Source organism: Mycobacterium sp. DL99 (genome assembly GCF_004762045.1).
GTDB lineage: Bacteria > Actinomycetota > Actinomycetes > Mycobacteriales > Mycobacteriaceae > Mycobacterium.
In genome coordinates this window covers 1,385,015-1,441,823 of the sequence record NZ_SJOM01000007.1, presented here as the reverse complement: position 1 = coordinate 1,441,823, position 56,809 = coordinate 1,385,015, and the positions used below count along the sequence as shown (strand labels likewise).

The following is a 56,809-nucleotide window of genomic DNA, read 5'->3' as shown; positions in this document are numbered from 1 at the left end:
CTGCGGGACACCCATCCGGTGGAGAGCGAAGCCGCCGCCACGGGAGTCGGGGTCGACCCGGCCACCGTCGCCGACGAGATCGACGTGGTGATCGAGCAGGTACTGGTGGCCGCCGGTCTCGAGCGGCCGACGGCCCGGCCCCTGGCCGGGGTTCAACGCCGCACAGGCCGCCATGGTCTGCACACCGAAGCGCTGAGCAGGCTGCTGGCCGAAATGCAGGTCGTCGCCCGCGCACATCCCGAGGGAACCTGGTGAGCACCATGATCGAGCCTCGCGTGGTCGACCTCGATCGTGCTCGCACGGTGGCGGCGACCGTCGTCGATCCTGAACTGCCGATGCTGACCCTGGCCGACCTGGGCGTACTGCGCGAGGTCGAGCTCGACGGCGCCACAGTCGTCGTGTCGATTACCCCCACCTACTCCGGGTGCCCGGCCATGGCCACCATGCGTGACGATCTCGTACATCGGTTGCACGACCACGGTTTCGACGATGTTCGTGTCCGGGTTTCGCTGCAGCCTGCATGGACGACCGACTGGATCACCCCGGCGGGTCGGGCCGCGCTGACCAAGGCAGGAATCTCAGCACCCGGGCCCGCACCACGACACCACGGCCCGGTCGCCCTGCAACTGTCACCCACCCGCCGCGCCGTGCGGTGTCCGCAGTGCACTTCCTCCGAGGTCGAGGTGACCTCGGAGTTCGGTTCGACGGCGTGCAAAGCGCTCTACCGCTGCCGGACGTGCCTGGAGCCGTTCGACCATGTGAAGGAGATTTGAGGTGACCGGGACACTGACCCCCGAGGACCGCGCCACACGTTCGGCGTTTCACCCCTTGACGGTGACGCGCATCGCGCGCGTGACCGACGATGCGGTGGCCGTAACGTTCGCGGTACCCGACAGTCTTCGCGAGAACTTCGAATTCCATGCCGGCCAAGCGCTCACACTGCGACGCATCGTCGACGGAGTAGAGCACCGCCGCAGCTATTCGATCTGCTCACCAGCGGGCAGCGCGCCCCGCATCGGTGTACGGGAGATCCCGGACGGGCTGTTCTCGTCATGGTTGGTCCGCGATGTCAAGGTCGGCGACCGCATCGAGGTGCAGGGACCCACCGGGAGCTTTCGCGCCGATGCCCAGCAAGGGGGGCGCCACCTCTGCATCGCCGCAGGATCCGGCATCACCCCAATGCTGTCGATCGCGGCGACGGTATTGACCAACCCGTCGGCGCATATGACGCTGCTCTACGGCAACCGCACCACCACTTCGGTGATGTTCGCCGACGAACTCGCCGACCTCAAAGACGCCCATCATCATCAATTCGATCTGATCCACGTGCTCTCCCGCGAGGCCCGTGACGTCGAGCTGTTCTCCGGCCGCTTGGACGCAGAACGACTGCGCGAGTTGCTCACCGCGTTGGTGCCCGTCGGCGAGGTCGATCACGTCTGGCTGTGCGGCCCCTTCGGCATGCTGTCCGACGCGCGGCTGGTGCTCACCGAGCTAGGGGTCCCCGCCGAGCGGGTGCACTTCGAGCTGTTCTACGTCGACGCCCCTCCCCCGCAGTTGCGCCACCGCGACCGCGTAATCGGCGGCGACACCAGCGAAGTCACCGTCGTGCTCGACGGGCGGGCCGCCACCACCGCCATGGCGCGGGACAAGACCATCCTGGACTCCGCACAGGAGACCCGCAGCGACCTGCCCTTCGCCTGCAAAGGCGGAGTGTGCGGCACGTGCCGCGCCAAGGTCTGTGACGGTGAGGTCGACATGGTGCGTAACTACGCGCTCGAACCCGCAGAGGTGGCCGACAACTTCATCCTGGCCTGCCAGACCTTCCCCATCAGTGCAGCAGTGACCGTCGACTTCGACGCCTGACGCCCCGACAACCAAAGGACCCCAATGCCCGAGGCATTCATCCTCGACGGTCTTCGTACGCCCATCGGCCGCTACGGCGGCGCCCTCGCCGCGATCCGACCGGACGATCTGGCCGCCACCGCAGTGCGCGCGGTCGTCGACCGCTGCGGGGTTGATCCCTCCGACATCGACGAAGTGATCTTTGGCGCGGCGAACCAAGCCGGCGAGGACAACCGCAATGTCGCGCGGATGGCCGCCCTGCTGGCCGGATTGCCGGACTCCGTACCGGGTGTCACAGTCAACCGACTGTGCGCCTCCGGGCTCAGCGCCATTGCGATGGCACGGCAGATGATCGCCGCCGCCGACGCCGATGTAGTGGTCGCAGGTGGCGTCGAATCCATGACCCGAGCGCCATGGGTCACTGAAAAGCCCAGCCGCGCCTGGTCGAAACCCGGCCGGAGTTTCGACACCTCGATCGGTTGGCGGTTCACCAATCCAACCTTCGATGCCGATACCACGCTCACGATGCCGCAGACCGCTGAGCGCGTCGCCGAACGGTGGAACCTCACCCGCGAACAATGTGATGTTTTCGCGCTGCGCTCCCACCAGCGTGCTGTGGATGCCTGGAAGAACGGGCACTTCGACAACGAGGTGATCGCCGTAGGTGAGACCGCCGTCGACGAAGGTCCACGACCGGACACCACACTGGAGAGGTTGGCAGGGCTCAAACCGATCCACGGGCCGGGTGGAAAGATCACCGCCGGTAACTCGAGTTCGCTCAACGACGGTGCCGCCGCAGTGATCCTGGTCAGCGAGAGCTATGCGGCACGGCACGGGTTGACGCCACGCGCCCGGGTCGTCGGTGCAGCCAACGCCGGCGTCGCCCCCGACGTCATGGGTATCGGCCCGGTTCCGGCCACGCACAAGGTGCTCGCCCGAACCGGCTGGACCGTCGATGATCTCGATGCAGTGGAGTTGAATGAAGCATTCGCTGCGCAGGCGTTGGCGTGCATCGGCGACCTCGGCCTCGACAGCGAACTCGTCAACAGCGACGGTGGCGCGATCGCCATGGGTCATCCGCTGGGATGCTCAGGCACTCGCATCACAGTGACGTTGCTGAACCGGCTCGAGCGCGCTGGTGGTCGTCGCGGACTGGCCACCATGTGTGTCGGCGTCGGGCAAGGATCTGCGCTGCTACTGGAGCGGTCATGAGCGAAATGCCCCTTCTGGTGGAAGAACTCGATGACCGGGTGGTGTTGCGACTCAACCGGCCTGAAGTGCGCAACGCCATCGACCAAGCCCTGGTGTCTGCGCTCCACGACGCCTGTGCACAACTGGAACGCTATCCACGGGTAGCACTGCTTATCGGTTCCGGCGGTACCTTCGCCGCCGGCGCCGATATCGGCCAACTGCGTGAACGACGCCGCGACGATGCTCTGGCCGGCATCAACTCCGCCATCTTCGATCGGATCCACCGCCTGCCGATGCCGGTCGTCGCACTGCTCGACGGGTACGCCCTCGGCGGCGGCGCAGAACTGGCCTACGCTTGCGATTTCCGTATCGGCACACCAACGGTCAAGATCGGCAACCCCGAGCCCGGGCTGGGCATTCTGGCCGCCGCCGGCGCCGCGTGGCGGCTCAGCGAGCTTGTCGGTGAACCACTGGCCAAAGAGATTCTCCTTGCAGGCAGGACCCTGACCGCAACCGAGGCGCACGCGGCGCGACTGCTCAACGAGGTGGTACCCGCCGCCGACCTCGAAGCCGCCGGACACCGTCTTGCTGACCGGATCACAGGTCAGGCGCCACTGGCGGTCCGGCTCACGAAGTCAGTTTTCCATGCGCCTCGGGCAGCCCATCCCCTCATCGACAACGTCGCCCAGGCCGTCCTCTTCGAAACCTCGGACAAACACGACCGAATGACCTCGTTCCTCGAACGGCGCAAGGAGAAGAAGTGACCGAATCACCCTCTAAGGTAGGCGTTTACGGCGGCGGCCGCATGGGCGCCGGTATCGCGCACGCATTTGCCGTCGTCGGAGCACAGGTCACAGTCATCGAAGGTGACGAGCCCGCTGCGGAAGCGGCCCGGGAACGCGTCGAAAAGGGCCTAGCCAAGGCCGCCGAGAAGGGCGTCAACGCCACTGGCAACATCACCGTCGTCACCGATCCGACGGCACTGGCCGACACAGAACTGGTTATCGAAGCCGTGCCGGAGCTGGTCGATCTCAAACGCCGAATCCTCACCGTGATCGCCGATGTCGCCCCACACGCGGCGATCGGCTCCAACACCAGTTCCCTGTCCATCGACCAGATCGCCAAACACCTTCCGGATCCCGGCCGGGTCATCGGACTGCACTTCTTCAACCCGGTCCCCGTCAGCGATCTGGTCGAAGTCGTGGTCGGCAGCCGGACGACACCCGAACTCGTCGAGCAGGCCCAACGCTGGGTGGCCGGATTGGGCAAAACGGCCATCACGGTGACCGATTCCCCTGGCTTCGCCAGCAGCCGGCTGGGTGTGGCCATCGCACTAGAAGCCATGCGGATGCTCGACGAAGGGGTCGCCTCGGCAGAAGACATCGATACCGCCATGACACTGGGCTACCGCCACCCCGTCGGACCTCTCAAGACGACCGACATCGTTGGCCTCGACGTACGTCTCGCGATCGCCGAACATCTGACCGGTGAACTCGGGCCCCGCTTCACACCCCCGAAGGTGTTGCGCGACAAAGTTGCCGCCGGACACCTCGGGCGCAAGACCGGTCAAGGTTTCTACACATGGTGACCCCTGACGCCCAGGAGCTCGCTTCGCGCAGCGCCGAGATCATGTGGTCCAAAGACCACGCCAGCAAGGCACTGGGCATGGTCATAGACAAGGTGGCACCCGGCTCCGCCCAGGTGTCGATGAAGGTTCGCGACGATATGGTCAACGGCTGGGACCTGTGCCACGGCGGCCTGATCGCCAGCCTGGCAGACAGCGCGTTCGCCTTGGCGTGCAACAGCTACGGAATCGTCACCGTAGCAGCAGGATTCGACATCAACTTCCTCGAGTCAGGTCGGCTCGGCGACACCCTTGTCGCCGAAGCCCGACAGATCGCGCTGCGAGGCCGCTCCGGCGTCTACGACGTGACCGTCCGAAACACCGACACCGTGATCGCCGAGTTCCGAGGACGCAGCCGATCACTTCGCCGCCCCATCATCCAGGAGCAGAGATGACACCGCTGAACAACAACGACGCACCGGTTCTGACCACCCAACAAGACTCGGTAGCCACCGTCACAATCAATCGGCCCCAACGACGAAACGCCCTCAACCACACCGTCAAAACAGCCCTTCGCGACGAACTCGACCGCCTCGCCGGTGACCGCACAGTGCGAGCAGTCGTCCTCACAGGCGCAGGCGGGCATTTCTGCGCAGGCCAAGATCTCGCCGAACATGCGACCGTGCTGACCGACCGGCCTGCCCACGCATTCGACACCGTAGAAGAGCACTACTCACCAATTGTGCTCGCACTGGCGCAGATGCCGAAGCCAGTCATCGCGGCCATCGAAGGCGTCTGCGTAGGAGCGGGCCTGGGATTCGCCCTGGCCTGCGACCTACGAGTCGTGGCCCACAACGCCAACCTATCCACCGCCTTCAGCTCCATCGGCCTCACCTGCGACTCCGGCCTGGCACACTCGCTCCCCCGTGTACTAGGCGAAGCGCGCGCCAAAGAGCTGATCCTGCTCGCCGAACCTTTCACCGGCGAGCAGGCGGACCGCATGGGTTTGGTCAGCCGTCTCGTCGAACCAGGCAACGCCGTCGAAGAGGCAAACGCGCTAGCCGGCCGACTCGCTGCCGGGCCGACTCGGGCCTACGCCGAAACCAAGCGACTTCTCGCAACTTCATACCCCCGCACCCTCGAAGAAACACTCACCGAAGAGGCCGCAGCACAGGCGCGGGCCGGCGCATCCAAAGATCACAATGCAGCCGTTACGGCATTCCTGTCTAAGCAGAAGCCGACTTTCACCGGCGGTTGACACGGGCTGCCTCGACCGTAAACGCCGGCGGGCCCCACGCCTCGATACGATTCCCATCGCGGCACAACACCGTTGATCGAGGCTTCTGACGTTTTCTCGAAGCACACGCAATACCGATAACGCCTAACCCGCCCGCCAGTCCGGATCCCCGAGGCAACGCATCTCAACCTCGTCAGCGACGACACAGCCTAGGGCCTCAATCTGACTGCGCCGCAACGTCGACCCACCAGATGCTCGCCATCCCCACCCCGCAGGGCATCAACCCGCCATGCTCGCCCAAAGGGGGCAGTCTTCCGGCAAGCTCTACTTCGATGTCGTGGGACCACCACCGGACGGCGTGGTGTACAACGCCGGTGGACGTGACCTGTTGTTCTGGGTCCGGTAGCCGCCGGGGTTCTAGTACTTGAGCACTCCGCGGTCGACGGCGATCTGGCTGCCCGACAGAGTGGCCGAGTTGTCACCGGCCAGGAACGCCACCACGTCGGCAACCTCCTCGGGCGCCATGAACGCCGCGAGTCCCTCGTTCTTGCCGTCGGTCACCTTGTGATATGGCATCGGGGCGAAACTGTGCAGATAGCTCGGGTACTTGGAAAAGACCTCGGCCATTACCTCCGGTTCGATCATCGGAGTGTCGATCGAGTACGGATGGATCGAGTTGACCCGAATTCCGAACTCCCCCACCTCAAGTGCCAGAGCGTTGGTCAACGCGACCAGCCCGTGCTTCGAGGCAGAGTAGTGGCCGTTGCCCGGCGTGGCCTTGAGCCCGGCCGAGGAGCTGACGATGATGATCGAGCCGCCGTTGCCGGCCTCGATCATGGCGGGCACCGCGGCCCGGATGGTCCGCCAGGTGCCGTTCAGGTTGACGTCGATGATGGTGTCGAACTGCTCGGGCGACATCTCGAACAGCCGTCCCCAGCTGAGCACACCGGCATTGGCCACCACGATGTCGAGCCGGCCGAACTGCTCGACGCCGTCGGCCACCACCTGCTGCTGGGCGGCCAGATCGCGGATGTCGACCTCGCGCGCGAGCACCTTGCGGCCCGCGGCCTCGACGGCCGCGACCGTCTCGGCCAGATCCTCCGATGTCGCGGCCGGGTAGGTGATCGAGTCGTCGACGGGCCGGCACACATCGATCGCGATGATGTCGGCGCCCTCGTTGGCCAACCGCACCGCGTGCGCGCGCCCCTGGCCGCGTGCAGCACCGGTGACGAATGCCACCCGGCCTTCCAGTGTTGCGTTACCTGCCGCCATCCCAGGGTCCTTTCAGTGAGTCTGGCCACAGGCTAACAGCAGAAGTAGAACGTGTTCCTGGACTCCTACCACTGAACGGGATCTCGGATGATCGGACAGGTCATACCGTGCCCGCCACCTCGGCCGCGGCCCAGATCAAAGATCGGCGATGATCTGTTGTCGCTTCGAGGTGTACTCGTCTTCGCTGATAGCGCCCGTCGCACGCAACGTTTCCAGTTCCTGAAGACGTTGGGCGGTCGACGGCGCGGGCGGTGCGATGAATGGCGCGGACGGCGTACCCGGTTCCGGAGTCACCACCGACGGGGACGGCGCCGCCCGCTGCGCAGCGGCTCGCCGCACAACCGCCTGGACCTGTTCGCGGGCCGCGGGATTCACCCGTAGGTCGACCATGTTGTTGATACCGATGCCGTGCGCCTTGAGGATCTGCAAGATCTCCATCAGCGGGCCGGACTGGCCGGTCAGGTCGTAGGTCTTGTTCTCCTCGGCGATGGTGAACGTCGCCGGCATCAGACCGCTGACCAGACTGCTTCTCTCCCAATCGATCCGGTATTCGTTGGTGGTCGGGTCAACCAAGGCGACCAGCTTGCGGTTGGTGATCATCGGCAGCCGCGACACCGAGGCCAGCACGCGGTCCTGACTGGCGAACGGCGCAAGGCCAGGTCCCGAGATCTGCAGATCCAGCTTCACCAGCGGCTGCTCGTTGATGCGGGTGTTGGTCTCCTGAATGCCGGTGACCTGGGCCAGCGCCAGCACCCCGACCTGTTCGAGCTTCTGGTTCTGCGCCGCCGATTTCGTCCCGGCTGCGGTGAGCCCCAGCGCGATCAGAACATCGATCGCGGTGATCAACAGACCCACCCAGAACATCCACTTCATCATCGGATCACCGCCGCTGACGAAGTAGATGGTGAGGAAGATCGGACCGACGATGCCACACAGCAGCACGAAGGCCTGAATGCGCACGTACCGCCAGAATGTGGACATCACAGGCTCCTGTCGTCGGTCGGGCGCCATCAGATTAACGCCCGGGACCGCGCAGATCAGGAGTGAACGACTCCACCCGCCGCGCCACCCGTCGGCCCCACCTGCTGCTGCATCGGCGACGGGCCCAGCATCCGGTACAGCGGCCAGGTCCACCGGTATCCCCCGCCGGCCGACCGGGCGTAACTGGTGTGCACGGCGATCGCCGTGGCGGTCACCTGTTCGGCATCCTCGTCGTAGTCGCAGACCGCGTCGCCACGATCGCACACGCTGATCGTGCGACTGCCGACCGACGCGGGCAGCACGGCCGGGGCGTGAGCCAGGATCGGCCAGTCCTGCGCAACGCCCTTACCGGCTCCGGACAATCCCGTGGCCGTGCCCAGGTTGACGGTGGTGTCGGCAGGCAACCGGTCACCGTCGGCGACCAACAGCGCGCCGGCCAGATTCGGGCTGGCCGACAACGCGGCCAGATTGCGGTGAACCACCATCGCACCCTGCGAGTAGCCGGCGAGAACGACCTGGCTGGACGGGCACTGCTGGGTGAACGCCGCGTACTGGTTGCCCAGCGCCGCCACCCCGGTGTCGACACTGCTCATGAATCCACCCCAGCCCAGCAGATCCCCGTCGGCGGGTACCGGCGCCGCGGGGTAGACCACCGCTTCGGCGGTCATGGTCCGGCCGTCCTGCTGCACCCACTGAGACAGATCCCGCAGGGAGTTGTACACCACCCGGCCCATGCCGGCGTCGACCGTCGGGTCGTCACGTTCACCCGAGCCCGCGACACCGATCCAGTGCAGGTCCGGACATCCAGGACTGGCCTGCGCCGCTCCCGCCGCAAATCCGACCGCCGTGGCGGCAAGTACTGCTGCTGAAGCCAGCGCCCATATCCGTCGCAGTTGTCTCATGTTCGTGCCCCCAACCCCGTAGCTCGCCTATGCAATAAAGATCGTCTCAGCTACCACAGGCGTTACACCAGACCCAGCAAGAACACGCCGGGAAAACAAAAGCGGCGCTCACCCGAAGGTGAGCGCCGCTTTCGCGTGCTAAGTCAGATCACTTGATGATCTTGGTAACGCGACCCGCGCCGACGGTACGACCGCCCTCACGGATGGCGAAACGCAGACCCTCGTCCATGGCGACCGGCTGGATCAGCACGACGGAGATGTCGGTGTTGTCACCGGGCATCACCATCTCGGTGCCCTCGGGCAGGGTAACCACGCCGGTCACGTCCGTGGTACGGAAGTAGAACTGCGGGCGGTAGTTGTTGAAGAACGGCGTGTGGCGGCCGCCCTCGTCCTTGGACAGGATGTAGACGCTGCCCTCGAACTCGGTGTGCGGGGTGGTGGTGCCGGGCTTGACCACAACCTGGCCACGCTCGACGTCCTCGCGCTTGATGCCACGAACCAGCAGACCGACGTTGTCGCCGGCCTGGCCCTGGTCGAGCAGCTTGCGGAACATTTCCACACCGGTGACGGTGGTCTTGGTCGTGGTCGGGCGGATGCCGACGATCTCGACCTCTTCGTTGACGTTGATCACGCCACGCTCGACGCGACCGGTCACCACGGTGCCACGACCGGTGATGGTGAAGACGTCCTCAACGGGCATCAGGAACGGCTTGTCGGTCTCGCGAACCGGATCCGGGATCGACTCGTCGACCGCGTCCATCAGGTCCTCAACCGACTTGACCCACTTCGGGTCGCCCTCCAGCGCCTTCAGCGCGGAGACCCGGATGACCGGGGCGTCCTCGTCGAAGTCCTGGGCGGCCAGCAGTTCGCGGACCTCCATCTCGACGAGCTCGATGAGCTCCTCGTCGTCCACGGCGTCCGACTTGTTCAGGGCCACCAGGATGTAGGGCACACCCACCTGGCGGGCCAGCAGCACGTGCTCGCGGGTCTGCGGCATCGGGCCGTCGGTCGCGGCGACCACCAGGATCGCGCCGTCCATCTGGGCGGCACCGGTGATCATGTTCTTGATGTAGTCGGCGTGACCGGGGGCGTCCACGTGGGCGTAGTGCCGCTTCTCGGTCTGGTACTCCACATGGGAGATGTTGATCGTGATGCCGCGCTGACGCTCTTCCGGCGCATTGTCGATCTGGTCGAATGCGCGCGACTCGTTCAACTCGGGGTACTTGTCGTGCAGAACCTTGGTGATTGCTGCAGTAAGCGTCGTCTTGCCGTGGTCAACGTGACCGATGGTCCCGATGTTGACGTGCGGCTTCGTCCGCTCGAACTTCGCCTTCGCCACTGTGGTGTCCTCCTGGACTTGTTGGTGCTTTTACTTAAAGCAATGTTGATGTGTTCAGTTGTGAGCCGCGACAGTTGCCGCGACGAGCTTACTGACCCGTCGCCTTCGCGATGATCTCCTTCGACACGTTCGCCGGAACTTCGGCGTACGAGTCGAACACCATGGAGTAGTTCGCCCGGCCCTGGGTCTTCGACCGAAGGTCGCCGACGTAGCCGAACATCTCCGACAGCGGCACCTGCGCCTTGACGACACGCGCACCGCTGCGCTCCTCCATGGCCTGGATCTGACCACGGCGGGAGTTCAAGTCGCCGATCACTTCACCCATGTAGTCCTCGGGTGTGATGACCTCGACAGCCATGATGGGCTCCAGGATGACCGGCTGAGCCGCCTGCGCGGCCTTCTTCAGCACCTGCGAACCCGCCACCTTGAACGCCATTTCCGAGGAGTCGACCTCGTGGTAGGCGCCGTCGAGCAGCGTCACCTTGACGTTCACCAGCGGGTAGCCGGCCAACACGCCGTACTGCATGGCGTCCTGCGCACCGGCATCCACCGAAGGGATGTACTCACGCGGGATGCGGCCACCGGTGACCTTGTTCTCGAACTCGTAGGTGGCACCGTCCTCGCCGCTGAACGGCTCGAGGTCGATGAGCACCTTCGCGAACTGGCCGGATCCACCCGTCTGCTTCTTGTGGGTGAACTCGACCTTCTCCACCTTGCGGCGGATGGTCTCGCGGTAGGCCACCTGGGGCTTACCGACATTGGCCTCAACCTTGAACTCGCGACGCATGCGGTCCACCAGGATGTCCAGGTGCAGCTCGCCCATACCGCCGATGACGGTCTGGCCGGTCTCCTGGTCCAGGTGCACCTTGAAGGTCGGATCCTCTTCGGCGAGCTTCTGGATCGCGGTGCCCAGCTTCTCCTGGTCACTCTTGGTCTTGGGCTCGATGGCCACCTCGATCACCGGATCGGGGAAGGTCATCGACTCCAGCACGACCTGCTGGTTCGGATCGCACAGGGTATCGCCGGTGGTGGTGTCCTTCAGACCGATCACGGCGTAGATGTGACCGGCGGACGCCGACTCGACCGGGTTCTCCTTGTTGGCGTGCATCTGGAACAGCTTGCCCAGACGCTCCTTCTTGCCCTTGGTGGCGTTGATGACCTGCGCACCGGACTCGACCTTGCCCGAGTACACGCGGACGTAGGTGAGCTTGCCGAAGAAGGGGTGCACGGCGATCTTGAATGCCAGCGCGGCGAACGGCTCGTCGACCGACGGCTTGCGCAGAACCTCTTCGTCCTCCTTGCCGGGGACGTGGCCCTTGACGGACTCGACATCCAGCGGCGAGGGGAGGTAGTCGATCACGGCGTCCAGCATCGGCTGCACACCCTTGTTCTTGAACGCGCTGCCACACAGCACCGGGTACAGCTCGCTGTTCACGGTCAGCTTGCGGATCGCGCCCTTGATCTCATCGATCGTCAGCTCTTCGCCGCCGAGGTACTTCTCCAGAAGCGCCTCGTCGGTCTCGGCGACGGTATCCATGAGCTCGCTGCGGTACTCGGCGGCCTTGTCGGCCAGGTCCGCGGGGATCTCGACGGTCTCGTAGCTCTCACCGAGCTTGGTCTCTCCGCGCCACACCTTGGCGTTCATCTCGACCAGGTCGATGATGCCCTCGAAGTCGTTCTCGGCACCGATCGGCAGCTGGATCACCAACGGCTTGGCGCCGAGGCGGTCCTTGATGGTCTGCACGGTGAAGTAGAAGTCCGCGCCGAGCTTGTCCATCTTGTTGACGAAGCAGATCCGCGGCACGTCGTACTTGTCGGCCTGACGCCACACCTGCTCAGACTGCGGCTCAACACCCTCCTTGCCGTCGAAGACGGCAACGGCACCGTCGAGCACACGCAGGCTGCGCTCCACCTCAACGGTGAAGTCGACGTGCCCGGGGGTGTCGATGATGTTGATCTGGTTGTTGTTCCAGAAGCAGGTGACGGCTGCGGAGGTGATGGTGATACCACGCTCCTGCTCCTGCTCCATCCAGTCGGTGGTGGAGGCACCGTCGTGCGTTTCACCGATCTTGTAATTGACGCCGGTGTAATAGAGGATGCGCTCGGTCGTCGTCGTCTTACCGGCGTCGATGTGCGCCATGATGCCGATGTTGCGGACCTTGTTCAGGTCAGTCAGCACGTCCTGTGCCACGGAAGTCTTCCCAACTCTTTCGCTTGCTTGATTAGGTGTTCGATTGCGCGCCGGCCGGCACCCGACTCTGGATGCCGGGCGCGGGTATCACCAGCGGTAGTGCGCGAAAGCCCGGTTCGCTTCGGCCATCTTGTGAGTGTCCTCACGACGCTTCACAGCGGCACCCAGGCCGTTGCTGGCGTCCAGGATCTCGTTGGCGAGGCGCTCGATCATGGTCTTCTCGCGACGAGCCTTGGAGAAGCTGACCAGCCAGCGCAGGGCCAGGGTGGTGGAACGATCGGGGCGAACCTCGACCGGCACCTGGTAGGTGGCACCGCCGACGCGGCGGCTGCGGACCTCGAGAGCGGGCTTGACGTTGTCGAGCGCACGCTTGAGGGTGACGACCGGGTCAGTACCGGTCTTGTCGCGAGCCTGCTCCAGCGCACCGTAGACAATGCGCTCGGCCAGTGACTTCTTGCCGTCCAGCAGAACCTTGTTGACCAGCTGGGTGACCAGCTGCGACCCGTAAACCGGATCGTTGACCAACGGACGCTTCGGCGCGGGACCCTTGCGCGGCATCAGCTCTTCTCCTTCTTGGCGCCGTAGCGGCTACGGGCCTGCTTGCGGTTCTTGACACCCTGGGTGTCGAGCGATCCGCGGATGATCTTGTAACGGACACCGGGGAGGTCCTTCACACGACCACCGCGCACCAGCACCATCGAGTGCTCCTGCAGGTTGTGGCCCTCACCGGGGATGTAAGCGGTGACCTCAACGCCGCTGGTCAGCTTCACGCGCGCGACCTTGCGAAGCGCCGAGTTCGGCTTCTTCGGGGTGGTGGTGTAGACGCGGGTGCACACGCCACGGCGCTGCGGGCTGCCCTTGAGGGCCGCGGTCTTGACCTTCGCGACCTTGTCGCGGCGACCCTTGCGGACCAGCTGGTTGATGGTTGGCATGTACCGGCTTTCTCTGTGTTGCTCTGCTCTTTTTTGCTGTTCTAAGTCTCTGTACTGCTGTTATCCCCCGACCGCGTACCCCGCGTCCGGGCGTGTCGCACGTGCCTACACCGGTGGAATTCCGATGCGTGATAGACATGCAAATTGGCCCGGCGTGCGGGCACGCTTGCGAATCACTCAGCAGCGTGCGCCTTCCGGCCAGGCACGATCTACCACAATACCAGGGCTGGCCGCGCCGAACCAAACCCGCTTACGACGACCTATTCCCAGGTCAGACGCTACGACTCCAGTTGCCCCATACCTGCGGCCAGTCGTCGCAGCATATCGGTGAACACCGCATCGGTGTCGATGTCATCCATCACACCCGTCATTTCCAGCAGGACGAAGCCGTGCAGGGCAGACCAAAACTGCAGTGCGGCATAGAAGGCATTCTCGCCCTCCAACCCATAGGAGGTCAGCACTTCGATGACCGGGCCGGCAGCGGCCCTGGTGGCCGCCGAGTACTCGGGATCGTCTCCGCCGAAAGGCATTCGGGTGAACGCCGAGTAGCGACCGGGATGGTGGTGGGCGTAGCTGCGGTAGGCGCTGGCCATCACTGCCACCGCATCGTCACGGGTACGGCCGGACCCGACGGTGTTGAGCATCTCGATGATGTCGTCGATCACGCGCATCCGGACCGTGCGACGCAGGTCGTCAAGGCTCTGCACGTGGTTGTAGAGCGACGGGCCCTTGGTGCCGAGCTGGCCGGCCAGCGCGTTGATGGTCAGGGCATCCCAGCCCTCGCGGTCCAGGAACGTCAGCGCGGCGTTGACGATGGCATCGCGGCTGAGCTTGGTGGTCCGCGCCGGCCGCGACTGGGAACGTCGGGCACTGGCCACCTGTGGCTCCGGCCGAGCTGACATGTACGCACTGCCTTCGAATCGAAGTGATTGACGCCCCCCGTTGGGGTCGCCGTGAAACTGTAGCCCCTCTGACAGCGCAGATCAGTTCATCCGGCCCTGACTGAGCCGGGCGAGTTTCTCGGTGACCTGACACAGATCAGGCAGCGTGGCCGGGTTCATCGTCTGAATCGACCACGTGATCACATCCTGCCCCTTGGCGACATAGATACTGCAGACATTCGCATCCGCCGCGCGGAAGCCTTGGTTGCCGTCGATGGACAGTTCGGTGAGGGTGCGGCCGGCCCGGGTCTCCAGCGTCCTCTCGGTGTCCATGTCACTCCCCCGGTACCACCAGGTGGAGATGCCCATCCCGGCGCCGAAAGTGCCCAGGACCGAGTTCTCCTGCCAGAAACACCCGGTATCGCTGACCACAGCCTTGGTGAACATCGAGGAGCCGACGGCATCGGCGATGTCAGCGTCGGTGACGCCGTTGCAGTCCGCGCCGTGAAATCCGTCGCCGGCGGGAGCCGACTCCGGAGCCGGCGGTACGTCGGTCGACCCGCACGCGGTCAGCAGCGCCGCTGCGGCTGCGACGCCGACCAGACACCTCATTGCGAGGTAGCGATGCGCCACGGGTCAGAGTTCCGATTGAAGCGTGGCCGACAGCAGCTTCTTGGCGTCCTGGCACGGATCGCCCTTGGCGGCGCTTCCGGCTGCGCCCGCACTGCGGAACTGCACCCACCAACTGATCACGCCCGACCCGGCGGCCGCGGTCGCCGAGCACGCCGCGCCCGTCACATCGCGGCGCGCCACGAACGCCTGATGCCGCTCGACCACGACGTCGGTGATCTCCGCATCCCGGCTGCGGGCCACTGCCCGCTCGCGCTTCAGCGAGCCCTTCTCGAACCAGGAGAAGATCACGTCGAGCATCGCGGGCGAGCCCGCATCCAGCCCGGGAGCGGGCTGGGCCTTACGCGACAAGACGTACTGACAGACCGCACCGCTGTACGGGCGCACGACGTTGTCGGCGGCCAGGATCTCCTGGATCGTGCTGTCGACGAGCAGCCCGCACCGGTCGTCGACGTATCCGAAACTGCGGTCGGGGTCAGCGGTATCGGCCGATGCGCGCCGGGCAGCCCCGTCGATGGTGTGCGAACACCCCGCGACGGTCACCACGGCTGTGACCGCCACGGCAGCAGCCTGAACAACACACCGACGCATTGCTGAACACGGTACCCAGCACCGACACCGCACGCGACCTGTCGGCGAACGCCCGTCAAACTGGTCAACACTTACCGCCACGGGGAGAGCGCCACGTACTCTTCTCGCAGCAGATCGGAAGGGGAACTCACCGTGAATTGGACAGCTGTGGGCCGGAGGGTGCTTGTTGGGCTGGCAGCCGGCACGCTCACGTTGCCGCTGGCGCTCACCGTCGGCACGCCCGGCGCGGTAGCCAAGAACGGTGACACCACGATCACCGGCCAGAGCGTCGAACAAACCATTGATTGCAACAACGGCACGCTGTTCGTCAATGGAACCGATATCCGGATCACCGCAGTGGGCACCTGTTGGGCGATCGCCGTGCAGGGCGGGTCCAACGTGATCGTCGCGGACAACGTCATCAACGACGTCACTGTGTACGGCTTCAACCAAACCGTGTTCTTCAAAAATGGCGATCCGATACTCGTCGACCGCGGCCGAGAGTTGGGGATGACCAACCAGATCGGTCGCGTCCCCGCCTGATCAAGCCCGACGCAGAAAGCAGAGACACACCGTGCTCACCCGTTTTCCCCACACCCGACTGATCCTCGGTATCACCGCCGCCGCCGCTGCACTGACATTGGCGGCCTGCGGATCCGAAAGCTCGGACACCAACACGCCCAGCGCCACCGCGGGACCGTCCGGTGTCAACGTCGAGGTCGGTAACACCATCAACTACATGTCGGTCGGCACCACGACCGACATCGACTGCGCCGACGGCAAATCCCTCACAGTGGGCGGCACCAACAACACCCTGACGGTGAAGGGCACCTGCGCCAATGTGAACATCGGCGGATCCGACAACAAGATCACGTTCGAGCGGATCGACAAGGGCCTGACGATCATCGGGCTGAACAACACCGTCAGCTACTCCGCCGGTGACCCGAAGGTCACCAACACCGGCAGCAACAACAAGGTCAGCAAGGGCTGATCGGTCCTCCGTAGCGGATTTCGCCGGCCAATGGCGGCGGCGATCCGCCGGAGGTGTTCCGCGTCCAGTTTTGCGTGCGGCTTCGCGTCGAGGCCAATCACACTGCGGTCGAAGATGTTTGCGCTCCTCGGCCCCCATGCTTCCGGGGTTTCTCGGCCGAGGAGCGACTGACCCCGGACAGTGCGATCTTCCGACAAGTGCCGACCGACACCGTACCGGTCGACGCCGGCGTAACCGCGCCTTTTGAATACTTATCCCCATCGTCGGATTGGCACCCCGCGGACCATCACGCCGAACGGGAACGATTCTCCGCACTGCGGCAGCAGATTTCACCACTCAACGCCCAGTCGCTAAATAAATTCATTTAGTGCGCAAGGACCGGTCCGAGGCTGTTAGAGTCCCGCACCGTGGAGCAGACGCGGACGAACCGTCTCGGAAGCCGCTTGCCCGGCCTGGACGAAGTCGAGTACGACTGCTGGCAGTCCTTTCTCGCATCGTCGACCCAAGTCGGCGAGATCCTCTACCAGCGACTGCTGGACGAGCACGACCTCACCCTGGTCGACTTTCTTCTGCTCGACGCACTCGCCAAATCGGACGGCGGCTCGGCCCGGATGAGCGATCTCGCCAACCGCCTGACGTTGACGCCCAGCCGCGTGACCGCGCGGATCCAGCGCCTGCAATCACGGAAACTTGTGAGCCGCATCAGCAACAAGGACGACCGAAGGTCAGTACTGGCCATCATCACTCGCGACGGCCGGGCCTGCATGCAACGTGCGACGTGCACCTACGCACGAACCGTTCGTGAGCTGTACCTGGATCGGCTTTCGCGTCGCCGCATGACCGCACTTGGTGACAGCTGCCGCCGGATCAACTCAGACTTGCCGCCGGTCCGCCGGTGGTTCGACAGCGTGTAACCCGCCGGGAGTGGTCACCGAAATTTGCTGACCGTCCGCTCGACGGTCCTGAACATTTCCGTGAATGGCACTGACGCAAGCCAGGCCGTGACTGCCGACGATCAAGGGCCGGCCACAACTCCGTAGGCCCGACCGAACCGCTGCCACCGCATCGAGCGACGGTCATCTCGGCGTTGCCACCATTAGCCGGTCGGAACGCAAAACCGATGCGCGGCTATTTTCGATTGCCCCCTCACAGCTAATCGTCACTGACACGGTATCAGCATCTCGGAATCGTTCATTTCTGCTTGCAGCTATGCACTGATGTGGTACAACATGTTGCAGTTGTCCATAAAGTACTTTTCCAGTGAAGTAAAAATCTCTGAATATTTCTTTGCTGAAAACTGGGACGCAGCCGCTGATTGGGGCTTTCATCAAGACCTCCCGTTGCCGATTCCCGCGCAATACAAGAAACATTTCGCCGTTCAGCCAGACACCCGATTTCTTCGGATACCTTCTGACGCTGTCAAGATCACGCACAGAAGAGAGCTCTCCATGCACTTAGCTATCCGATCGACACTCACCGCCGGTATAGCGCTGGCCGGCGCAGGCGCCATCGCGGTGAGTCCGATCAGCCCGGTGGCGGCACCAGTGGCCGACGCTCCGGTCGCAATACCCCATTCCTCCTGGGCCCCAGTCGAACTCACCGCTCTCGCCGACGGGCTTCTTCAGGATCCATCTCTTACCGATCCACTCACCGAATGGCTGGGGGTTTTCGGGACGACGTTCGACAACGCCGCCAAAATCGGCGGCCAGATGGCCGCCGACCCGTTTCCGATCCTGCAGCAGGTCATCGCCAACCAGATGGCCAACGGACAACTTCTCGCGAGCTCGCTCGACGCTGCCGCCATGAGCTACATCAGCTTCTTCACCTCGGATGAGGACTACAAGCTGAAGTTCCTTGCCCGGATGGCTCTCGACTACCTCCAGTCGGGCGATGTGGCCGGGGTGGCGAGTGTCGTCACCAGTGTTGTGTTCCGCCTGTTTGCCTTTGCGAACCCGCTGCTCAATATCATGCAGCTCCCGCTGAGAACGGGTCAGAACGTCATGAACGCGCTCTCCGCAGTGCCGGACTTGATGATGCCCCTGGGGTTGGGGGTGCTGAATCCGGTGGAGGGTGCGATCAACGCATTCGGTGACAGCGCCCAGCACGTTCTCAACGCCGTCAACGCCGGCGATCCGGCCGCGGCATTCAGTTCGCTCATCAACACTCCCGCGGTACTCACCGACGCGATCCTGAATGGGTACCTCAGCGATATGGGGGCCGGGACCTCCGGCCTGTTCACCAACGGAGAGTTCGTGTTGAACAGGGGCCTGCTCCAAACCCTGCTCGTGACCGTGCCCCAGACGATCGCCAAAGCCATTGGCTGGCAAGGGCCTGGCGCAATGCAAATGCAAGGCACCGCCATCGAGGACGTAGCGCCGGCACCAACCGATGCCGGCACCGACCTGCCCACGGCGTCACCGTTGGTTCAGCGCAAGGCACTCGGCACCGCGGCGGTGGTGAGCCATCCCGCCGCCGATGTCACCAGTACCGTCGACCGCATCTCGGAGACCACCTCCGCAGCGGTCGAGAAGCTCAAGACCGTCACCCTGTCGGTCGCACCGCAACGCAACGCAGTGGACGCTCAAACCGCCGGCACGCCTGCCGAAAACGACGGTGCCGAGGTCGGGTCCGGTTCGGCAGAGGCACCCGCCTCCTCCGCAACGCCGGATGCCAAGACCGAGGCGAAGTCCGGTCGGGACGATCGTTTGGCAACGAGAGCTGCCAAGCGGGCCGCCAAGCAGGAAGCCAAAGCTGCGAGGGCTGAGGCCAAGGTGCAACACCGCGCGGCCAAGCGGGAAAGCAACGAGAGCAAGCACGAAGCCAAAGCAGGCACCGGCGGTGCCAAACACCGTGCGGGTGGTGATCACTCCGACTGACGCCGACTGACGGCATGACGTATGCAAGGTGCTCGGGCGGGTTATCCCACCGAGCGCCTTGTATTCGTCAGGCTCGTTCAGGCACTCGCGCCGTGTCTGCCCGCACCTCCGGCGAACCGGCCGGCGCCATGGGCGGCCTCCTCGGCAACACGGGGGATGCTGGCGAATTCGAATTCCATTGCGGCCTGTTCGGATTCGCCCCACTGATGAAGTGCCGAAAGGCGGTCCGCCCGCATGCATTGCTGCGGCAGTCGGGACAGCTCTGCGGCCAGTTCCTCTGCCGCCGCACGGGCGTGACCTTTGGGCACCACCCGGTTGGCCAGACCGATCGCGTGGGCTTCGGCCGCATCGACGGCGCGCCCGGTCAGGATCAGGTCCATCGCGCGGCTCTCCCCGATCAGCCGGGGCAGCCGCACGGTGCCACCGTCGATCAGCGGCACTCCCCAGCGACGGCAGAACACCCCCAGCACGGCGTCCTCCTCGACCACGCGCAGGTCACACCACAAGGCCAGTTCCAGTCCGCCGGCCACCGCATGGCCGCCGATCGCGGCGATCACCGGCTTGGACAACGCCATTCGGCTCGGCCCCATGGGACCGGGCCCCGCGGGGTCGAGCCGGTTCATCTCCGGCGTGCCGAAGGCTTTCAGATCGGCGCCGGCGCAGAAGGTGCCGTTGGCACCGGTCAGCACCGCGACCGCGGCCTCCTCATCGGCGTCGAACTGCTCGAAGGCCGCGAACAAGGCCGCGGCGGTGGGGCCGTCGACCGCGTTGCGGGCGTGCGGTCGGTCGATGATGACCGTGGTCACCGGTCCGTTGCGCTCAACCCGGACAGCTTCGGTCACGTTGCCTCCATCAGTTCGGTATGGTCGCGCCGCACGACGAGTTCGGCGGCAAAGTCGCTGTACGCCTTACGCAGTTCGGCACCCGGCCACTCACCCGACAGTAACCCGTCCGGCAGCACCGGGTCCGCCAGCAGGTGACGCACGATGCCCGCGGCCGCGACGAACCGGCCCGGAACGTCGGTCGCGGCGGCCATCTCCTCCAGTAGCTGCTCGCCCGTGCGCCGCCAGCCGGGCAGATCCCACAGCGTGGCGGCCAGGCCGGCCGGATCCTCGTCCCGGGCATGCAGCAGCCGCACCCGGCCGGTGATCTCCTGGGGCAACACCTGGTCCAAATTGTCCGGGCGCATCCACACACCCTCGCGCAGTTCGCCGAACCGATACTGCTGCAGGGCATTCCGCAGCGCAGCGCGGGTGCGGGCGTCGGTGCCAACACTGGTGATGACCAGTGTCTGCCACTGTCCGTCGTAGTCCCGCAGTTTCGGGTCGATCGCGTCGTCCTGGCGCCGCTGGCGGTTCAGCAGGCGGTCCGACAGCCGGTAGCCGTCCTCCGAACGGATCAGGTCACCGGCGCCGACCATGCGGGTCAACGCCACCCGCAGGGTAGGTTCCTTGATGTCGAAATCGGCTGTCAGCCTGATCAGTTCGGCGGCACTCGCCCAGGCCGGGTGGGCACCGAGCAGCACGCTCAGCACCACCGACCGGGCCGTCATCCGTGTGAGCGCGGGCATGTCAGACCTCGGAAGACCTGCGCCCGTAGTCACCCATCGGCTCGTCGCGATGGCGCACCGCTTCGCGGAAGCCGTGTTCAACGGCGTCGGCCACGAAGGCGTGCCCTTCGGGAGTGTGCCGGGCGATGCCGTCGAACACCGTGCTCACCATCCGGCTGGTCGCCACCCCCTGCTGCAGCAGCGCGGAGTTGCAGGCCAGCTTGGCCATGATGAGCTGGTTGACGGGCATGGCGGCGATGCGTGCGACGAGGCGCTCGGTGCGCTCATCGAGGTCTTCCGGTTCGGGCGCCTCGACGGCCAGGCCCCATTCGGCGGCCTGCGCGCCGGTGATGCAATCCCCGGTGAACAGAAGGCGTTTGGCGCGTTGATCCCCCAACCGGTGCGCCCACAGGCCGGCGGCCGGAACGCCCCACACCCGCATGGGCGGGTAGCCGATCTTCGCGTCAGAGGCGGCGATCACCTGGTCGGCGTGCAGCGCGATGTCAGTGCCACCGGCCACGCAGTAGCCGTGAATCTTGACCACGGTCGGCTTGTCGGCGTGCATCAGGCTGGAGAAGCCGCGGACGAACCGGCTCATCATCTGGTAGTCCACCATCGGATCCCATGGTTGATCCGGAAGGTGGTTGATCGCCTGGGTTTTCCCGGACAGCACGGTCCCGTCGTATCGGCCTCCCCCGGCTTCGCCGGTCCCGTCCGCGTACGCGGACAGATCGAATCCCGCACAGAAGCCCTCACCGCGCCCGGACACCAGGATCACGTGCACGTTCGGGTCCAGGTCCGCGCGCTCGACCAGGGCCTGCAGTTCCAGCGGGGTGTCGGCGACGATCGAGTTGCCCTTTTCGGGGCGGTTGAAGGTGATTCGCGCTATCCGATCGGTGACCTCGTAGGTCATCGTCTTCAGCGTGTCGACCGTCATCCCTTGACCAGGGCACGCTCGAGGATCGGCGCCAGGTCGAGCCCGGTCGGCAGGGTGCCGAAGGCCTGTCCCCACTGCCCGCCGAGCCTGCTGGCCAGGAAGGCCTCGGCCACGGCCGGGTGTCCGTGACGCACCAGCAGCGCGCCCTGCAGCGCCAGCGAGATGTCCTCGGCGACCTTGCGGCCCCGGTAGGTGATGGTCTCCAGATCCTGCAGATCGTTCTGCAGGGTGGTGACGTGGCGGTCCAGCCGCGGGTCCTGCCCGGCGGTCCTGGAGAGTTCGTCGAAGAGCACCTCGATGCTCTCGGGCCGGGTTGCCATGGCGCGCAAGGTGTCCAGCGCGCTGACGTTGCCCGAGCCTTCCCAGATACCCATCAGCGGGGCCTCCCGGTACAGCCGGGGCATGCCCGAGTCCTCGACGTAACCGTTGCCGCCCAGGCATTCCATCGCCTCGGCGGCATGCGGGGTGGCCCGCTTGCAGACCCAGTACTTGCCGGCGGCCAGGCCGATACGGCGCAGCAGCGCCTCGCGCTCGTCACCGCGGACCGCCTTGTCGGTGGCACCGGCCATCCGCATCGCCAGCATGGTCGCCGCCTCGGCCTCCACGGCCAGGTCGGCGAGCACGTTGCGCATCAACGGCTGGTCGATCAGATAGGCGCCGAACGCCTTTCGATGCTGGGCGTGGTGCACGGCACGGCTCAGGCCGTTGCGCATGCTCGTGGCGCTGCCCAGCGTGCAGTCGAGTCGGGTGAGGTTGACCATCTCGATGATGGTCGGCACGCCACGGCCCTCCTCGCCCACCAGCCAGGCGGTGGCACCGTCGTATTCGACCTCGCTCGAGGCATTGGCGTGATTGCCGAGCTTGTCCTTGAGCCGCTGCAGGAACATCCGGTTGCGGCTGCCGTCGGGCAGGACGCGCGGCAGGAAGAAACAGCTCAGGCCTCCCGGAGCCTGGGCGAGAACCAGGAAGATGTCGCACATCGGGGCCGAGGTGAACCACTTGTGCCCGCGCAACGAGTAGGTGCCGTCACCGTTGGGCGTGGCCTCGGTGGTGCCGGCGCGAACGTCGGAGCCGCCCTGCTTCTCGGTCATCGACATGCCCGCCGTGATACCGGCCTTCGTCGTCGCGAGCTTCAGTTCCGGGTCGTACACCCGGCTGGTCAGCAGCGGCTCGTAGATGGCGGCCAGTTCCGGGTTGAACCGGAGTGCGGGCACCACGGCGTAGGTCATCGAGATCGGGCAGACGTGCCCGGGTTCGACGGTCCACACCGAGGTCTTGGCGGCGCGCACGACGTGGGAGCCCTCACGGTCATCGGCCCACGGGGCACCGTGCAGTCCGTGGGTGACGGCCACATTCATCAGCTCGTGATAGGCCGGGTCGTATTCGACCTCGTCGATCCGGTGGCCGTAACGATCGTGGGTGTGGAGCACGGGCCGGTTCCGGTCGGCGAGTTCGCCCCAGCGCTGGGCCTGGGCGCTGCCGTTGATCGCGCCGAGTTCGTGCACCTCGTCGACGCCCCACTGCCCGCCTTCGCGGATGAGGGCCTCGGCGAGCACCGGCGAGGTGGCGGGGTTGTAGTCCTCCAGCGTGGGGACCTGATTGGTGACGACGTGTGTGCCCGCGGACGTGAGGAGCGATGGATCAACAGCCATACGTCCAGTGTTACAAATCTCCGACAACTGCACAATACTTGTAATGAGACGGCTCGGCGGCCCATCGCGTCACGCCAGTCGCCCCTGCTCCGGGAGTCAGGCCGGGTCGAGTTCTCCGACCGCGGTCGGTACGTCTTCGTTGTCCCGGGGCTGTTCGTCGCCCTCAGCCTCGCGCGCCCTCCGCGCTTCGTACCGATTGAGGGCGAACAACACCACGGCCGCCAAGGTCCAGCCGAGCAGGATGTCGACCACATAGTGCTCGGCGGTGTACACCAGCGTGAAGGCCATGATGAGCGGATAGGCCACCAACAGCGGCCGCCATCCGCGATTAACCCGGTTCCAGAGGAAGACCGCGACCGCAGCCGTCAGGCCGGCATGCAGGGACGGGATGGCCGCGACGAGGTTCACGCTGGCCTGCCCCTGATCGATCAATGCCGTCGCGGTGTGCAGGTTGAGCTTGCCCCAGCCGCGGGTGACGATCCGTTCGATCCAGTCGTGCGCGCCGTCCCGACTGCCCTGCATCGTGCCGAGGAGTCCTCCGTCGACGGATTCACGCGCCGATCGGAACATGCACCCGGGCCCGGACGGGCCGCCGTCGACGTCATCGGCACTGCACCGTGCCGCGGCCCACGGTGGGGCGGCGGGCAGCAGCGCGTAGATGATCAGCGCCGCGAACGACAGTCCGACGAACAGGCGAACGAACCGTTTCCACTCCTCACGGTCACGCAGCCACAGCACGCCTGCGACGACGTAGGGAAGGATGAAGAACGACATGTACACGGTGCTGATCACCACTTCCCACCACGGCGGGTGAAGCAGTTTCAACCGTTCCTGCAACCACACCGTGGGCACCGTGCCGAAGAACATCCAGCGATCCGCGTCGACCTGCCAGTGCCACAACGTAGGACGGCCGACCAGGGTGGCCGCTCCGCGGCTCAGGTCGTAGGCAGCCAGCACCGCGGCGAACGGCAGCCAGTCGCGGATCACATAGAGCATCCGCCTGCCCTGGCCGATGCTCGCCGCCAGCAGCCCGGTGGCGATGTAGAGCAGCAAAAGTTCGCGGTTGAACGCGAAACCGTCGGTGACGGTGCGGTAGACCACGACCGACGCCCACACCAGGATCGCGACGTATCGCAGAATGCGCAGTCGATCGGCGCGGGTGTCGGCGCCCCATTGCGCTGACGCTTCTTCGGTTACCGAGTCATCAACCGCGGTCACAGAGGTGACGTTAGTTCACCTTTACGTCACGATGCCGTTGAAAACGGTTCAGGTCGCGAACGTGTCAGTCGGCGTGCTCGCGCAGGAACGCGATGTCGTCCTTGCGTCCGGCTTCCGAGGTCTCACAGATAACGGGCGCATCCGCTGCCTTCACCACCGCCGCCAGCAACTGCGGATCGATCTGCCCGGCACCGAAATTCGCATGACGGTCGGCACCCGAACCGGCCGCATCGCGTGAATCATTGCAGTGCACCAGATCGATGCGCCCGGTGATGGCCTTGATCCGGTCCACCGCATCGATCAGCGCCTCCCCCGCCGCCCACGCGTGGCACGTGTCGAGACAGAAGCCAATGCCCTTGTCCCCGATGCGATCCCACAGCCGGGAGATAGTGTCGAAATGCCGTGCCATGGCGTGATCGCCGCCCGCAGTGTTCTCCAGATACACCGGCATATCGGTATTCAGCGCATCCAGGGCCTTGACCCAACGCTCGAACCCGGCCTCCATGTCGTTGTCGTCGGCATGGCCGCCGTGCACGATCACCGCGGTCGCGCCGATCTCGGCCGCGGCGTCGCACGTGTCCTGCAGGATCTTGCGGGACGGAATCCGCACCCGGTTGTTGGCCGAAGCCACGTTGATCAGGTACGGCGCGTGTACGTACAGCGGCACCGTCGACGCCTTGAGTGCCTCGGCGTCTTCACGGGGCTTGGGCTTCTTCCAACTCTGCGGGTTGCCGAGGAAGAACTGCACCACGTCGGCGCCATCTGCGGCGGCCGCGGCCAATGGGTCGGTGTTGTCTACATGCGAACCGATGAGCACACCGCCAAGTCTAGGTGGCTGCCCCGACACCCAAACTGCCGCGCGGCGACGAGGATTCGATGACTTAGTGTGGCAAACATGCACAAACGCGCGTGGCTCATCGCGATGGCGGTGGCTGTCCTGACGGTCGCTGCCGTGGGCGCGACGGTGGGATACCGCGGCTACCGCGAGCACGTCGCCCAACCGGAGTTCCCGCAGGTCGACACGTCGTCGCTGAGCCCCGGCCGAGCCGCCGTCATGCGCATCGTCGCGCAGGAGTACGCGACGCAACCAGGCATGTTCAAGTACTCCGAAGGCAACGACGAGCCATGGTGCGCAGACTTCACCAGCTGGGTGATGCGCGAGTCGGGCGAACCGTTCGCCAACCCCAACTCCGGGCATTGGCGCATCCCGGGCGTCCTGACGCTCACCGACTATCTGCACAACGAGGGCCGCTGGGAGCCGACGGATTATCTGCCCCAGCCGGGCGACATGGTGATCTACGACGAGCCCAGCCCCAAACACCAGCACGTCAACATCGTCGTGGCCGACGACAACGGCACCCTGACCACCATCGGCGGCGGAGAGGGCCGCGACGGTGGGCTGGGGCTGTCGACCTACAAGATCATCGATGACCCGGGGATCCAGGGGTTCGGCCGCTACGAGTGACGCCGCCGAGTGGCCACCTGTTGCACATGAATTTCCGATAGGCGTGCAACAAGTGGCCACTCCCACCAAAGGAAAAGCCCCCCACGCTGACGCACGGGGGGCTTTTCCTTGACTAGCTAGCGGTAGTCGCTGTATCCGTAATCGTCCAGCGGCACCGCGGCACCGGTGGCCGCACCGAAGTCCGGGCTGTAGTACTGATCCTCGTAGGACGGGATCGTGTACGCCGCAGCGCGGGCCTCTTCGGTCGGCTGCACCTGGATGTCGCGGTAACGGGCGATGCCGGTACCGGCCGGGATCAGCTTGCCGATGATCACGTTCTCCTTCAGACCCAGCAGCTTGTCGCTGCGGCAGTTGATCGCCGCATCGGTAAGCACGCGCGTGGTCTCCTGGAACGACGCCGCCGACAGCCACGAATCCGTGGCCAGCGATGCCTTGGTGATACCCATCAGCACCGGGCGGCCGGCCGCGGGCTCGCCACCCTCGGCAACAACCCGACGGTTGGCGGTCTCGAACTCGGCACGCTCGGTCAGCGAACCGGGCAGGAACTCCGTCGCACCCGAATCGATGATCGTGACGCGACGCAGCATCTGCCGGACGATGACCTCGATGTGCTTGTCGTGGATCGACACACCCTGGGCCCGGTAGACCTCCTGGACCTCCTTGACGAGGTGGATCTGCACCTCGCGGGGGCCCTGGACACGCAGCACCTCGTGCGGATCCGCGGAGCCTTCCATGAGCTGGTCGCCGACCTCGACGTGGTCACCGTCGGACAGCACGCCTTCGGAGCCGTCCTCGTGGGTGAGCACGCGCAGGCGCTGACGCTTGGAGAGCTTGTCGTAGACAACTTCCTCGCCACCATCGTCGGGGACGATGGTGATCTTGAAGAACTTGTCGCTCTCCTCCAGCCGGACCCGGCCCGCGACGTCGGCGATGGGCGCCTTGTTCCGCGGGATACGAGCCTCGAACAGCTCCTGCACGCGAGGCAGACCACCGACGATGTCGGCGCCACCGGTAACACCACCCTGGTGGAAGGTACGCATGGTCAGCTGGGTACCGGGCTCACCGATGGACTGGGCGGCGACGATGCCGACGGCCTCGCCGATGTCGACCAGCTTGCCGGTGGCCATCGAGCGGCCGTAGCACTTGGCACACACACCGGACGCCGAGGCGCAGGTCAGCACGGAGCGGACCTTCACCTGCGAGATGCCGGCAGCCAGCAGCGCGTCGATGGCCGGGTCACCCAGGTCATGGCCGCGTTCGATGACGACGTTGCCGTCGGCGTCGACCGCATCGGTGGCCAGGGTCCGGGCGAACGCCGAGGTCTCGACGTGTGCATCGCGGATCAGCGAACCGTCCGCAGCGCGCTCGGCCAGCGTGACGATGATGCCGCGCTCGGTCTCGCAGTCGTTCTCGCGAACGATGACGTCCTGCGACACGTCCACCAGACGACGGGTCAGGTAACCCGAGTCGGCGGTACGAAGAGCGGTGTCGGCCAGACCCTTACGAGCACCGTGGGTGTTGATGAAGTACTCCAACACCGTCAGGCCCTCACGGAACGAGGACTTGATCGGGCGCGGGATGAACTCACCCTTCGGGTTGGTCACCAGGCCCTTCATGCCGGCCAGGGTGCGGGTCTGGGTGAGGTTACCCGTGGCTCCGGACTTCACGATCGTGATGATCGGGTTGTCGGCCGGGTAGAACTCCTCCATCGCCTTACCCACCTCTTCGGTGGCGTCCTGCCAGATCTTGACCAGGGACTCGTTGCGCTCGTTGTGGTTCAGCGCGCCGCGCTGGTACTTGCGCTCGATCGCCTCGGCCTCGGCCTCGTGCCGCTCCAGGATCTCCTGCTTCTGCGGCGGCACCAGAACGTCGGCCATCGAGACCGTGACACCCGAACGGGTGGCCCAGTGGAAGCCGGCGTCCTTGAGCTTGTCGACGGTCTGCGCCACCACGATCATCGGGAAACGCTCGGCCAGATCGTTGATGATCCGGGCCTGGACCTTCTTGTGCATCTGCTCGTTGACGAACGGATAGCCCTTGGGCAGCAGCTCGTTGAAGAGCACCCGGCCCAGCGTGGTGTCCGCGGTCCAGGCATCGCCCGGCTTCCAGCCGTTCTCGAACAGCTCGGCCTCGACGGCGGCCGGCGGACGCTGCTGCGTCAACCGCACCTTGATCTTGGCGCGCACCGACAGTGCACCGCGGTCCAGCGCCATGATGGCCTCGGCGGGCGAGCTGTACACGCCCTGCTCCGGCTGGTCCTTGGCGGCCGGCACGTACTCGCCGGGGTCGCCCGCGACCTCGGTGGTCAGGAAGTACAGACCGGTCACCATGTCCAGACGCGGCATGGCCAGCGGCTTACCCGACGCCGGGGACAGGATGTTGTTCGAGGACAGCATCAGGATGCGAGCCTCGGCCTGGGCCTCTGCCGACAGCGGCAGGTGCACGGCCATCTGGTCACCGTCGAAGTCGGCGTTGAACGCCTCACACACCAGCGGGTGCAGCTGGATGGCCTTGCCTTCCACCAGCTGCGGCTCGAAGGCCTGGATACCCAGGCGGTGCAGCGTAGGTGCACGGTTCAGCAGCACCGGGTGCTCGGCGATGACCTCTTCGAGGACATCCCACACCTGGGGACGCTGACGCTCGACCATGCGCTTCGCGCTCTTGATGTTCTGCGCGTGGTTCAGGTCGACCAGACGCTTCATCACGAACGGCTTGAACAGCTCCAGGGCCATCAGCTTCGGCAGACCGCACTGGTGCAGCTTGAGCTGCGGGCCCACCACGATGACCGAACGGCCCGAGTAGTCGACACGCTTACCGAGCAGGTTCTGACGGAAGCGGCCCTGCTTGCCCTTGAGCAGATCGGACAGCGACTTGAGCGGACGGTTGCCCGGACCGGTGACCGGGCGGCCACGGCGGCCGTTGTCGAACAGCGCGTCCACCGACTCCTGAAGCATGCGCTTCTCGTTGTTGACGATGATCTCGGGCGCGCCGAGGTCGATCAGTCGCTTGAGCCGGTTGTTGCGGTTGATCACGCGGCGGTACAGGTCGTTCAGGTCGGAGGTGGCGAAACGGCCACCGTCGAGCTGAACCATCGGACGCAGCTCCGGCGGGATCACCGGCACAGCGTCGAGCACCATGCCCAGCGGGGAGTTACCCGACTGCTGGAAGGCCGCGACGACCTTCAGACGCTTGAGGGCGCGAAGTTTCTTCTGGCCCTTACCGTTCTTGATGGTGTCGCGCAGCGACTCGGCCTCGGCCTCGATGTCGAAGGTCTCGATGAGCTTCTTGATCGACTCCGCGCCCATGGCGCCGGTGAAGTACTCGCCGTAGCGGTCCTGCAGCTCGCGGTACAGCACCTCATCGACGATGAGCTGCTTGGGGGCCAGCTTGGTGAAGGTGGTCCAGATCTCGTCGAGCCGGTCCAGCTCACGCTGGGCCCGGTCACGGAGCTGACGCATCTCACGCTCGCCGCCGTCGCGCACCTTGCGGCGCACGTCGGACTTGGCACCCTCGGCCTCCAGCTCGGCCAGGTCGGCCTCGAGCTTCTGGGCCCGGGCCTCCAGGTCGGCGTCGCGCTGATCCGCGACGGCCTTGCGCTCGACGGCCATCTCGGCCTCGAGCGTGGACAGCTCGTTGTGGCGCATCTCGTTGTCGACAGAGGTGATCACGTAGGCCGCGAAGTAGATGATCTTTTCCAGATCCTTCGGGGCCAGGTCGAGCAGGTAGCCCAACCGCGACGGAACACCCTTGAAGTACCAGATGTGCGTGACGGGTGCGGCCAGCTCGATGTGGCCCATCCGCTCACGGCGCACCTTGGCGCGAGTGACCTCGACGCCGCAGCGCTCACAGATGATGCCCTTGAACCGGACGCGCTTGTACTTGCCGCAGTAGCACTCCCAGTCGCGAGTCGGTCCGAAGATCTTCTCGCAGAACAGGCCGTCCTTCTCCGGCTTCAAGGTGCGGTAGTTGATGGTCTCCGGCTTCTTGACCTCGCCGAAGGACCAGTTACGGATGTCGTCCGCGGTGGCCAGGCCGATGCGGAGTTCATCGAAGAAGTTGACGTCTAACACGTAACTCCCTTTCCCCTTTCGGGACTAGAAATTTTCGGACGAGATCTACGCAAGATCTTCAACAGAGGCGGACTCGTTGCGCGACAGGTTGATACCGAGGTTGGCAGCGGCACGCTCCAAGTCCTCGTCATCGCCGTCACGCATCTCGATCGCCGCGCCGTCGCTGGAGAGCACCTCAACGTTGAGGCACAGCGACTGCAGCTCCTTGAGAAGCACCTTGAACGACTCCGGGATACCGGGTTCAGGGATGTTCTCGCCCTTGACGATCGCCTCGTATACCTTCACGCGGCCGACCGTGTCGTCGGACTTGATGGTCAGCAGCTCCTGCAGCGTGTAGGCAGCGCCGTACGCCTGCATGGCCCAACATTCCATCTCACCGAACCGCTGACCACCGAACTGCGCCTTACCACCCAGCGGCTGCTGGGTGATCATCGAGTACGGACCGGTCGAACGGGCGTGGATCTTGTCGTCGACCAGGTGGTGCAGCTTCAGCATGTACATGTAGCCGACCGTCACCGGGTACGGGAACGGTTCGCCACTGCGGCCGTCGAACAGCGTCGCCTTGCCGTCGCTGTCGACCATGACGTCTCCGTCACGGTTGGGCAGCGTCGAGCCGAGCAGTCCGGCCAGCTCCTCTTCGCGGGCACCGTCGAACACCGGGGTGCTGACGATGCTGTCGACCGGGGCCGAGTGCAGACCATCGGGCAGCCTGCTCGCCCATTCCGGCGTTCCCTCGGCCACATCGATGTTCCAGCCGGCCTTGGCCACCCACCCGAGGTGGGTTTCCAGGATCTGGCCGATGTTCATACGACGCGGCACACCGTGGGTGTTCAGGATGATGTCCACCGGGGTGCCATCGGGCATGAACGGCATGTCCTCGACGGGCAGGATCTTGCCGATGACGCCCTTGTTGCCGTGGCGTCCGGCGAGCTTGTCGCCGTCGGAGATCTTGCGCTTCTGGGCCACGTACACGCGGACCAGCTCGTTGACGCCGGCCGGCAGCTCGTCGTCGTCCTCACGGGAGAACACGCGGATGCCGATGACCTTGCCCGACTCACCGTGGGGCACCTTGAGCGACGTGTCGCGGACCTCGCGGGCCTTCTCACCGAAGATGGCACGCAGCAGGCGCTCCTCCGGGGTCAGCTCGGTCTCACCCTTCGGGGTGACCTTGCCGACCAGGATGTCGCCGTCGCGGACCTCGGCGCCGATGCGGACGATGCCGCGCTCGTCGAGATCGGCCAGCACCTCATCGGAGACGTTCGGGATGTCCCGGGTGATCTCCTCGGCGCCCAGCTTGGTGTCGCGGGCATCGATCTCGTGCTCTTCGATGTGAATCGAGGTGAGCACGTCCTCTTCGACCAGGCGGTTCGAGAGGATGATCGCGTCCTCGTAGTTGTGGCCCTCCCACGGCATGATCGCCACGAGCAGGTTCTTGCCCAGGGCCATCTCACCGTTCTCGGTGCACGGACCGTCGGCGACGACCTGGCCGGCCTCGACACGCTGCCCGGCGTCCACGATCGGACGCTGGTTGGCGCAGGTGCCGTGGTTGGACCGGGCGAACTTGCGCATCCGGTAGGTGTGCCGGCTGCCGTCGTCGGCCATCACGGTGATGTAGTCAGCCGAGACCTCCTCGACGACGCCCGCCTTCTCCGAGACGACGACATCGCCGGCGTCGATCGCGGCACGCAACTCCATGCCGGTACCGACCAGCGGCGCCTCGCTGCGCACCAGCGGAACCGCCTGGCGCTGCATGTTGGCACCCATCAGGGCGCGGTTGGCGTCGTCGTGCTCGAGGAACGGGATCATGGCGGTCGCGACCGACACCATCTGGCGCGGCGAGACGTCCATGTAGTCCACGTCGGACGGGGCCACGTTCTCGACCTCGCCACCCTTACGGCGCACCATCACGCGGTCTTCGGTGAAGCTGCCGTCGACGTCGATCGGCGAGTTGGCCTGCGCCACGACGTGGCGGTCCTCCTCGTCGGCGGTCAGGTAGTCGATCTGGTCGCTGACCACACCGTCGATGACCTTGCGGTACGGGGTCTCGATGAAGCCGAACGGGTTGACCCGGGCGTACACCGACAGCGAGCCGATCAGACCGATGTTCGGACCCTCAGGGGTCTCGATCGGACACATGCGGCCGTAGTGGCTGGAGTGCACGTCGCGGACCTCAAGGCCGGCACGTTCACGGGACAGACCGCCGGGGCCCAGCGCCGACAGGCGACGCTTGTGGGTCAGACCCGACAGCGGGTTGTTCTGATCCATGAACTGCGACAGCTGGCTGGTGCCGAAGAACTCCTTGATCGCCGCCACGACGGGACGGATGTTGATCAGGGTCTGCGGCGTGATCGCCTCGACGTCCTGAGTGGTCATGCGCTCACGCACGACGCGCTCCATGCGGGAGAGACCGACCCGGATCTGGTTCTGGATCAGCTCACCCACGGTGCGGAGACGACGATTACCGAAGTGATCGATGTCGTCCACCTCGACCGGGACCTCGACGCCGCCGGGGACGGTCATCGTGGTCTGGCCCTCGTGCAGACGCACCAGGTACTCGATGGTGGCGACGACGTCTTCCTCGGTCAGAGTCGACGACGTGATCGGCTTGCCGGCGTTCAGGCCCAGCTTCTTGTTGACCTTGTAGCGGCCGACGCGGGCCAGGTCGTAGCGCTTCTCCTTGAAGAACAGGTTCTCCAGCAGGGTCTGCGCGGACTCCTTGGTCGGCGGCTCGCCCGGGCGCAGCTTGCGGTAGATGTCCAGCAGCGCCTCGTCGGGACCGGCGGTGCTGTCCTTCTCCAGGGTGCCCATCATGATCTCGGAGAAACCGAAGCGCTCCACGATCTGCTCGCTCGTCCAGCCCAGCGCCTTCAGGAGCACGGTGACCGGCTGCCGACGCTTACGGTCGATGCGGACACCGACGGTGTCGCGCTTGTCGACGTCGAACTCCAGCCACGCACCGCGGCCCGGGATCACCTTGACGCTGTGCAGCGTCTTCTCGGTGGACTTGTCGATGCTGTCGTCGAAGTACACACCGGGAGAACGCACGAGCTGGGACACCACGACACGCTCGGTGCCGTTGATGATGAAGGTGCCCTTCTCGGTCATCATCGGGAAATCACCCATGAAGACCGTCTGGCTCTTGATCTCACCGGTGTTGTTGTTGATGAACTCGGCCGTGACGAACAGCGGAGCCGCGTACGTCATGTCCTTGTCTTTGCACTCGTCAACCGGCGCCTTGACCTCGTCAAAGCGCGGGTCGGAGAAGCTCAGCGACATCGAGCCCGAGAAATCCTCGATCGGCGAGAGCTCTTCGAGCACCTCTTCGAGGCCGCCCTTGGGGTCGGTCTCACCGCGATCAACGGCCTTCTGGCGCCATCCGTCCGCTCCGACCAACCAGTCGAAGGAATCCGTCTGAACGTCCAGAAGCCCCGGAACCTCAAGCGGTTCGCGGAGCTTGGCAAAGGAAACTCGGTTCGGTGCTCCGGGGACGGAGTTATTGGTGTTAGCGTTCGCTGTGCTCTGGCTAGAGACTGCCAAGATGCATCCTTCCAGCACCTCATGCGACTTTCGAAAAGGCCAGCAAGAGCCGTCCTTCTGGGCCGCGATTCTGCGTCGGTTCGGCTGACTGTTTCCTACTTCAGCTCGTCCAGAACCCCATACGCACGGCACTAAGGACTAGGTGCTGAGCAATGCTCAGGCTAGAACTACGATGTGCAGGTCAGATGAGATGGGCAGGATGCAGCCAGCGCAACGTCCAACAATAGCGCAGAACGGCGCATTCCTCAACCACCACACATCCACTGTATGAAACGAGTCACCTGGCGCTGGCTGGCGTCCCTAAACCCGTCACACATGCTGCCCAACAGATTGGCCTGTCCATGGCCTTCCGTCAAGTGCTCACACGCGGTTTCGGGTGGGAGATTTCCGGACCGGGCGGCAGCTCTGGCAACGGCTGGTAGAGCTTCACCTACGCATCGCCGAAACGCGCCAGGAGCGCTGAGCCCACCTGCGCCGGAACGAGCTGCTCGGCAATGATCAGCCCGCCGCCACCCCTCGCACCGAGACGTGAAACGCGCAGGCGACGTGCCGGACGCGTCTGATCGAGCCGAGTTCCAGCGGTTGCAGGTAACCGCCGAGACGTAGTCCGATCCGCTGCGGCCCGAACTCGGCCTCGATCGGAGTGCCCGGCGGAAGCAGCCGGCGGAATCGCGTCGGTATCCCCCAGTACATGAAGTACATGACGAGGCCGACGGCAACCACCATCACCACGACGGCCGGCAACACCGAGGAAGCCCTCAATCCCCCGCCCCGAGCGAGGCGATGACCAACGTCAACAGCGGGATGCCGACGGCTGACGCAAGCACGATCCCCGCCTCGGTGCTGTGTCGAGCCGCCGCGGCCAGCTGGTCGGCCAATCCGGCGCCGGCGATGCCCACGGTGCGGGTCACCTGGTCGAGCCCGGCGCCCGGTTGCGCACCGGACACCGTCGGCTGCGTCCGCGGCGGATTCATCGCGGCTGCGCGTGCATATCGGCTCCTGGTGTCCACGAGACAAGTCAGGCCGGACCCTCGGGGTCCGGCCTGACTTGTTCGAAACTCAGCTCTGGTGAGGCACCTCGATGGCGCCGGTCGGGGCGTCATCCTCGACCGGGCGCTGGTGGCGCGCGGTGGGCTCGTCGCCAAACTGGTGCACCGGCAGCTTGTGCGTGCCCTCGAGGTCGTCGAGGATCGCGGCCTGCGCTGCCGGCGGCAGGGTGTGCAGGATCTCCCGCACGCGGGCCTGGCGGCGGCCCACGGCCTTGCGTTCCGGCATACCGGGAGTCGCCATCAGCTGCGGCGGCACACCCTCGATCTCCTCGACACCGCCGTCGTGCTGGCCGGCGTCGATCATGGCCTGCTCGGCGGCCGCGGTCGCCTCGTCCTTCTCCTCAGACATCCCGATCGGCCCGATACGGCGGCCGTTGAGGAACTGCTTGACGACGGGCTCCTCGCTGGTCAGCAACACCTCGCGGGGGCCGAACATGACCAGCTGCTTGCGGAACAGCATGCCGATGTTGTCGGGCACGGTCCGGGCGATGTTGATGTTGTGCGTCACGATCAGCACCGTGGCGTCGATCTGCGCGTTGATGTCGATCAGCAGCTGGCTCAGGTAGGCGGTGCGGACCGGGTCCAGACCGGAGTCCGGCTCGTCGCACAGGATGATCTTCGGGTCGAGCACCAGGGCGCGAGCCAGGCCGGCGCGCTTGCGCATACCGCCGGAGATCTCGCCGGGGAACTTGTGGCCGTCGTTGGGCATACCGACCAGGTCGAGCTTCTCCATGACGATGTTGCGGATTTCGCTCTCGCTCTTCTTCGTGTGCTCGCGCAGCGGGAAGGCGGTGTTGTCATAGATGTTCATCGAGCCGAACAGCGCGCCGTCCTGGAACAGCACACCGAACAGGGTGCGGATCTCGTAGAGCTCCTTGGCCGAGCATTCAAGGATGTTGGTGCCGTCGATGACGATCGAGCCGCGCTCGGGACGCAGCAGGCCGATCAGGGACTTCAGGAACACCGATTTGCCGGTACCCGACGGGCCGAGCAAAACGCTGACCTCACCCTCGGGAACCGTCAACGTGACGTCTTCCCAAATCTTTGACGATCCGAAAGATTTGCTCAGTCCCGTCACATCGATCTGGACGCCCATAAAGATCCTTCCGCCTACGGCTCACCCCGCCACCTGCTGCGGCCTGTGGCTTGAGTCACCATAGCGCACGGGGCACCGCCCACACATGCTTGTCTCCCAATATTCGGGAGTACCCGGACCCGGACCGAATCAATCCAGCTCATACAAGCAAAGAACCCCCGAATCCGTGGGGATTCGGGGGTTCTTGCGGTCCAGTTTTGGACTACTTGACGGTGACGCTGGCGCCGGCAGCCTCGAGCTTGCCCTTGGCGTCCTCGGCGGCCTCCTTGGAGACCTTCTCCAGCAGCGGCTTGGGAGCGCCGTCGACCAGATCCTTGGCTTCCTTCAGGCCCAGGCCGGAGACGATCTCGCGGACGACCTTGATCACGCCGATCTTCTTCTCGCCGGCACCCTCGAGGATGACGTCGAACTCCGACTGCTCCTCGGCGGCCTCGGCGGCGGCCGGGGCGGCACCGGCGGCGGCAACGGCGACCGGAGCAGCAGCGGTGACCTCGAAGACCTCTTCGAACTGCTTCACGAACTCAGAGAGCTCCAGCAGGGTCATTTCCTTGAAAGCGTCGAGCAGTTCGTCGGTGGACAGCTTGGCCATGTTTATGGTCCTTCCTGATTTTTCTTACAGATGTTGGGTGGTTTGTGCGGTTGCGGTTACGCGACAGCGGCGAGTGAAGCGGAAGCCTCTACGCGGCTTCCTCGGCAGCCTTCTTCTCCTGCAGCGCCGCGGCGAGGCGGGCCATCTGAGAAGCGGGCGCGTTGAACAGGCCGGCGGCCTTGGACAGGTTGCCCTTCATGGCACCTGCCAGCTTGGCGAGCAGCACCTCGCGCGACTCGAGGTCGGCGATCTTCTCGACATCGGCGACGGACAGCGCTTTGCCGTCCATGTAGCCGCCCTTGATGACGAGCGCCTTGTTGTCCTTGGCGAACTTCTTGATCGCCTTGGCGGCGTCAACGGGCTCACCCTTGACGAACGCGATCGCCGTGGGACCGGCGAACAGCTCGTCGAGACCTTCAATGCCGGCTTCGGAAGCGGCGCGCTTCACCAGAGTGTTCTTGGCGACGGTGTACGAGGCGGAGTCGCCGAGGGAACGACGCAGCTCAGCCAGGTTCGCCACAGTCAGCCCGCGGTACTCGGTGACGACGGTGGCCGTCGACGCCTTGAACTGCTCAGCAATGTCGGCAACCGCCGTGGCTTTATCAGCCTTGGCCATGCATGCCTCCTTGTGGTGGGTATCGGGCGCTCCACCAACTTGGGGCCGTGAAATGACGAACGCCCCGACGCAGATAGGTCGGGGCGCAGATATACCCAGCACGAAACTGGTCCAGCCTCGTCCTCCTGCGTGGGCCGCCGGGACATTTCCCGGACCTTCAACCGATTGCTCGGTGACCGACGGTCTTCGGTGGAACCCGACCAGAGTAGCCGAACACCTACCAATCAGCCAAAACGAGCACGCTCGCCGCGCCTCAGCGCGCGCCGGCCAGCACCAGGCAGACGAACGCGGCCGCGAGCAATCCGACCCTCAACCAGTGCAATCGGTCCCAGCGGCGGACCAGTTCGTGGAACTGCCCGGGGTCCTCACCGGCGTCGTTACCGCCGAATCCCGCCGCGACGCGGTTGTTGATCGGTACGAGCGTGGTGAGGGTCAGCAGAATGACCAGCACCATCAGCGCGACCGGCGCGATGAGCAGGGGCGCGGGACGGAACACCGCGGCGGCGATCATCAGCGCCACCGCTGCCATGTACCAGAACGGCATCGCGGTCCCGAGGATCTTGGCGCCGGTTCCGCGCGCCTGCCGATAGGCGGCGTCGGGTAGCCGCTGCAGGATCGGGTTGGTGAACGCGGCGACCCCGAACTCGACGCCCAGCAGCGGCCCGGTGACGATGACGGCGAGAATCTGAACGATTTCCTTCACATCATCAAGCCTGGTCAGTAAGCTGATAAAAAACAAGGTACTGACAAATTAGTCAGCATACGAAGGGCCGGAGATGGCGGTTTCCAAGAAAGAGGTCGGCGACTGCCCGATCGACGCGACACTGTCGGTCATCGACGGGCGCTGGAAAGGCACCATCCTGTGGCGGTTGGCCGACGGGCCGATGCGCACCGCTGAACTGCGCCGCAGCATTCCCGACATCACCGAGCGCATGCTCATCCGGCATCTGCACGATCTGGTCGACGCCGGGATCATCGACCGCCACGATGCGGGCACGGTGCCACCGTGCGTGCACTATTCGATCTCCGAATACGGCAAGACGCTGGGCCCGGTGCTAGGTGCGTTGTGCGAGTGGGGTCGCACCCACATGGAGATTCAGAAGCGGAAGCGTCAGTCACGCGCCAGGGCGGCCGCACCGACCAGGCCTGCGTCCCCGCCGAGTTCGGCCGCCACCACCCGCAGCCCGCGCAGGAAGTCCAGCCCGGCGTAGTCCGCCAACGCCGCACGGACCGGGTCGAACAGCAATGTCCCGGACTTGGCCACTCCCCCGCCGATCACCACCAGGTCCAGGTCGCATACCGCGCCCACCGAGGCGATCATGGCCGCCACCGCGCGGGCGCCACGCTGAAAGGCCTTGATGGCCAGCTCATCTCCGTGATTTGCCGCGTTGCCCAGCGCCTTTGCGTCAGTGCCGGACCAGCCCTGTCGGCGGGCCCAGCGCACCATGCTCGGCCCCGATGCGATGGTCTCGACGCAGCCGTGCCCGCCGCAGGTACACAGCTCACCGCCGTCGGGCGCGACGACGACGTGGCCGACGTGCCCGGCGTTACCGGTGCGGCCGTCGTACGGTGCGCCGTCGAGAACGAGCCCGCCGCCAACCCCGGTCGAAACCACCATGCCGAGCAGGAACTGCGCACCCCGGGCGGCCCCGCACCACTGCTCTCCCAGCGCCATGCACAGCCCGTCGCCGCCGAGTCGCACCGGCAATCGGGCAACGCCGGCAACCCGCTCGACGATCGGAAAGCGTTGCCACTCAGTGATATTGATCGGGCTTACGGTGCCGTTGGGCAAATCGATCGGCCCAGCGGAGGCGACGCCGACTCCGGTCGCGGCTCCGTCCGCGGCCCGCATGGTCTCGCCGAGCAGCATCTCGACGACAGCCCACACCGTCTCGGCATCACCGTCCGGGGTCGGCAGCTGGGCCCGATGGACCAGCTTTCCGTCGGGATCCACCAGGCCGGCGGCGATCTTGGTGCCGCCGATGTCGAGCGCCAGGGTCACCGGCTGAGTCAGGGTCACGTGGGCATTCCTAGTGTTTGTGCGTGTTGTCCGGCTGGCGGGGATCACCGGGGTGTTCATACCCGGGGGCCAGTTCCACCAGGGCGGCGCATCGCGCATCGAGCCACTGCCGGTAAGCCTGCCTTCGAGCGGCCGCCCGCAGGTGCGCGGCGATCCGGTCGTGGACCTCGTCAAGGGACGGTGCGACAGGACCCGCGCGCCATCCGTGCGCCCCGGCCTGTGTCTCGGCGAAGCGCAGCGGATTGCGTGCGTGATATCCGGCCACCTCTGCGTCCGAAACATCGACCGCCGCAGTCACATCCGCGAACACCGCCCGGGCCAGGGGGGTGCCCAGCGTGGCGGCGGCAACACTGCCGATCTCCAGCCGGGCCGCGGTGTCGGGGAGCACCTCACCCAGAGCCGGCACACCATCGGAACACAGTCCGCGCGCGGAGGCCTCGCCGTCGACCACCCGTTCGGCCACCGCCAGTTGAGTCAGCCACCGACGCAGCTGACGCCCCTCGCTGGTTCCGGGGCGCGGCAGCGCCGAGGCCCGGTTTCCTGCTCGCAGTGTTGCCTCCCGCTCGTCGATCTCCTTGATCGACACCGGTTTTCCGGCCACCTGCGCCACCCAAGCCACCTGGTTCATCGCACCGTGACCTTCACCGCAGGCGAGTAGATCAGCCGCCCGGCACAGCCCACCCGGATCAACGCCCACCACTGGCCCGGCTCGACCCACGATGGCGGCGCGACGTCGAACCCGATCTTGGCGGTACCACCAGCGGGCACTTCGACACCCACCGCCGCCGGCCCCATCCATTCCCACGTTCCCCACGGGCTGATGAGGTGTGCCTCAGCGGTCAGGTCCGCGAGTGCGTCGGTGCCGATCGTGATCGACAGTCGCGCGGTCTCACCGGCCTTGACGTCGACGGCATGTGGATCGGACACCAGCTTGAGCACCTGGGCGCTGGTCTCACCGATCGTGACGACGCAGACGTCCTCGACCACCTGCCGCCACGACGGAGGCAGGGCCGCACCCCCACCGGTCACCACGAGTTCGGCGCGCAACGGGTACAGCCCGGGCCCGGCCCCGGCCGGGATGCTCAGCACCACATCGGTTTCCAGGTGTTCCCCGGGCGGCAGCACATAGGGCAGCTCAGCGGGGTGCACCTCCCACCCAGGCGGGGCGGACAACCTGACCCGCCCGTGCAGCGCGTCGTCGGTGCAGTCGCTGGCCGCGGTCAGGCGCACCACGACGTCTGTACCAGGTTGCCCGTCAGTGCTTTCGGGGTGCAGGTATGCGACGGCAGGCAGGCCACCCAACGGAGCCGGACCGCGATTGTGCAGCCAGTACCTGGCATACAACGGCTGCGCCGCCTCGGCTTCCGGCGCCAACCTCCGGTGCTCGGCACGCACCACCTTGGGCAGATTGAGCTGGGTCGACACCGTGGCGATCTGGTAGCCGTGCAGCCTCAGATCCGAAGGCTGCTCGGGCGCCGGCTCCTCCAGCAGGTTCAGGTTCGCGGCGGCCGAGACCGCGCGCAAGCCGGAGCGGAGCGTGACTTCTGCGGAACTACCGGTGATCTCGACCAGACGCGCGGTGACCCCGTCGACCGGATCGGCACTGCGCACGCTGCCCGACGCCAGCGGATTACCGGCCGCCTTGAGTGCACCGAGTTGCACCGACCCGGCGGGCTCGATCTCCAGCAGCGATCCCCACGCCGGCAGCCCGCCACCGGCGTCCGAGTCGACGACCACCGGCTGCAGCGGCCGGTTGAATTCTGCGGCGCTGGGTGCGACCCCCGCGGCCCGCCAGTCACCGGCACCGCTGACCAGTGCGTAGTCGAATGTGTGTGTCCAATGCTGCAGTTGGAAGTTGGATCCGTCCGGTGCCGTGCGCCGTGGCGGGTCGATCCAGGTGCCGGACGGCCAGCCGGTGCAGGACCGCATGAGTGACGTGTGCAGGGTGCCGTCCGGCTCGACCGCGAAGCTCGGCACACCGCGGTTCAGCAGTGCCACGGTGCGGGCCTCGAACGGCTCGGCCGCCGCGGGGGCCTGTTGGGTGACGGCGATTTCGGCCTGCCCCAGCTCATCGACCACCGCATCGAGGTCGCCGGCCAGGATCAGCACCGGCAACGTGCGCACGCCGCGGAGATCGGCGCCGGGCACCCAGTGTTCGATCAACGGCGCGGCGGCAGGCACCCACACCCGAGCCGATCCGGTAGCGTCGATCTGACGTTTGAGCTCATCTGTGTAAGCGACGTCCGCTTCGGCGAGAACAGCTTCGGTGAACGGGTTTTCATCCGGACCGCCGAGAGCGAACCGGGTGTCGGGCAGGTTGGAGTCGACGCTGAGGTCGCCGTACCGCGGCTTGTCGGCGGCACTGCACGTGGCGGTGACGCCGGCCCGCACCAGGGCCACCATCAGATCGCGGGGGTTCACACCGTCGGGAGCGACCACCTCGGCCACCGAGACCGCCCGCACCGCCGCGCCGATGCGCACCCGTACCGCCGAGGACAGCCCGAACCAACCGTAGGCCGGGTTGTCCAGCGTCCACGGGTGTTGCGCGGCGTCAACGGCGTGATGATCCGAACCGTCGTGCAGCAGCCCGAATCCGCGACCGATCACCGCGTCGCCGACCTCGCTCACCGGCAGCGCGCCGGGTACCGGGCAAGGCCACCGCAGCCGGACCAGACGGTCCGCGCCGACGAATTCGTCGATGACGGTGCGGCATTCGACGCGGTCCACACCGGACCAGAGCGTGATGATCTGGGTGTAGCGCAACAGGTCTGGAATGCGGCCTCGCACGATCACCCGCTGCCCGAGTGGGCTCTGATAACACTGCACATCGTCGGCCGGGCCGGCCGAGGAGCACACCACCGGCCCCGTGGGCAGCAGGTGCCAGGGCCCTTCCCCGGCTTGGGGGTGGGCCGAATACTCCTCGTAGACGGCCAGTTCGTTGCCGACGCCGCCGGCGGCGATGAGCTCGCGCCCGTCGTCCACAAGCGAGCACATCGCCCCGCCGCGGGCCGCGTCGACGCGCAGCCGGTAGCGGTCGTTGGCGATCTCGTCTCCGGCCAGCGGTTTCCAGCCGCGCGCCGTCCCGGAGACGAACCGGTAGGACCGCCAGCCCAGTGACGGCACGTCGCGGGCAAGCCAGCTCACCGTCGCGCCGTCATGCTCGACCAGCACGGGCACGTCATTGCCGTCGCTGTCGAGCACCGCACCGGAGAACGGTTCGTCCAGATGCACCGTGACGATGTCGGTCCGGTTGTGCGCCACCGCGTTCCACACGACTACTGACCCATCGACAGCCTCCGACAACAGGCCCAAGGCGTTGTCCCGAGCGGTGACGCCCAGCTCCCAGGCATCGCGCCAGCCGGTGAGCAGGTCGAGGTAGACCTGGTCGGATTCCGATCCGGTGATGGCGTCGTGATGCGCTCCGTAAGCCAGCTGCACCCACGCCTTGGCCATTGCCGCCTGCGGATAGTCGGCGCCGCCGAGCAGCCCGGCGAACACCGCGAACCGCTCGGCGTCGAGCACCGCATCCTCGGCAGCCCGGTTGGCCTGCTTGGTGTCGATGTAGGAGACGTCCTTGCCGGTGTAGATCGGGTTCATGTCGCGGGTCTGCGGGGACGGCGTGATCCCGCGCTCGTCGATCTCGGCCCGCACCGCGCTGAAGAACTCCGACGGCAGCGCGCACACGAACTTCGGCCAGACGTAGCGCGAGTTCCAGTCGCGGTGGATCTGGGTTACCCATTTGTTGGGCGGGGTGTAGTCGGTGCCGACCGGTAGGAGCACGTTGCGGGTCAACGCAACTCGCTTGAGTTTGGTGAACAGCGTGTAAGTGGATTCCTCGGCCTCGGCCAGTGATGCCGAGGAATCCATCCACCATCCGGCCGAATAGTGCGCAGGCATGTAGTGCGTGAGAAGCCCTCGGCCCGAGGGCGCGATCCACTCGAACTCGCTCGCGAACTGCATGCGCTCGGGGTCGCCGTCGTTCTGCATGGGACCCCACTGGTGATGCGGCCCGCGGGCCCACGAACTGGAGGTCAGGCCGACGTCGGCCGCCATCCCGGGAAACTGCGGGTCGTGCCCGAACACGTCGAGCTGCCAGGCGGTGGCCGGGTCGGCACCCAGCACGTCACGCTGAAAACCCATGCCCGCCACAAAGTTCCGGATCGCGGTCTCCGGGCTCGTGAGGTTGGTATTGGGCTCGTTGTAGGTGCCGCCCATGATCTCGACGCGGCCCTCGGCGATGAACCGGCGCAGATCGGCCCGGTCTCCGGGTCGGGCGTCCCAGTAGGGCTTGAGGTAGTCCACCTCGGCCAGCACGAACTTGTACTCCGGAACACGGCGGGCCATTTCCAGGTGTGCGTGCACCAGGTCGAATCCGTTGGTCTGCCGGCACTGACCGGGCGGGTCCTCCGTCCACACGCTGGTGTAGGCGGCCTGGGTATTCCACCAGACAGGGTCGTAGTGGAAGTGGCTGATCATGTACATCGTCCAGCCCGGCTCCGCCACGGTGAACTCGAAGTCGGTGGAGCCCACCCGGGCGCGCCGGATCTCGCCGGGCACACCCCGCTCGACGTCCACCGGTACCTCGACGGCGCCGTCGCCGGGCGCGGCGATCGCCTCACCGGAGAGCCCGTCCCCGCTGACCCGCACGGGCGTCGGCGAGGCGCAGGCCTCGTATCGCACCCGAACCAGCTGCCGAGGGGCATCCTCGGGCCCGGCAAACAGCTCCGTCGTCTCCACTGACGTGACGTGCATCTGCAAAACCCTACGACGTCAAGGCACCGAAATGTCGACGACCAGCGCCCGATGATCCGAGATCGGTAGGTGGGGCGCGGCGTATGCGGCAGCGGCCAGCGTGGGGTCGTCGGTGAGGATGTGGTCGAGTTGCGTGGTCGGCGTGTCGGCAGGAAACGTCGGGGCGGCCCCGAGCGGCCGCCAGTGCTCCGGCGCGCCCGAGTTCAGGTCCCCCATGAGAATCCTCGGGCCCGGGAAGCCACCCAGATCCCGCACGAGATGCCGCAGTTGCACCCGGTTCCACCCCGGCACGAACGACAGGTGGGTATTGGCCACCGAGATCGCGCCGAGTGGCGTATCGACGCGGGCCACCATCGCGGCCCGGGGTTCTTCGTGGACGATCCGGAACCGGCGGATCCCCGAGACGTACATCGGGAACCGGACCGGTATCCGCGGGAGCCGCAACACCTGCCAGTTCTCGACCGGGTACCGGGTGAGCAGGGCGATGCCGTAGGCGGCTGTGCCGGGTTGTTCGCGGCCGGTGGCGGCCATCCAGGTGGCACCGGGTGTTCCGGAGATCGCGGCGACGAACCGGTGGTGCACGGCGTTCATCGCGTCAGCGGCCACGGCGGTCAGGTCCGCCTTGCCCGAGCGCGGCTGATCCAGGTCGACTTCCTGCAGAGCGAGGATATCGGCGTCGAGTTCGGCCACCGCGGCAGCCAATCTGCCCAGGTCGACGTCGCCGTCGTGGACACTGCGCCCGTGCAGGATGTTGAAAGTCGCCAGCCGCATGGGTACTCAGTACCCACAACCGCGCCGGCTCCACCATCGGCGCCCGACAGACCCGGGATCACACATGCTCGACCGCAACGACGCCCTTCGTGACGCACTGAAGCGCGCCGCGGCGGCGTTCAAGGCGCACGGGCCGCAGTTCGCGCTCGCCGGCAGCTACGCGCTGTGGGTCTACGGCGCGCCCGAACCCGTGCACGACGTCGATTTCGTGGTCGCGGAGGCCGACGCCGAGGCGGCCGAGGTGACGTTGCGCAAAGCCGGGTTTCAGATCGTGCACGTCCCCGAGGACTGGTTGTTCAAGGCCTATCCCGACGATGACGTCCTGGTCGACGTGCTCTACCAACTCAACGGGGCCTCGGTGGACGCGGCGACGCTGCGATCCGCCGAGGTGCTCGACGTGCTGGCGATCCGGATGCCGGTCCTGCCGCCGACTCTGGTGGTGTCGGAGAAGCTGTTGTCGCTCAACGAACACCACTGCGACTTCGCGGCGCTGTTGCCGGCGGCCCGTGCGGTGCGCGAGCAGGTCGACTGGGATGCGGTGCGGGTCACGACCGCCGACAACGACTTCGCCGCCGCGTTCCTGGAGCTCGTCGACCGGCTCGGCATCACGTAGTCCGCTGCGAGGCGGCGTGCAGGCGGGCGGCAACAGCACTGACGGCCGTCGCCACCTCGGGTGGTTCGAGCACCTCGAAGTCGTAGCCCACGGTGGCGAAGTACAGCACCATGCGTTCGGGGTCGTCGGCGCCCGCGGTGACGATGCAGGCGTCGGGTCCGTCGGCCTCGACGGTGGCTGATGCCGGTGGAAACTTTTGTGCCACCACCTCTTGCGGGGCGTGGTAGCGGACCCGGGCGCTGTAGCGGTACGGCGAGGCGCTGATCGAGCGGCGCACGTAGTCGGCCGCGTCCGGAGCCTCGCGTGGCACGAACGTGCTGCCGCGGGCCGCCACCGCCGACATCCGGTCCAGCCGCAGGCTGCGCCAGTCTTCGCGGTCACGGTCATAGGTCATGAGGTACCAGCGCCGTCCGGTGGTCACCAGTTGATAAGGCTCCAACCGCCGCTGGGTGTGATTGCCGCGGATGTCGGTGTAGTCCGCGCTGACGTGTTCGTGGTCGCGGCAGGCCCGGGCCAGGGTCATCAGCACCTCGGGTTCCACGGGCGCGTCCGACGAGTTGGGGGTCAGGGTGACGGTCGCGTCGTGCACCGCCGAGACCTGCGAACGCAATCGCGCGGGCATGACCTGGTCGAGTTTGGACAGCGCCCGCAGTGCGGCTTCGCCGACGCCGGCGACGCTTCCGCCGGCGGCCAGCCGCAGACAGACGGCCATCGCGACGGCCTCGTCGGGGTCGAGCAGCAGCGGCGGCAGCGCCGCACCGGCGCCGAGTTGATAGCCCCCGCCCTGGCCCTTGCTGGCGTGGACGGGGTATCCGAGTTCGCGCAGCCGCTCGATGTCACGGCGGACGCTGCGAGTGGTGACGCCGAGGCGGTCAGCCAGTTCCTCACCCGTCCAGGCCCGGCGCGACTGCAACAGTCCGAGAAGCTGCAGTACGCGGCCGGTGGTTTCAGTGCTCACGGCCATGCAAGAAGTGTGCCGCACTTTTAGGACCGAATCGGTCCTATATGCATGAAACGGTAGTCCTATGTGGACAAACCTCCTCGCCGACCAACTGGACTTCCATTGGACCCATCAACTCAGGCCGCGTCTGGACGGCCTGACCGACGACGAGTACTTCTGGGCACCGGTCAAAGACTGCTGGACTGTTCACCCCGACGGCGCTGTCGACTTCAGTTATCCACCGCCACAACCGGAACCGTTCACCACCATCGCGTGGCGCCTGGCGCACGTGATCGTCGGGGTGTTCGCGATGCGCAACCACTCGCACTTCGGCGGGCCGCCGGCTGACTACGAGTCCTGGCCTTACGCCACCGATGCGGCCACGGCCCTTAAACAACTCGACGACGCCTACCGACATTGGATCGACGGGGTCAGAAACCTCGACGACGATGACCTGAAGAAGCCGTGCGGGCCCGCGGAGGGGCACTACGGCGATGAGCCGATGGCCGTACTTGTTCTGCACATCAACCGGGAGGTAATCCACCACGGCGCCGAAATCGCCTGCATCCGTGACCTTTACGTGCACTCCAACCAAACGACCCACAACAGCTGAGGAGAACTGAGCCATGCCAGGAATGCCCCCACCCGCCGGCGACGAACGTCAGACCCTGATCGATTTCGTCGCCTTTCAGCAGAACGCCTTCTTAGCGGTGGCGCACGGCCTCACCGATGAGCAGGCGCGGTCAACCCCGTCGGTCAGCGCGCTGTCGGTCGGCGGTCTGATCAAGCACGTCACCGCCGTACAGAAGGGCTGGGCCGACCGCGCCGAGTATGCACCGCAGTTCCCGCCGCCGGATCCCCGTCCGTTCGAGGAACAGGCGGCCGACTACGCCGATCTGCACGTCATGCGTGACGACGAGACCCTCGCCGGTCTACTCGAGGCGTTCAAGGCCCAGAATGCCGAGACGCTGCGGGTTTTCGCCGAACGGGATCTGGACACCGCGGTCCCGGTCCCCCATGACGTGCCGTGGTTCCCCCAAGACGTCGACCACTGGTCGGTGCGGTGGGTGGCCATGCACCTGATCGAGGAACTCTGCCGGCACGCCGGGCATGCCGACATCATCCGCGAATCCATCGACCGCGCAACGATGTACGAATTGCTGGCCGCCGAGGAGCAGTGGCCCGAGACCGAGTGGATCAAGCGCTGGCGGCCCGCCGAAGTCTGATGGATCTGAGCAATCAGCGGCCCAGGACCAGCCGTAGCGCGTAATCCACCACGGCCTCAAGGTCGTCGCCCAGGTTCCCACCCAGCCACTGCTGGGCAAGCTCGGCCATCGCCCCCGTGTACATGGCCGCGCCGACCTGGGCGGCGACCGGGTCCGAACCCGGATTGAGCCGGCCCCCCTCGGACAGCACGGCCTCGCGCAACAGGTCCTGGGTGGCCGCGCGCCGCGCCGCCAGCACCGGGTTGGCCCTGGCGTCGGTGAACAGCACCCGGCCCCGACGCGGGTCGGCCGAACTGAAGCCCAGTACGGCGGCGATTCCGGCCCGGGTTCGGGCCGGCACCGAGTCCCCGGCCCCGGCCATCGCGGCGTCGACATCGGCCGCCAGGGCCGCGTTCACCTGGTCGTACACCGCACCGAGCAGGTCGTCGGTGTCGGCGAAGCTCTCGTAGAAGTAGCGGGTGTTGAGGCCACATTCGCGGCAGACCGAGCGCACCGAGGTCGCGGCTTCCCCACCGTCCCCGAACAGCCGGAACGCCGCGTCGACGAGCAGTGCGCGGCGTTCGGCGCGGCGGTCCGTCAGCGGCACGCCGGCCCATCGCGTAGGACTGGACATTCCCTCAGCCTAAGTCTGGTCACACCCGTACCCAAAATGTATTCTGGCTACAGACGTAACCAGAAGGGGGTCCACGGTGGACATGCCGCACCAGGTGCTCGAGCAGATGCTGCAGCGGAAGTTCGACAAGGACATTCGTCAGCACTACTTCCGTGGCATGGAGTTCGCCGGGCCGGCAGGCGATCCGGGGTGGTTCGGCCCGGGCAGCGCCGTCTGGCATGTCCACTCCCACACCGAGGCGTTGATCTTTGGTCTGCAGTGCGCGGCCTACATCGAGCGCCTCGATCCGTCCATCTACTGGATGGGCATGCACCATTCGCGCCTGGTCAAGCGCGACGAAAACGGCGATGCAACCGGGGCCGGAGTACCTCAGATCGACCCGCAGGGCGCAGCGGTGCGACTGGGCCACTCCATCGCGTTCTTCATCGGCACCGCCTACGGCAATACCGAAACCGCCGAACGGGTGGCCAAGACCGTGCGCGCCATGCACCACACCATCAAGGGCACCCGCCCCGACGGCGCGGCCTATGACGCCGACGATCCGGACTGGCTGCGCTGGAATTACGCGACCGTGGTGTGGGGGCTGGCCACCGCGCACGAGATCTACCATCCGAACCCGTTACGCGGTAAGAAACTTGACCGCTACTACCAGGAGTTCATCCGCGTCGGACAGGCGTTGGGTGGCACCGACCTGCCGGAAACCAAGGCCGAGACGCTGGACTGCCTACACTCCTACCTGCCCAAGTTGGCGCTCACCCACGGGGCCGCGATGGCCACCGGCCCCAACCTGCCGATGCCACAGAGCGCCGTGGACTGGGCGATCCGTGACACCATGCCGAAGTGGGCCAAACAGCTGATCGGGCACACCGATCCGAACCCGATCGAGCGCGCGGGCCGGCGCGCCATGGTGTGGTCGATCATCAATGGACTACACACCGCGGCGGGCCCCACCTTGGAGTTCCGGGCAGCGCAGAAACGCGTCGCCGCAGGCACCACCATCCCTCATACCGAGCCCACTTACGTACCCGGGAGCGACCCGGTTCTGAGCCGCGAAGAGATCGAAGAAAGGTTTGCGTCGGTGTGACTCACGGCACAGATGTTTTCGGGCGCACGGTGGCCTTTGAGACACTGCAGCTATGAGCACTACGCCGCCGAAAACCAAGCACCGCGAGGTCGCCAGGTTGAGTCGGGTGCCGTTGCCCGTGGAGGCCGCCCGAATCGGGGCCACCGGATGGCAAATCACCCGCACCGGAGTCCGGGTCGCCGCCAACATGTTCGGCAAAGGGTCGCTGCAGCAGAAGATCATCAAGCAGGTGCCGCAGACCTTCTCTGATCTGGGTCCCACGTACGTCAAGTTCGGCCAGATCATTGCGTCCAGCCCCGGCGCCTTCGGTGAGCCGCTGAGCCGCGAATTCCGCAGCCTGCTCGACCGGGTGCCGCCGGCCGACACCGATGAGGTGCACAGGCTGTTCGTCGAGGAACTCGGCGACGAGCCGACGAACCTGTTCAAGAGTTTCGACGAGAAGCCGTTCGCCTCCGCCTCGATCGCGCAGGTGCACTTCGCCACGCTGCACAGTGGCGAGGAGGTGGTGGTCAAGATCCAGCGCCCGGGGATCCGCCGCCGCGTCGCCGCGGACCTGCAGATCCTCAAGCGTGGCGCCCAACTGGTGGAACTGGCCAAGCTGGGCCGCCGGCTGTCGGCGCAGGACGTGGTCGCCGACTTCGCCGACAATCTCGCCGAGGAGCTCGACTTCCGGCTGGAGGCCCAGTCGATGGACGCCTGGGTGTCACACATGCACGCCTCTCCGCTGGGCGAGAACATCCGGGTACCGCAGGTGTATTGGGACCTGACCAGCCCGCGGGTGCTGACGATGGAGCGGGTCACCGGGGTCCGTATCGACGACGTGGCCGCGATCCGCAAGAAGGGCTTCGACGGCACCGAGCTGGTCAAGGCCCTGTTGTTCAGCGTGTTCGAGGGCGGCCTCAAACACGGCCTGTTCCACGGCGATCTGCACGCGGGCAACCTCTACGTCGACGACGACGGCAAGATCGTGTTCTTCGACTTCGGCATCATGGGCCGCATCGACCCGCGTACCCGATGGTTGTTGCGCGAGCTCGTGTTTGCACTGCTGGTCAAGAAGGATCATGCGGCAGCGGGCAAGATCGTGGTGCTGATGGGAGCCGTGGGAACGGTGAAACCCGAGGCGGAGGCCGCCAAGGACCTGGAGAAGTTCGCTACCCCCCTCACGATGAAGTCGCTCGGCGATATGTCCTACGCCGAAATCGGCAAGCAACTCTCGGCACTGGCGGATGCCTACGACGTCAAACTGCCACGCGAACTGGTGCTCATCGGCAAGCAGTTCCTCTATGTCGAGCGCTACATGAAGCTGCTGGCGCCGAAGTGGCAGATGATGAACGACCCCCAGCTCACCGGGTACTTCGCGAACTTCATGGTGGATATCGGCCGCGAACACAAAGACAATGCCGACGGGAACGAGGCCTGAGTGGCCGGGATGAGGGTGCGGACCGGGTTCGCCAAGTCGTCCGCCGAACCCGGCGACGTCGACCTCTACTACGAGGACATGGGTGACCCGAACGATCCGGCCGTGCTGCTGATCATGGGTTTGGGCGCGCAGATGCTGTTGTGGCGCACAGGTTTCTGCGAAAAGCTGGTCAACCAGGGTTTGCGGGTCATCCGGTACGACAACCGCGACGTCGGCCTGTCCACGAAGCTGTCCGGCAAGCGGGTGGACTCCCCGCTGCCGCTGCGGATGGCCCGGTCGTTTCTGGGCCTGCGCAGCCCGTCGGTCTACACGCTCGAAGATGTCGCAGATGATGCTGCCGCCCTGCTCGATCACCTCAACATCGACACCGCCCACATCGTCGGCGGCTCGATGGGCGGGATGATCGCCCAGGTGTTCGCCTCCCGGTACGCACAGCGCACCAGGACACTGGCGGTGATCTTCTCCAGCAACAACCAGCCGCTGCTGCCACCGCCCGGCATCAAGCAGCTGCTGTCGGTGATCACCGGCCCGCCCGCCAGTTCATCGCGAGAAGCCATCATCGACAACGCCGTTCGGATCAGCAGGATCAACGGCAGCCCCGGCTATCCGACTCCGGAGGAGGAGATCAGGGCCCAGGCCGCCGAGCTGTACGACCGCGTCTACTACCCGGCCGGGATCGCCAGGCATTTCGATGCCATCCTCGGCAGCGGCAGCCTGCGCCACCACGACAAGCGGATCAGTGTGCCGACCGTGGTGATCCACGGTCGCTCAGACCGGCTGATGCGCCCGTTCGGGGGCCGTGCGGTGGCCCGCGCGATCGCCGGTGCCCGCCTCGTGTTGATCGACGGCATGGGCCATGAGCTCCCCGAACCCGTGTGGGACGAGATCGTCGGCGAGCTCAAGACGAACTTCGCCATTGCCACCTGATCTCTGCATCTTCAACGTTAATTGCTTTGCCGGGCACCGGAAAGCTCGGTAGCTGGCCGAACTGCCTCTACGCTTCATTGGAAGCAGCCTGGGGGGGCGGCTAGGTCAAGAAGTGGCATAGCGCAGCTCTCGCCAGTGGGCCTCCTCCCGATAGGTGCCGCATGGCAAAACAACCGGAGCAACTCAAACCCCATTTCGACGACGTACAAGCCCATTACGACCTGTCCGACGATTTCTTCGCCCTGTTCCTGGATCCGACCAGGACATACAGCTGCGCGTACTTCGAACGCGACGACATGTCGCTGCAGGAAGCCCAGTTGGCGAAGGTCGACCTCGCGTTGGGCAAGCTCGGCCTCCGACCGGGGATGACCCTGCTCGACGTCGGATGCGGTTGGGGCGCAACGGTTATGCGCGCGATCGAACGCTACGACGTCAACGTCGTCGGCCTCACGCTCAGCCGGAACCAGGCGACCTACGTGCGACAGCTGTTCGACGAATCCGACAGCCCACGCACCAAGCGGGTGCTACTGGCGGGCTGGGAAGAGTTCGACGAGCCGGTGGATCGCATCGTCTCGATCGGCGCGTTCGAACATTTCGGCCACGACCGCTATGACGACTTCTTCCGCTTCGCCCACGACGCCCTGCCCGCCGACGGCGTGATGCTTCTGCACACGATCACCGGATTGAAACCACAGCAGATCATCGACCGCGGGATGCCGTTGTCGTTCGAGTTCGCCCGGTTCGTCAAGTTCATGGTGACCGAGATCTTCCCCGGTGGGCGACTGCCGTCGATCGAGATGGTCGAGGAGCACTCCGCGCGGGCCACGTTCACCCTCACCCGGCGGCAGTCGCTGCAGTCGCACTATGCGCGCACCCTCGACATCTGGGCAGCCAACTTGGAGGAACGCCGCGAGGAGGCCGTCGCGATCCAATCGCAGGAGGTCTACGACCGGTACATGCGCTACCTGACGGGTTGCGCGAGCAGCTTCCGGACCGGGTACATCGACGTCAACCAGTTCACCCTGCATGTCGCCGCTTAATTTCCTTCGCTAACGAAGCGCGGCCGGTGCATTTCCGCAGGCACCGACCGACAAATTATCGCGTATCAGGCAAAATTTGTTTGCCGACGAAATTGATTGACGGTGGCGACAACAGGCCCGCGGTAGTGACCTGCGGTACCCTGAGATTCGCGGGGAGAACTCTACAGCTTGGAGCATATCGAATATGTCCAAATTGACACCGAAATATGAAGAACTCCAGTCGATCTACGACATTTCCAATGAATTCTACGAACTGTTTCTAGGCCCCACGATGGGTTATACGTGCGGCTATTTCGAGCGCGAGGACATGACCGGCGACGAGGCCCAGATCGCGAAGTTCGATCTGGCGCTGGGCAAGCTGGGCCTCGAACCGGGGATGACGCTGCTGGACATCGGCTGCGGCTGGGGCGCGTGCATGGCGCGGGCAATCGAGAAGTACGACGTCAATGTCATCGGTCTGACACTGAGTGGCGAGCAGCGTGAATACGCCATCGAAAAGCTCTCCAAGGTGTCCACCGACCGCAATGTCGAAGTTCGCCTGCAGGGCTGGGAAGAATTCGACGACAAAGTCGACCGCATCGTGTCGATCGGCGCCTTCGAGCATTTCGGATTCGAGCGTTATCCGGCGTTCTTCGAGACGGCCTACAACTCGCTGCCCGACGCCGGCACCATGTTGCTGCACAACATCACCGGATTCGACCTTCGCCAAGGCCAGAAGCTCGGCCTGCACATGACGTTCGAAGACGCCCGGTTCGCCCGGTTCATCATGACCGAGATCTTCCCCGGCGGCCGGTTGCCCTCGGTGTCGATGGAGGAGGAACGAGCGACCGAAGCCGGGTTCAAGGTCACCCAGCTGCAGGAGATCGGCCCGCACTACGTCCGGACGCTCAAGATCTGGGCCGACGCGCTCGAGGCCCATAAGGACCAGGCCATCGCGATCCAGGGCCAGGAGGTCTACGACCGCTACGACAAGTACCTCAACGGCTGCCAGAAGTACTTCGCCTCGGGTCACATCAGCGTCCACCAGTTCACGCTGCAGAAGTAGTCGGAAGCAATCTCGCGCGGCCTGTCGCATCCCGGCACCGTCGTTCGTCGAATAGGTAGAGAGTGGAACAGACGGTTCTCACTCGCTGACACCGGGAGACGACGATGCATTACTTCGCACTACTGATCAGTCGAGACGTGGAACTCGCACCCGACGAGCGGGCCGAGGGCATGGCCGCGTTCCAGGCTTTCCACGCCAAAGCGGCAGCGGCGATCCGGGCGGGCGACGCGCTGGACAAGTCCGCCGCCGCCACCCGCATCACCGGTGGGCCGGACAATCCGACGATCACCGACGGCCCGTTCGCCGAGGGCGCCGAGGTGGCGTGCGGCTACTACGTGTTCGAGGCCGACAATCTCGATGAGGCCCTTGCGTTGGCCCGCGACATCCCGGTCGCCCAGTTCGGTGCGGTCGAGGTGTGGCCGATGGTCCATTGGCAAGCGCCCGAACAGCCGCTGGGCAACGATTGGCTGGCATTGCTCTTGGAGCCGCCCGAGGACGTCAACACGCCGGGCACCGACGAGTGGAACCAGCAGGCGGCCAAGCACGGCGAACTCGCCAAGACCATCGGCGACAAGACCCTTGCCGGGGCGCCGCTGCATCCGCCGTCGACCGCAACCACCGTGCGGGTGCGCGACGGTAAGGTGGTGCTGACCGACGGGCCGTACATCGAAGGGGCCGAGGTGGCCAACGGCTTCTATGTGCTGCGGGCCGCCGATCGCGACGAAGCGGTCAAGCTGGCGTCGATGATTCCGGCGTCAGCCATCGAGGTCCGCCAGTTGGCCGGGGTTTCCGGCCTGTAGTCGCCGATGATCCAGCTGGACGGCGTCTTTCGGCGCGAGTGGGGCCCGGCCGTTGCCGCGCTCGCACGGTGGTCGGGCGATCTCTCGGTGGCCGAGGACGCCGTCCAGGAGGCCTGTGCGCAGGCACTGCGGGTATGGCCGGCCGACGGCGTGCCCGCCAATCCCGGTGCGTGGCTGACCACGGTGGCCCGCAATCGGGCATTGGACCGGTTACGGCGTGAATCTGCCCGTCCCGGAAAGGAACTCGCAGCGGTGTACGAGGAGGTGAACGCGTCGGGCGGTGACGGGGAGCTGCACCCGGTGCGCGATGACGAGCTGCGGATGATGTTCACCTGCGCTCATCCCGCGCTGGACCGCAGCTCGCAGCTGGCCCTGACACTGCGGCTGATCTCGGGGCTCACCGTCACCGAGATCGCCCGCGCCCTGCTGCAATCCGACACCGCGGTCGGGCAACGGATCACTCGCGCCAAGAACAAGATTCGCAAAGCCAACATCCCGCTGCGGGTTCCGCCGCCGGAGCTTCTGGCGGAGCGCACGCCGCACGTACTCGGCTGTATCTATTCGGTGTTCACCGAGGGCTACTGGTCGACCGGTGGGCCGTCGGCGATCCGCGACGAGCTGTGCGACGAGGGGGTGCGGCTGGCGGGTGAACTGTGCGCGTTGATGCCCGGCAATCGGGACGCGCATGCACTCTCCGCCCTTGTGCTGCTGCATGATTCGCGCCGCCGCACCCGGGTGGACGAGGGCGGTGCGTTGATCCCGCTGGATGAGCAGGACCGTAGCCATTGGGATCGGGGGCGTATCGCGCGGGGTCTGGAGCAGTTGCGGTTGGCCGAGGGAGCATCCGGCACGTACCTTCCGCAAGCGGTGATCGCGGCGCTGCATGCCACCGCGCCCACCTGGCAACACACCGACTGGGCCACCATCTGTCTGGCTTACGACCAGTTGGTCGCGATGACGGACTCGCCCGTCGTTCGAGCCAATCGCGCACTCGCCGTTGGCTTTCGCGACGGCTTCGCGGCCGGGCTGGCCGCCCTCGACGAGGTGGCCGGCGATCCGCGGCTGGCCCGGACCAATGCGGTGGCACCGATCCGTGCGGATCTGCTGCGCCGGGCGGGCCGCTTCGAAGAGGCCCGGCGCTGGTACCGCATCGCACTTGACGGTGAAGCCGCCGGTTCCGAGCCGGCGCAGGTCTTCCTGCGCCGCCGCCTCGCTGAATGCGCCCCAGAAATGCCGAATGGCCAGTTATGACACGCGATTCGAGGAATCTTGTGCCGCAACTGGCCACTCGGGCTAACGGATTACGCCGCTGAGCCGATGGTCGGCTCCGCTGCGCTACGCCTCCGTGAAGTTCCGGGTCACCGACGGGTCGACCGGGATACCCGGGCCCGTGGTGGTGGAGACGGTCACCTTCTTGAGGTAACGACCCTTCGAGGACGACGGCTTGGCACGCAGCACCTCGTCGAGGGCGGCGCCGTAGTTCTCGGCCAGCTTGGCCTCGTCGAAGGACGCCTTACCGATCACGAAGTGCAGGTTGGCCTGCTTGTCGACGCGGAAGTTGATCTTGCCGCCCTTGATGTCGGCCACAGCCTTGGTGACATCGGGGGTGACGGTGCCGGTCTTGGGGTTCGGCATCAGACCGCGCGGGCCCAGCACGCGGGCGATCCGACCGACCTTGGCCATCTGATCCGGGGTGGCGATCGCGGCGTCGAAGTCCAGGAAACCGCCCTGGATCTTCTCGATCAGGTCGTCGCTGCCGACGACGTCGGCGCCGGCGGCCAGTGCCTGCTCGGCCTTCTCACCGACGGCGAACACGGCGACGCGGGCGGTCTTACCGGTGCCGTGGGGCAGGTTGACGGTGCCGCGGACCATCTGGTCAGCCTTGCGGGGGTCGACGCCGAGGCGGATGGCGACCTCGACGGTGGCGTCCTGCTTCTTGGAGGAGGTCTCCTTGGCCAGCTTCGCGGCCTCAAGCGGGGTGTAGAGCTTGTCCCGATCGACCTTCTCCGCGGCTTCGCGGTATGCCTTGCTGTTCTTGCTCATTTGTGAAATCCAATCGTGTTCTTGGAGTCGTGGTGCGGGCCGATGCCAGCCCTCCCACTGGGGATGCGCTTCGCTATTCGACCGTGATGCCCATGGAGCGGGCGGTGCCGGCGATGATCTTCGCGGCGGCGTCGATGTCGTTGGCGTTGAGATCGGCCTTCTTGGTCTCAGCGATCTCGCGCACCTGGTCCCAGGTCACCTTGGCGACCTTGGTCTTGTGCGGCTCGCCCGAGCCCTTGGGCACACCGGCGGCCTTGAGCAGCAGCCTGGCGGCGGGCGGGGTCTTCAGGGCGAACGTGAAGGTGCGGTCCTCGTAGACGGTGATCTCCACGGGGATG

The 56,809-nt window shown here is 65.8% G+C and carries 57 protein-coding genes (2 of these 57 cut by a window edge); 25 read left to right on the top strand and 32 right to left on the bottom strand.

Annotated features, from left to right (window positions below):
- The 9 genes from paaC to EYZ64_RS07165 form a co-directional block, all read left to right on the top strand.
- Positions 1 to 255, top strand: partial view of a 1,2-phenylacetyl-CoA epoxidase subunit PaaC gene (gene paaC, locus EYZ64_RS07205; protein ID WP_135452847.1) — the final stretch only. Its footprint begins 681 nt before the window's first position; the window shows 255 of its 936 coding nt (coding positions 682–936); its start codon lies off the left edge, out of view; the stop codon is at positions 253 to 255.
- Between the two features lie 5 nt (positions 256 to 260).
- Complete coding sequence (gene paaD, locus EYZ64_RS07200; protein ID WP_135452846.1) at positions 261 to 773, top strand: 1,2-phenylacetyl-CoA epoxidase subunit PaaD; 513 nt, start codon at positions 261 to 263, stop codon at positions 771 to 773.
- A 1-nt stretch (position 774) separates the two neighbouring features.
- Positions 775 to 1,863, top strand: a complete 1,089-nt coding sequence (gene paaE, locus EYZ64_RS07195) for a 1,2-phenylacetyl-CoA epoxidase subunit PaaE (RefSeq protein ID WP_210115480.1) — start codon at positions 775 to 777, stop codon at positions 1,861 to 1,863.
- 24 nt (positions 1,864 to 1,887) lie between these two features.
- Positions 1,888 to 3,054, top strand: coding sequence for a thiolase family protein (locus EYZ64_RS07190; RefSeq protein WP_135452845.1), 1,167 nt, complete (start codon positions 1,888 to 1,890; stop codon positions 3,052 to 3,054).
- On the top strand, positions 3,051 to 3,797 hold the full coding sequence (locus EYZ64_RS07185; protein ID WP_135452844.1) for an enoyl-CoA hydratase/isomerase family protein: 747 nt from the start codon (positions 3,051 to 3,053) through the stop codon (positions 3,795 to 3,797). The genes EYZ64_RS07190 and EYZ64_RS07185 overlap by 4 nt, the downstream gene beginning before the upstream one ends.
- Complete coding sequence (locus tag EYZ64_RS07180; RefSeq protein WP_286174673.1) at positions 3,794 to 4,621, top strand: 3-hydroxyacyl-CoA dehydrogenase family protein; 828 nt, start codon at positions 3,794 to 3,796, stop codon at positions 4,619 to 4,621. Before EYZ64_RS07185 ends, EYZ64_RS07180 begins: the two co-directional genes overlap by 4 nt.
- Positions 4,615 to 5,052, top strand: a complete 438-nt coding sequence (gene paaI, locus EYZ64_RS07175; protein WP_135452843.1) for a hydroxyphenylacetyl-CoA thioesterase PaaI — start codon at positions 4,615 to 4,617, stop codon at positions 5,050 to 5,052. Before EYZ64_RS07180 ends, paaI begins: the two co-directional genes overlap by 7 nt.
- Positions 5,049 to 5,855 carry an enoyl-CoA hydratase/isomerase family protein gene (locus EYZ64_RS07170; RefSeq protein WP_135452842.1) on the top strand — a complete coding sequence of 269 codons (807 nt, stop codon included), beginning with the start codon at positions 5,049 to 5,051 and terminating at the stop codon, positions 5,853 to 5,855. Before paaI ends, EYZ64_RS07170 begins: the two co-directional genes overlap by 4 nt.
- A gap of 268 nt (positions 5,856 to 6,123) precedes the next feature.
- Positions 6,124 to 6,240, top strand: a complete 117-nt coding sequence (locus tag EYZ64_RS07165; RefSeq protein WP_135452841.1) for a DUF1942 domain-containing protein — start codon at positions 6,124 to 6,126, stop codon at positions 6,238 to 6,240.
- Between the two features lie 11 nt (positions 6,241 to 6,251).
- On the opposite strand, the gene EYZ64_RS07160 is transcribed toward EYZ64_RS07165, so the two are convergent.
- The 10 genes from EYZ64_RS07160 to EYZ64_RS07115 all read right to left on the bottom strand — a co-directional run bounded on the left by EYZ64_RS07160 (position 6,252) and on the right by EYZ64_RS07115 (position 15,553).
- Complete coding sequence (locus EYZ64_RS07160; protein WP_135452840.1) at positions 6,252 to 7,106, bottom strand: mycofactocin-coupled SDR family oxidoreductase; 855 nt, start codon at positions 7,104 to 7,106, stop codon at positions 6,252 to 6,254.
- A 135-nt stretch (positions 7,107 to 7,241) separates the two neighbouring features.
- Complete coding sequence (locus EYZ64_RS07155) at positions 7,242 to 8,087, bottom strand: SHOCT domain-containing protein (protein WP_135452839.1); 846 nt, start codon at positions 8,085 to 8,087, stop codon at positions 7,242 to 7,244.
- Between the two features lie 56 nt (positions 8,088 to 8,143).
- On the bottom strand, positions 8,144 to 8,989 hold the full coding sequence (locus EYZ64_RS07150; protein ID WP_167857738.1) for a cutinase family protein: 846 nt from the start codon (positions 8,987 to 8,989) through the stop codon (positions 8,144 to 8,146).
- Positions 8,990 to 9,137: 148 nt separating this feature from the next.
- On the bottom strand, positions 9,138 to 10,328 hold the full coding sequence (gene tuf, locus EYZ64_RS07145; RefSeq protein WP_135452838.1) for an elongation factor Tu: 1,191 nt from the start codon (positions 10,326 to 10,328) through the stop codon (positions 9,138 to 9,140).
- 88 nt (positions 10,329 to 10,416) lie between these two features.
- A complete protein-coding gene (gene fusA, locus EYZ64_RS07140) occupies positions 10,417 to 12,519 on the bottom strand; it encodes an elongation factor G (RefSeq protein WP_135452837.1) in 2,103 nt (700 codons plus the stop codon).
- A gap of 87 nt (positions 12,520 to 12,606) precedes the next feature.
- Positions 12,607 to 13,077, bottom strand: coding sequence for a 30S ribosomal protein S7 (gene rpsG, locus EYZ64_RS07135; protein WP_003881868.1), 471 nt, complete (start codon positions 13,075 to 13,077; stop codon positions 12,607 to 12,609).
- On the bottom strand, positions 13,077 to 13,451 hold the full coding sequence (rpsL, locus tag EYZ64_RS07130; protein ID WP_003881867.1) for a 30S ribosomal protein S12: 375 nt from the start codon (positions 13,449 to 13,451) through the stop codon (positions 13,077 to 13,079). Before rpsL ends, rpsG begins: the two co-directional genes overlap by 1 nt.
- 278 nt (positions 13,452 to 13,729) lie before the next feature.
- Complete coding sequence (locus EYZ64_RS07125; protein WP_135452836.1) at positions 13,730 to 14,353, bottom strand: TetR/AcrR family transcriptional regulator; 624 nt, start codon at positions 14,351 to 14,353, stop codon at positions 13,730 to 13,732.
- Positions 14,354 to 14,434: 81 nt separating this feature from the next.
- The gene (locus EYZ64_RS07120; RefSeq protein WP_135452835.1) at positions 14,435 to 14,944 is read right to left on the bottom strand and encodes a DUF3558 domain-containing protein; all 510 of its coding nucleotides are present in this window, start codon (positions 14,942 to 14,944) and stop codon (positions 14,435 to 14,437) included.
- A 24-nt stretch (positions 14,945 to 14,968) separates the two neighbouring features.
- Complete coding sequence (locus EYZ64_RS07115) at positions 14,969 to 15,553, bottom strand: DUF3558 domain-containing protein (RefSeq protein ID WP_135452834.1); 585 nt, start codon at positions 15,551 to 15,553, stop codon at positions 14,969 to 14,971.
- Between the two features lie 132 nt (positions 15,554 to 15,685).
- Between EYZ64_RS07115 and EYZ64_RS07110 the strand changes: the two genes are divergently transcribed.
- The 4 genes from EYZ64_RS07110 (at position 15,686) to EYZ64_RS07095 (ending at position 19,399) form a co-directional block, all read left to right on the top strand.
- Complete coding sequence (locus tag EYZ64_RS07110) at positions 15,686 to 16,075, top strand: DUF3060 domain-containing protein (protein ID WP_135452833.1); 390 nt, start codon at positions 15,686 to 15,688, stop codon at positions 16,073 to 16,075.
- Between the two features lie 31 nt (positions 16,076 to 16,106).
- Entirely contained in the window at positions 16,107 to 16,523 is a 417-nt protein-coding gene (locus EYZ64_RS07105; RefSeq protein ID WP_210115479.1) for a DUF3060 domain-containing protein, read from the top strand.
- A 407-nt stretch (positions 16,524 to 16,930) separates the two neighbouring features.
- Entirely contained in the window at positions 16,931 to 17,437 is a 507-nt protein-coding gene (locus EYZ64_RS07100; RefSeq protein ID WP_286174672.1) for a MarR family winged helix-turn-helix transcriptional regulator, read from the top strand.
- Between the two features lie 315 nt (positions 17,438 to 17,752).
- On the top strand, positions 17,753 to 19,399 hold the full coding sequence (locus EYZ64_RS07095) for a hypothetical protein (protein WP_135452832.1): 1,647 nt from the start codon (positions 17,753 to 17,755) through the stop codon (positions 19,397 to 19,399).
- Between the two features lie 77 nt (positions 19,400 to 19,476).
- On the opposite strand, the gene EYZ64_RS07090 is transcribed toward EYZ64_RS07095, so the two are convergent.
- The 6 genes from EYZ64_RS07090 to EYZ64_RS07065 form a co-directional block, all read right to left on the bottom strand.
- On the bottom strand, positions 19,477 to 20,241 hold the full coding sequence (locus EYZ64_RS07090; protein ID WP_135452831.1) for a crotonase/enoyl-CoA hydratase family protein: 765 nt from the start codon (positions 20,239 to 20,241) through the stop codon (positions 19,477 to 19,479).
- Entirely contained in the window at positions 20,238 to 20,969 is a 732-nt protein-coding gene (locus EYZ64_RS07085; protein ID WP_135452830.1) for a PaaX domain-containing protein, C- domain protein, read from the bottom strand. Before EYZ64_RS07085 ends, EYZ64_RS07090 begins: the two co-directional genes overlap by 4 nt.
- 1 nt (position 20,970) lies before the next feature.
- Positions 20,971 to 21,885, bottom strand: a complete 915-nt coding sequence (locus tag EYZ64_RS07080) for a crotonase/enoyl-CoA hydratase family protein (RefSeq protein ID WP_135452829.1) — start codon at positions 21,883 to 21,885, stop codon at positions 20,971 to 20,973.
- Positions 21,882 to 23,537 carry an acyl-CoA dehydrogenase family protein gene (locus EYZ64_RS07075; protein ID WP_135452828.1) on the bottom strand — a complete coding sequence of 552 codons (1,656 nt, stop codon included), beginning with the start codon at positions 23,535 to 23,537 and terminating at the stop codon, positions 21,882 to 21,884. The genes EYZ64_RS07080 and EYZ64_RS07075 overlap by 4 nt, the downstream gene beginning before the upstream one ends.
- Positions 23,538 to 23,633: 96 nt before the next feature.
- Positions 23,634 to 24,755, bottom strand: a complete 1,122-nt coding sequence (locus tag EYZ64_RS07070) for a phosphatase PAP2 family protein (RefSeq protein WP_135452827.1) — start codon at positions 24,753 to 24,755, stop codon at positions 23,634 to 23,636.
- A 64-nt stretch (positions 24,756 to 24,819) separates the two neighbouring features.
- A complete protein-coding gene (locus EYZ64_RS07065; RefSeq protein ID WP_135452826.1) occupies positions 24,820 to 25,572 on the bottom strand; it encodes a deoxyribonuclease IV in 753 nt (250 codons plus the stop codon).
- Positions 25,573 to 25,650: 78 nt separating this feature from the next.
- On the opposite strand from EYZ64_RS07065, the gene EYZ64_RS07060 reads away from it, so the two are divergent.
- Positions 25,651 to 26,220, top strand: coding sequence for a CHAP domain-containing protein (locus EYZ64_RS07060; protein ID WP_135452825.1), 570 nt, complete (start codon positions 25,651 to 25,653; stop codon positions 26,218 to 26,220).
- A gap of 116 nt (positions 26,221 to 26,336) precedes the next feature.
- Here the strand turns inward: EYZ64_RS07060 and EYZ64_RS07055 are convergent, their stop codons facing one another.
- From EYZ64_RS07055 to EYZ64_RS07020, 8 genes are all read right to left on the bottom strand, one after another.
- Entirely contained in the window at positions 26,337 to 30,290 is a 3,954-nt protein-coding gene (locus EYZ64_RS07055) for a DNA-directed RNA polymerase subunit beta' (RefSeq protein WP_135452824.1), read from the bottom strand.
- Positions 30,291 to 30,335: 45 nt separating this feature from the next.
- Positions 30,336 to 33,845 carry a DNA-directed RNA polymerase subunit beta gene (gene rpoB, locus EYZ64_RS07050; protein ID WP_135452823.1) on the bottom strand — a complete coding sequence of 1,170 codons (3,510 nt, stop codon included), beginning with the start codon at positions 33,843 to 33,845 and terminating at the stop codon, positions 30,336 to 30,338.
- Between the two features lie 480 nt (positions 33,846 to 34,325).
- Positions 34,326 to 34,574 (bottom strand): hypothetical protein, encoded by a 249-nt coding sequence (locus EYZ64_RS07045; protein ID WP_135452822.1) that lies wholly within the window; start codon positions 34,572 to 34,574, stop codon positions 34,326 to 34,328.
- 11 nt (positions 34,575 to 34,585) lie between these two features.
- Positions 34,586 to 34,801: a hypothetical protein gene (locus tag EYZ64_RS07040; protein WP_135452821.1), complete on the bottom strand. Its 216-nt coding sequence runs from the start codon at positions 34,799 to 34,801 to the stop codon at positions 34,586 to 34,588.
- 85 nt (positions 34,802 to 34,886) lie between these two features.
- Complete coding sequence (locus EYZ64_RS07035) at positions 34,887 to 35,972, bottom strand: ABC transporter ATP-binding protein (protein ID WP_135452820.1); 1,086 nt, start codon at positions 35,970 to 35,972, stop codon at positions 34,887 to 34,889.
- Between the two features lie 202 nt (positions 35,973 to 36,174).
- Positions 36,175 to 36,561, bottom strand: a complete 387-nt coding sequence (rplL, locus tag EYZ64_RS07030; RefSeq protein WP_135452819.1) for a 50S ribosomal protein L7/L12 — start codon at positions 36,559 to 36,561, stop codon at positions 36,175 to 36,177.
- An 88-nt stretch (positions 36,562 to 36,649) separates the two neighbouring features.
- Entirely contained in the window at positions 36,650 to 37,177 is a 528-nt protein-coding gene (gene rplJ / locus EYZ64_RS07025; RefSeq protein WP_135452818.1) for a 50S ribosomal protein L10, read from the bottom strand.
- A gap of 253 nt (positions 37,178 to 37,430) precedes the next feature.
- The gene (locus tag EYZ64_RS07020) at positions 37,431 to 37,880 is read right to left on the bottom strand and encodes an anthrone oxygenase family protein (protein ID WP_135452817.1); all 450 of its coding nucleotides are present in this window, start codon (positions 37,878 to 37,880) and stop codon (positions 37,431 to 37,433) included.
- A 73-nt stretch (positions 37,881 to 37,953) separates the two neighbouring features.
- On the opposite strand from EYZ64_RS07020, the gene EYZ64_RS07015 reads away from it, so the two are divergent.
- Positions 37,954 to 38,388, top strand: a complete 435-nt coding sequence (locus EYZ64_RS07015; protein ID WP_135452816.1) for a winged helix-turn-helix transcriptional regulator — start codon at positions 37,954 to 37,956, stop codon at positions 38,386 to 38,388.
- Here the strand turns inward: EYZ64_RS07015 and EYZ64_RS07010 are convergent.
- From EYZ64_RS07010 to EYZ64_RS06995, 4 genes are read right to left on the bottom strand one after another with little or no spacing between them, the layout of a single operon-like run.
- Positions 38,289 to 39,191 (bottom strand): ROK family protein, encoded by a 903-nt coding sequence (locus EYZ64_RS07010; RefSeq protein WP_286175261.1) that lies wholly within the window; start codon positions 39,189 to 39,191, stop codon positions 38,289 to 38,291. The two genes, EYZ64_RS07015 and EYZ64_RS07010, sit on opposite strands and share 100 nt — an antisense overlap.
- A 16-nt stretch (positions 39,192 to 39,207) precedes the next feature.
- Positions 39,208 to 39,825 (bottom strand): DUF7158 domain-containing protein, encoded by a 618-nt coding sequence (locus tag EYZ64_RS07005; RefSeq protein WP_135452815.1) that lies wholly within the window; start codon positions 39,823 to 39,825, stop codon positions 39,208 to 39,210.
- The gene (locus tag EYZ64_RS07000) at positions 39,822 to 43,949 is read right to left on the bottom strand and encodes a glycoside hydrolase family 38 N-terminal domain-containing protein (RefSeq protein WP_135452814.1); all 4,128 of its coding nucleotides are present in this window, start codon (positions 43,947 to 43,949) and stop codon (positions 39,822 to 39,824) included. Before EYZ64_RS07000 ends, EYZ64_RS07005 begins: the two co-directional genes overlap by 4 nt.
- Before the next feature lie 18 nt (positions 43,950 to 43,967).
- Positions 43,968 to 44,720, bottom strand: coding sequence for an endonuclease/exonuclease/phosphatase family protein (locus tag EYZ64_RS06995; RefSeq protein WP_167857737.1), 753 nt, complete (start codon positions 44,718 to 44,720; stop codon positions 43,968 to 43,970).
- 64 nt (positions 44,721 to 44,784) lie between these two features.
- Between EYZ64_RS06995 and EYZ64_RS06990 the strand changes: the two genes are divergently transcribed.
- Positions 44,785 to 45,333 carry a nucleotidyltransferase family protein gene (locus EYZ64_RS06990; RefSeq protein ID WP_135452813.1) on the top strand — a complete coding sequence of 183 codons (549 nt, stop codon included), beginning with the start codon at positions 44,785 to 44,787 and terminating at the stop codon, positions 45,331 to 45,333.
- Here the strand turns inward: EYZ64_RS06990 and EYZ64_RS06985 are convergent.
- A complete protein-coding gene (locus EYZ64_RS06985; RefSeq protein WP_135452812.1) occupies positions 45,326 to 46,297 on the bottom strand; it encodes a helix-turn-helix transcriptional regulator in 972 nt (323 codons plus the stop codon). The two genes, EYZ64_RS06990 and EYZ64_RS06985, sit on opposite strands and share 8 nt — an antisense overlap.
- 61 nt (positions 46,298 to 46,358) lie before the next feature.
- On the opposite strand from EYZ64_RS06985, the gene EYZ64_RS06980 reads away from it, so the two are divergent.
- Positions 46,359 to 46,886: a DinB family protein gene (locus EYZ64_RS06980; protein WP_135452811.1), complete on the top strand. Its 528-nt coding sequence runs from the start codon at positions 46,359 to 46,361 to the stop codon at positions 46,884 to 46,886.
- A 13-nt stretch (positions 46,887 to 46,899) separates the two neighbouring features.
- The gene (locus EYZ64_RS06975; RefSeq protein ID WP_135452810.1) at positions 46,900 to 47,499 is read left to right on the top strand and encodes a DinB family protein; all 600 of its coding nucleotides are present in this window, start codon (positions 46,900 to 46,902) and stop codon (positions 47,497 to 47,499) included.
- A gap of 13 nt (positions 47,500 to 47,512) precedes the next feature.
- Here EYZ64_RS06975 and EYZ64_RS06970 read toward each other — a convergent pair whose 3' ends face one another.
- Positions 47,513 to 48,112 carry a TetR/AcrR family transcriptional regulator gene (locus tag EYZ64_RS06970; RefSeq protein WP_135452809.1) on the bottom strand — a complete coding sequence of 200 codons (600 nt, stop codon included), beginning with the start codon at positions 48,110 to 48,112 and terminating at the stop codon, positions 47,513 to 47,515.
- A 76-nt stretch (positions 48,113 to 48,188) separates the two neighbouring features.
- Between EYZ64_RS06970 and EYZ64_RS06965 the strand changes: the two genes are divergently transcribed.
- The 7 genes from EYZ64_RS06965 (at position 48,189) to EYZ64_RS06935 (ending at position 55,679) form a co-directional block, all read left to right on the top strand.
- A complete protein-coding gene (locus tag EYZ64_RS06965; protein ID WP_135452808.1) occupies positions 48,189 to 49,196 on the top strand; it encodes an oxygenase MpaB family protein in 1,008 nt (335 codons plus the stop codon).
- A 52-nt stretch (positions 49,197 to 49,248) separates the two neighbouring features.
- On the top strand, positions 49,249 to 50,616 hold the full coding sequence (locus EYZ64_RS06960) for an ABC1 kinase family protein (RefSeq protein ID WP_135452807.1): 1,368 nt from the start codon (positions 49,249 to 49,251) through the stop codon (positions 50,614 to 50,616).
- A 9-nt stretch (positions 50,617 to 50,625) separates the two neighbouring features.
- Positions 50,626 to 51,543: an alpha/beta fold hydrolase gene (locus tag EYZ64_RS06955; protein WP_135459860.1), complete on the top strand. Its 918-nt coding sequence runs from the start codon at positions 50,626 to 50,628 to the stop codon at positions 51,541 to 51,543.
- A gap of 161 nt (positions 51,544 to 51,704) precedes the next feature.
- The gene (locus EYZ64_RS06950) at positions 51,705 to 52,583 is read left to right on the top strand and encodes a cyclopropane mycolic acid synthase family methyltransferase (RefSeq protein ID WP_135452806.1); all 879 of its coding nucleotides are present in this window, start codon (positions 51,705 to 51,707) and stop codon (positions 52,581 to 52,583) included.
- 184 nt (positions 52,584 to 52,767) lie between these two features.
- Positions 52,768 to 53,628 carry a cyclopropane mycolic acid synthase family methyltransferase gene (locus EYZ64_RS06945; protein ID WP_135452805.1) on the top strand — a complete coding sequence of 287 codons (861 nt, stop codon included), beginning with the start codon at positions 52,768 to 52,770 and terminating at the stop codon, positions 53,626 to 53,628.
- 104 nt (positions 53,629 to 53,732) lie between these two features.
- Positions 53,733 to 54,428, top strand: coding sequence for a YciI family protein (locus tag EYZ64_RS06940; protein WP_135452804.1), 696 nt, complete (start codon positions 53,733 to 53,735; stop codon positions 54,426 to 54,428).
- A gap of 6 nt (positions 54,429 to 54,434) precedes the next feature.
- The gene (locus EYZ64_RS06935; RefSeq protein WP_135452803.1) at positions 54,435 to 55,679 is read left to right on the top strand and encodes an RNA polymerase sigma factor; all 1,245 of its coding nucleotides are present in this window, start codon (positions 54,435 to 54,437) and stop codon (positions 55,677 to 55,679) included.
- A gap of 84 nt (positions 55,680 to 55,763) precedes the next feature.
- Here EYZ64_RS06935 and rplA read toward each other — a convergent pair whose 3' ends face one another.
- On the bottom strand, positions 55,764 to 56,471 hold the full coding sequence (rplA, locus tag EYZ64_RS06930; RefSeq protein WP_044516013.1) for a 50S ribosomal protein L1: 708 nt from the start codon (positions 56,469 to 56,471) through the stop codon (positions 55,764 to 55,766).
- A 73-nt stretch (positions 56,472 to 56,544) separates the two neighbouring features.
- Positions 56,545 to 56,809, bottom strand: partial view of a 50S ribosomal protein L11 gene (gene rplK, locus EYZ64_RS06925; RefSeq protein ID WP_135452802.1) — the 3' portion only. 167 nt of this gene lie beyond the right edge of the window; the window shows 265 of its 432 coding nt (coding positions 168–432); its start codon lies beyond the right edge, outside the window; its stop codon occupies positions 56,545 to 56,547.

Bases quoted from the DNA above. Each gene is read 5' to 3' on its own strand.
- EYZ64_RS06945 (WP_135452805.1), top strand. From the start codon at position 52,768: ATGTCCAAATTGACACCGAAATATGAAGAACTCCAGTCGATCTACGAC.
- EYZ64_RS06995 (WP_167857737.1), bottom strand. From the start codon at position 44,720: ATGCGGCTGGCGACTTTCAACATCCTGCACGGGCGCAGTGTCCACGAC.
- EYZ64_RS07190 (WP_135452845.1), top strand. From the start codon at position 1,888: ATGCCCGAGGCATTCATCCTCGACGGTCTTCGTACGCCCATCGGCCGC.
- EYZ64_RS07095 (WP_135452832.1), top strand. From the start codon at position 17,753: ATGTTGCAGTTGTCCATAAAGTACTTTTCCAGTGAAGTAAAAATCTCT.
- EYZ64_RS06940 (WP_135452804.1), top strand. From the start codon at position 53,733: ATGCATTACTTCGCACTACTGATCAGTCGAGACGTGGAACTCGCACCC.
- EYZ64_RS07000 (WP_135452814.1), bottom strand. From the start codon at position 43,949: ATGCACGTCACGTCAGTGGAGACGACGGAGCTGTTTGCCGGGCCCGAG.
- EYZ64_RS06975 (WP_135452810.1), top strand. From the start codon at position 46,900: ATGCCAGGAATGCCCCCACCCGCCGGCGACGAACGTCAGACCCTGATC.
- EYZ64_RS07185 (WP_135452844.1), top strand. From the start codon at position 3,051: ATGAGCGAAATGCCCCTTCTGGTGGAAGAACTCGATGACCGGGTGGTG.
- EYZ64_RS06950 (WP_135452806.1), top strand. From the start codon at position 51,705: ATGGCAAAACAACCGGAGCAACTCAAACCCCATTTCGACGACGTACAA.
- rplA (WP_044516013.1), bottom strand. From the start codon at position 56,471: ATGAGCAAGAACAGCAAGGCATACCGCGAAGCCGCGGAGAAGGTCGAT.
- EYZ64_RS07040 (WP_135452821.1), bottom strand. From the start codon at position 34,801: ATGAATCCGCCGCGGACGCAGCCGACGGTGTCCGGTGCGCAACCGGGC.
- EYZ64_RS07005 (WP_135452815.1), bottom strand. From the start codon at position 39,825: ATGAACCAGGTGGCTTGGGTGGCGCAGGTGGCCGGAAAACCGGTGTCG.
- rplJ (WP_135452818.1), bottom strand. From the start codon at position 37,177: ATGGCCAAGGCTGATAAAGCCACGGCGGTTGCCGACATTGCTGAGCAG.
- EYZ64_RS06980 (WP_135452811.1), top strand. From the start codon at position 46,359: ATGTGGACAAACCTCCTCGCCGACCAACTGGACTTCCATTGGACCCAT.
- rpsL (WP_003881867.1), bottom strand. From the start codon at position 13,451: ATGCCAACCATCAACCAGCTGGTCCGCAAGGGTCGCCGCGACAAGGTC.
- rpsG (WP_003881868.1), bottom strand. From the start codon at position 13,077: ATGCCGCGCAAGGGTCCCGCGCCGAAGCGTCCGTTGGTCAACGATCCG.
- EYZ64_RS06960 (WP_135452807.1), top strand. From the start codon at position 49,249: ATGAGCACTACGCCGCCGAAAACCAAGCACCGCGAGGTCGCCAGGTTG.
- EYZ64_RS07155 (WP_135452839.1), bottom strand. From the start codon at position 8,087: ATGTCCACATTCTGGCGGTACGTGCGCATTCAGGCCTTCGTGCTGCTG.
- EYZ64_RS07165 (WP_135452841.1), top strand. From the start codon at position 6,124: ATGCTCGCCCAAAGGGGGCAGTCTTCCGGCAAGCTCTACTTCGATGTC.
- EYZ64_RS07060 (WP_135452825.1), top strand. From the start codon at position 25,651: ATGCACAAACGCGCGTGGCTCATCGCGATGGCGGTGGCTGTCCTGACG.
- EYZ64_RS07160 (WP_135452840.1), bottom strand. From the start codon at position 7,106: ATGGCGGCAGGTAACGCAACACTGGAAGGCCGGGTGGCATTCGTCACC.
- EYZ64_RS07035 (WP_135452820.1), bottom strand. From the start codon at position 35,972: ATGGGCGTCCAGATCGATGTGACGGGACTGAGCAAATCTTTCGGATCG.
- EYZ64_RS07125 (WP_135452836.1), bottom strand. From the start codon at position 14,353: ATGTCAGCTCGGCCGGAGCCACAGGTGGCCAGTGCCCGACGTTCCCAG.
- EYZ64_RS07085 (WP_135452830.1), bottom strand. From the start codon at position 20,969: ATGCCCGCGCTCACACGGATGACGGCCCGGTCGGTGGTGCTGAGCGTG.
- EYZ64_RS07120 (WP_135452835.1), bottom strand. From the start codon at position 14,944: ATGAGGTGTCTGGTCGGCGTCGCAGCCGCAGCGGCGCTGCTGACCGCG.
- EYZ64_RS07115 (WP_135452834.1), bottom strand. From the start codon at position 15,553: ATGCGTCGGTGTGTTGTTCAGGCTGCTGCCGTGGCGGTCACAGCCGTG.
- EYZ64_RS07170 (WP_135452842.1), top strand. From the start codon at position 5,049: ATGACACCGCTGAACAACAACGACGCACCGGTTCTGACCACCCAACAA.
- EYZ64_RS06955 (WP_135459860.1), top strand. From the start codon at position 50,626: ATGAGGGTGCGGACCGGGTTCGCCAAGTCGTCCGCCGAACCCGGCGAC.
- EYZ64_RS07015 (WP_135452816.1), top strand. From the start codon at position 37,954: ATGGCGGTTTCCAAGAAAGAGGTCGGCGACTGCCCGATCGACGCGACA.
- EYZ64_RS06970 (WP_135452809.1), bottom strand. From the start codon at position 48,112: ATGTCCAGTCCTACGCGATGGGCCGGCGTGCCGCTGACGGACCGCCGC.
- paaI (WP_135452843.1), top strand. From the start codon at position 4,615: ATGGTGACCCCTGACGCCCAGGAGCTCGCTTCGCGCAGCGCCGAGATC.
- EYZ64_RS06935 (WP_135452803.1), top strand. From the start codon at position 54,435: ATGATCCAGCTGGACGGCGTCTTTCGGCGCGAGTGGGGCCCGGCCGTT.
- EYZ64_RS07075 (WP_135452828.1), bottom strand. From the start codon at position 23,537: ATGGCTGTTGATCCATCGCTCCTCACGTCCGCGGGCACACACGTCGTC.
- EYZ64_RS07080 (WP_135452829.1), bottom strand. From the start codon at position 21,885: ATGACGGTCGACACGCTGAAGACGATGACCTACGAGGTCACCGATCGG.
- rplL (WP_135452819.1), bottom strand. From the start codon at position 36,561: ATGGCCAAGCTGTCCACCGACGAACTGCTCGACGCTTTCAAGGAAATG.
- EYZ64_RS07150 (WP_167857738.1), bottom strand. From the start codon at position 8,989: ATGAGACAACTGCGACGGATATGGGCGCTGGCTTCAGCAGCAGTACTT.
- paaD (WP_135452846.1), top strand. From the start codon at position 261: ATGATCGAGCCTCGCGTGGTCGACCTCGATCGTGCTCGCACGGTGGCG.
- EYZ64_RS06985 (WP_135452812.1), bottom strand. From the start codon at position 46,297: ATGGCCGTGAGCACTGAAACCACCGGCCGCGTACTGCAGCTTCTCGGA.
- EYZ64_RS06990 (WP_135452813.1), top strand. From the start codon at position 44,785: ATGCTCGACCGCAACGACGCCCTTCGTGACGCACTGAAGCGCGCCGCG.